General features: G+C 72.2%; 53 protein-coding genes and 1 pseudogene (2 of these 54 running past the window's edge). 22 read left to right on the top strand and 32 right to left on the bottom strand.

Annotation, left to right across the window (positions count from 1 at the left end; genetic code table 11):
• From ACZ6TD_RS03820 to ACZ6TD_RS03810, 3 genes are all read right to left on the bottom strand, one after another.
• On the bottom strand, window positions 1-526 hold the 5' portion of the coding sequence (locus ACZ6TD_RS03820; RefSeq protein WP_471350442.1) for a sulfurtransferase. Its footprint begins 326 nt before the window's first position; the window shows 526 of its 852 coding nt (coding positions 1-526); it begins with the start codon at window positions 524-526; its stop codon lies off the left edge, out of view.
• Window positions 523-1,266, bottom strand: coding sequence for an alpha/beta hydrolase (locus tag ACZ6TD_RS03815; protein WP_471350439.1), 744 nt, complete (start codon window positions 1,264-1,266; stop codon window positions 523-525). The genes ACZ6TD_RS03820 and ACZ6TD_RS03815 overlap by 4 nt, the downstream gene beginning before the upstream one ends.
• Window positions 1,267-1,456: 190 nt before the next feature.
• Complete coding sequence (locus ACZ6TD_RS03810; protein WP_471350436.1) at window positions 1,457-1,618, bottom strand: hypothetical protein; 162 nt, start codon at window positions 1,616-1,618, stop codon at window positions 1,457-1,459.
• A 97-nt stretch (window positions 1,619-1,715) separates the two neighbouring features.
• Between ACZ6TD_RS03810 and ACZ6TD_RS03805 the strand changes: the two genes are divergently transcribed.
• From ACZ6TD_RS03805 to ACZ6TD_RS03765, 9 genes are all read left to right on the top strand, one after another.
• Window positions 1,716-2,615 carry a LysR family transcriptional regulator gene (locus ACZ6TD_RS03805; protein ID WP_471350433.1) on the top strand — a complete coding sequence of 300 codons (900 nt, stop codon included), beginning with the start codon at window positions 1,716-1,718 and terminating at the stop codon, window positions 2,613-2,615.
• Between the two features lie 764 nt (window positions 2,616-3,379).
• Window positions 3,380-3,526, top strand: coding sequence for a hypothetical protein (locus ACZ6TD_RS03800; RefSeq protein ID WP_471350428.1), 147 nt, complete (start codon window positions 3,380-3,382; stop codon window positions 3,524-3,526).
• The gene (locus ACZ6TD_RS03795) at window positions 3,523-4,074 is read left to right on the top strand and encodes a GNAT family N-acetyltransferase (RefSeq protein WP_471350426.1); all 552 of its coding nucleotides are present in this window, start codon (window positions 3,523-3,525) and stop codon (window positions 4,072-4,074) included. Before ACZ6TD_RS03800 ends, ACZ6TD_RS03795 begins: the two co-directional genes overlap by 4 nt.
• A gap of 104 nt (window positions 4,075-4,178) precedes the next feature.
• Window positions 4,179-4,415, top strand: a complete 237-nt coding sequence (locus ACZ6TD_RS03790) for a hypothetical protein (protein ID WP_471350423.1) — start codon at window positions 4,179-4,181, stop codon at window positions 4,413-4,415.
• A 223-nt stretch (window positions 4,416-4,638) separates the two neighbouring features.
• Window positions 4,639-4,746: a putative leader peptide gene (locus ACZ6TD_RS03785; RefSeq protein WP_471350417.1), complete on the top strand. Its 108-nt coding sequence runs from the start codon at window positions 4,639-4,641 to the stop codon at window positions 4,744-4,746.
• Window positions 4,747-4,778: 32 nt separating this feature from the next.
• Window positions 4,779-6,032: an LLM class flavin-dependent oxidoreductase gene (locus ACZ6TD_RS03780; RefSeq protein ID WP_471350414.1), complete on the top strand. Its 1,254-nt coding sequence runs from the start codon at window positions 4,779-4,781 to the stop codon at window positions 6,030-6,032.
• Window positions 6,033-6,051: 19 nt separating this feature from the next.
• Window positions 6,052-7,428 (top strand): NtaA/DmoA family FMN-dependent monooxygenase, encoded by a 1,377-nt coding sequence (locus ACZ6TD_RS03775; protein WP_471350409.1) that lies wholly within the window; start codon window positions 6,052-6,054, stop codon window positions 7,426-7,428.
• Window positions 7,425-8,516, top strand: a complete 1,092-nt coding sequence (locus ACZ6TD_RS03770) for an LLM class flavin-dependent oxidoreductase (protein WP_471350404.1) — start codon at window positions 7,425-7,427, stop codon at window positions 8,514-8,516. The genes ACZ6TD_RS03775 and ACZ6TD_RS03770 overlap by 4 nt, the downstream gene beginning before the upstream one ends.
• 13 nt (window positions 8,517-8,529) lie before the next feature.
• Complete coding sequence (locus tag ACZ6TD_RS03765) at window positions 8,530-9,657, top strand: MsnO8 family LLM class oxidoreductase (RefSeq protein ID WP_471350401.1); 1,128 nt, start codon at window positions 8,530-8,532, stop codon at window positions 9,655-9,657.
• Window positions 9,658-9,667: 10 nt separating this feature from the next.
• Here the strand turns inward: ACZ6TD_RS03765 and ACZ6TD_RS03760 are convergent, their stop codons facing one another.
• The 4 genes from ACZ6TD_RS03760 to ACZ6TD_RS03745 form a co-directional block, all read right to left on the bottom strand.
• On the bottom strand, window positions 9,668-10,567 hold the full coding sequence (locus tag ACZ6TD_RS03760; protein WP_471350398.1) for an ABC transporter ATP-binding protein: 900 nt from the start codon (window positions 10,565-10,567) through the stop codon (window positions 9,668-9,670).
• A gap of 4 nt (window positions 10,568-10,571) precedes the next feature.
• The gene (locus ACZ6TD_RS03755) at window positions 10,572-11,534 is read right to left on the bottom strand and encodes a FecCD family ABC transporter permease (protein ID WP_471350394.1); all 963 of its coding nucleotides are present in this window, start codon (window positions 11,532-11,534) and stop codon (window positions 10,572-10,574) included.
• A 56-nt stretch (window positions 11,535-11,590) separates the two neighbouring features.
• Window positions 11,591-12,631, bottom strand: a complete 1,041-nt coding sequence (locus tag ACZ6TD_RS03750; RefSeq protein ID WP_471350389.1) for an ABC transporter substrate-binding protein — start codon at window positions 12,629-12,631, stop codon at window positions 11,591-11,593.
• Between the two features lie 246 nt (window positions 12,632-12,877).
• Complete coding sequence (locus ACZ6TD_RS03745) at window positions 12,878-13,576, bottom strand: DJ-1/PfpI family protein (protein WP_471350385.1); 699 nt, start codon at window positions 13,574-13,576, stop codon at window positions 12,878-12,880.
• A gap of 289 nt (window positions 13,577-13,865) precedes the next feature.
• On the opposite strand from ACZ6TD_RS03745, the gene ACZ6TD_RS03740 reads away from it, so the two are divergent.
• Window positions 13,866-14,945, top strand: coding sequence for an RICIN domain-containing protein (locus ACZ6TD_RS03740; RefSeq protein WP_471350382.1), 1,080 nt, complete (start codon window positions 13,866-13,868; stop codon window positions 14,943-14,945).
• Here ACZ6TD_RS03740 and ACZ6TD_RS03735 read toward each other — a convergent pair.
• The 5 genes from ACZ6TD_RS03735 to ACZ6TD_RS03715 all read right to left on the bottom strand — a co-directional run bounded on the left by ACZ6TD_RS03735 (window position 14,915) and on the right by ACZ6TD_RS03715 (window position 19,133).
• A complete protein-coding gene (locus tag ACZ6TD_RS03735) occupies window positions 14,915-15,592 on the bottom strand; it encodes a S26 family signal peptidase (RefSeq protein WP_471350379.1) in 678 nt (225 codons plus the stop codon). The two genes, ACZ6TD_RS03740 and ACZ6TD_RS03735, sit on opposite strands and share 31 nt — an antisense overlap.
• 66 nt (window positions 15,593-15,658) lie before the next feature.
• On the bottom strand, window positions 15,659-17,479 hold the full coding sequence (locus ACZ6TD_RS03730; protein WP_471358814.1) for an ABC transporter ATP-binding protein: 1,821 nt from the start codon (window positions 17,477-17,479) through the stop codon (window positions 15,659-15,661).
• A gap of 146 nt (window positions 17,480-17,625) precedes the next feature.
• Window positions 17,626-18,180: a thioredoxin domain-containing protein gene (locus ACZ6TD_RS03725; protein WP_471350376.1), complete on the bottom strand. Its 555-nt coding sequence runs from the start codon at window positions 18,178-18,180 to the stop codon at window positions 17,626-17,628.
• A 51-nt stretch (window positions 18,181-18,231) separates the two neighbouring features.
• Window positions 18,232-18,813 carry a MauE/DoxX family redox-associated membrane protein gene (locus ACZ6TD_RS03720; RefSeq protein ID WP_471350373.1) on the bottom strand — a complete coding sequence of 194 codons (582 nt, stop codon included), beginning with the start codon at window positions 18,811-18,813 and terminating at the stop codon, window positions 18,232-18,234.
• Between the two features lie 134 nt (window positions 18,814-18,947).
• On the bottom strand, window positions 18,948-19,133 hold the full coding sequence (locus tag ACZ6TD_RS03715) for a hypothetical protein (protein WP_470008856.1): 186 nt from the start codon (window positions 19,131-19,133) through the stop codon (window positions 18,948-18,950).
• A gap of 223 nt (window positions 19,134-19,356) precedes the next feature.
• Here ACZ6TD_RS03715 and ACZ6TD_RS03710 point away from each other — a divergent pair.
• Window positions 19,357-19,623: pseudogene (locus ACZ6TD_RS03710) on the top strand (DUF4395 domain-containing protein); the annotation flags it as partial.
• Here ACZ6TD_RS03710 and ACZ6TD_RS03705 read toward each other — a convergent pair.
• The 3 genes from ACZ6TD_RS03705 to ACZ6TD_RS03695 form a co-directional block, all read right to left on the bottom strand.
• Window positions 19,624-21,060, bottom strand: coding sequence for a PLP-dependent cysteine synthase family protein (locus tag ACZ6TD_RS03705; protein WP_471350369.1), 1,437 nt, complete (start codon window positions 21,058-21,060; stop codon window positions 19,624-19,626).
• Window positions 21,061-21,248: 188 nt separating this feature from the next.
• Window positions 21,249-22,448, bottom strand: a complete 1,200-nt coding sequence (locus tag ACZ6TD_RS03700) for a S8 family peptidase (RefSeq protein ID WP_471350367.1) — start codon at window positions 22,446-22,448, stop codon at window positions 21,249-21,251.
• A gap of 271 nt (window positions 22,449-22,719) precedes the next feature.
• A complete protein-coding gene (locus ACZ6TD_RS03695; RefSeq protein ID WP_471350365.1) occupies window positions 22,720-23,655 on the bottom strand; it encodes an NADP-dependent oxidoreductase in 936 nt (311 codons plus the stop codon).
• A gap of 185 nt (window positions 23,656-23,840) precedes the next feature.
• Between ACZ6TD_RS03695 and ACZ6TD_RS03690 the strand changes: the two genes are divergently transcribed.
• The gene (locus ACZ6TD_RS03690) at window positions 23,841-24,158 is read left to right on the top strand and encodes a MarR family winged helix-turn-helix transcriptional regulator (RefSeq protein WP_471350362.1); all 318 of its coding nucleotides are present in this window, start codon (window positions 23,841-23,843) and stop codon (window positions 24,156-24,158) included.
• An 81-nt stretch (window positions 24,159-24,239) separates the two neighbouring features.
• Here ACZ6TD_RS03690 and ACZ6TD_RS03685 read toward each other — a convergent pair whose 3' ends face one another.
• The 5 genes from ACZ6TD_RS03685 to ACZ6TD_RS03665 form a co-directional block, all read right to left on the bottom strand.
• Window positions 24,240-25,481 carry an acyl-CoA dehydrogenase family protein gene (locus ACZ6TD_RS03685; protein WP_471350358.1) on the bottom strand — a complete coding sequence of 414 codons (1,242 nt, stop codon included), beginning with the start codon at window positions 25,479-25,481 and terminating at the stop codon, window positions 24,240-24,242.
• Between the two features lie 12 nt (window positions 25,482-25,493).
• Window positions 25,494-25,988: a flavin reductase family protein gene (locus ACZ6TD_RS03680; RefSeq protein ID WP_471350354.1), complete on the bottom strand. Its 495-nt coding sequence runs from the start codon at window positions 25,986-25,988 to the stop codon at window positions 25,494-25,496.
• Window positions 25,989-26,161: 173 nt separating this feature from the next.
• Window positions 26,162-27,505, bottom strand: a complete 1,344-nt coding sequence (locus ACZ6TD_RS03675) for a PucR family transcriptional regulator (RefSeq protein ID WP_471350352.1) — start codon at window positions 27,503-27,505, stop codon at window positions 26,162-26,164.
• 183 nt (window positions 27,506-27,688) lie between these two features.
• Window positions 27,689-28,375 (bottom strand): GntR family transcriptional regulator, encoded by a 687-nt coding sequence (locus ACZ6TD_RS03670; RefSeq protein ID WP_471350346.1) that lies wholly within the window; start codon window positions 28,373-28,375, stop codon window positions 27,689-27,691.
• Window positions 28,376-28,561: 186 nt separating this feature from the next.
• Window positions 28,562-29,935 (bottom strand): aminopeptidase P family protein, encoded by a 1,374-nt coding sequence (locus ACZ6TD_RS03665; RefSeq protein ID WP_471350342.1) that lies wholly within the window; start codon window positions 29,933-29,935, stop codon window positions 28,562-28,564.
• Window positions 29,936-30,150: 215 nt separating this feature from the next.
• Here ACZ6TD_RS03665 and ACZ6TD_RS03660 point away from each other — a divergent pair, with 215 nt between their 5' ends.
• Window positions 30,151-32,502, top strand: a complete 2,352-nt coding sequence (locus ACZ6TD_RS03660) for a collagenase (protein ID WP_471350339.1) — start codon at window positions 30,151-30,153, stop codon at window positions 32,500-32,502.
• An 82-nt stretch (window positions 32,503-32,584) separates the two neighbouring features.
• Here the strand turns inward: ACZ6TD_RS03660 and ACZ6TD_RS03655 are convergent, their stop codons facing one another.
• The 4 genes from ACZ6TD_RS03655 to ACZ6TD_RS03640 all read right to left on the bottom strand — a co-directional run bounded on the left by ACZ6TD_RS03655 (window position 32,585) and on the right by ACZ6TD_RS03640 (window position 34,926).
• The gene (locus ACZ6TD_RS03655; RefSeq protein ID WP_471350336.1) at window positions 32,585-33,166 is read right to left on the bottom strand and encodes an Rv1733c family protein; all 582 of its coding nucleotides are present in this window, start codon (window positions 33,164-33,166) and stop codon (window positions 32,585-32,587) included.
• Window positions 33,167-33,343: 177 nt separating this feature from the next.
• A complete protein-coding gene (locus ACZ6TD_RS03650; RefSeq protein WP_471350332.1) occupies window positions 33,344-34,183 on the bottom strand; it encodes a rod shape-determining protein in 840 nt (279 codons plus the stop codon).
• Complete coding sequence (locus ACZ6TD_RS03645) at window positions 34,180-34,548, bottom strand: TraR/DksA family transcriptional regulator (protein ID WP_471350328.1); 369 nt, start codon at window positions 34,546-34,548, stop codon at window positions 34,180-34,182. Before ACZ6TD_RS03645 ends, ACZ6TD_RS03650 begins: the two co-directional genes overlap by 4 nt.
• A 48-nt stretch (window positions 34,549-34,596) precedes the next feature.
• Window positions 34,597-34,926, bottom strand: a complete 330-nt coding sequence (locus ACZ6TD_RS03640; RefSeq protein ID WP_471350325.1) for a TraR/DksA family transcriptional regulator — start codon at window positions 34,924-34,926, stop codon at window positions 34,597-34,599.
• A 375-nt stretch (window positions 34,927-35,301) separates the two neighbouring features.
• Here ACZ6TD_RS03640 and ACZ6TD_RS03635 point away from each other — a divergent pair, with 375 nt between their 5' ends.
• The 3 genes from ACZ6TD_RS03635 (at window position 35,302) to secD (ending at window position 39,916) form a co-directional block, all read left to right on the top strand.
• Window positions 35,302-36,264 (top strand): HAMP domain-containing sensor histidine kinase, encoded by a 963-nt coding sequence (locus ACZ6TD_RS03635; protein ID WP_471350322.1) that lies wholly within the window; start codon window positions 35,302-35,304, stop codon window positions 36,262-36,264.
• Between the two features lie 2 nt (window positions 36,265-36,266).
• Window positions 36,267-36,974: a response regulator gene (locus tag ACZ6TD_RS03630; protein WP_471350319.1), complete on the top strand. Its 708-nt coding sequence runs from the start codon at window positions 36,267-36,269 to the stop codon at window positions 36,972-36,974.
• Between the two features lie 725 nt (window positions 36,975-37,699).
• Window positions 37,700-39,916, top strand: a complete 2,217-nt coding sequence (gene secD, locus ACZ6TD_RS03625; protein WP_471350315.1) for a protein translocase subunit SecD — start codon at window positions 37,700-37,702, stop codon at window positions 39,914-39,916.
• 176 nt (window positions 39,917-40,092) lie between these two features.
• Here the strand turns inward: secD and pdxA are convergent, their stop codons facing one another.
• Window positions 40,093-41,106, bottom strand: coding sequence for a 4-hydroxythreonine-4-phosphate dehydrogenase PdxA (pdxA, locus tag ACZ6TD_RS03620; protein WP_471350312.1), 1,014 nt, complete (start codon window positions 41,104-41,106; stop codon window positions 40,093-40,095).
• Between the two features lie 241 nt (window positions 41,107-41,347).
• Here pdxA and ACZ6TD_RS03615 point away from each other — a divergent pair, with 241 nt between their 5' ends.
• From ACZ6TD_RS03615 to ACZ6TD_RS03595, 5 genes are all read left to right on the top strand, one after another.
• Entirely contained in the window at window positions 41,348-41,659 is a 312-nt protein-coding gene (locus ACZ6TD_RS03615; protein ID WP_471350309.1) for a hypothetical protein, read from the top strand.
• Window positions 41,656-42,636 carry an aldo/keto reductase gene (locus ACZ6TD_RS03610; RefSeq protein WP_471350306.1) on the top strand — a complete coding sequence of 327 codons (981 nt, stop codon included), beginning with the start codon at window positions 41,656-41,658 and terminating at the stop codon, window positions 42,634-42,636. Before ACZ6TD_RS03615 ends, ACZ6TD_RS03610 begins: the two co-directional genes overlap by 4 nt.
• Window positions 42,637-42,677: 41 nt before the next feature.
• Entirely contained in the window at window positions 42,678-43,463 is a 786-nt protein-coding gene (locus tag ACZ6TD_RS03605) for an HpcH/HpaI aldolase family protein (RefSeq protein ID WP_471350303.1), read from the top strand.
• Window positions 43,463-44,416 (top strand): phosphoglycerate dehydrogenase, encoded by a 954-nt coding sequence (locus ACZ6TD_RS03600; RefSeq protein ID WP_471350300.1) that lies wholly within the window; start codon window positions 43,463-43,465, stop codon window positions 44,414-44,416. Before ACZ6TD_RS03605 ends, ACZ6TD_RS03600 begins: the two co-directional genes overlap by 1 nt.
• 97 nt (window positions 44,417-44,513) lie before the next feature.
• Complete coding sequence (locus ACZ6TD_RS03595) at window positions 44,514-45,941, top strand: Nramp family divalent metal transporter (protein ID WP_470003675.1); 1,428 nt, start codon at window positions 44,514-44,516, stop codon at window positions 45,939-45,941.
• A 362-nt stretch (window positions 45,942-46,303) separates the two neighbouring features.
• Here the strand turns inward: ACZ6TD_RS03595 and ACZ6TD_RS03590 are convergent, their stop codons facing one another.
• Complete coding sequence (locus ACZ6TD_RS03590) at window positions 46,304-47,392, bottom strand: saccharopine dehydrogenase NADP-binding domain-containing protein (protein ID WP_471350297.1); 1,089 nt, start codon at window positions 47,390-47,392, stop codon at window positions 46,304-46,306.
• Window positions 47,393-47,497: 105 nt separating this feature from the next.
• Here ACZ6TD_RS03590 and ACZ6TD_RS03585 point away from each other — a divergent pair, with 105 nt between their 5' ends.
• Window positions 47,498-48,418, top strand: a complete 921-nt coding sequence (locus tag ACZ6TD_RS03585) for an NAD(P)/FAD-dependent oxidoreductase (protein ID WP_471350294.1) — start codon at window positions 47,498-47,500, stop codon at window positions 48,416-48,418.
• A gap of 43 nt (window positions 48,419-48,461) precedes the next feature.
• On the opposite strand, the gene ACZ6TD_RS03580 is transcribed toward ACZ6TD_RS03585, so the two are convergent.
• The 6 genes from ACZ6TD_RS03580 to ACZ6TD_RS03555 all read right to left on the bottom strand — a co-directional run.
• Window positions 48,462-50,465 (bottom strand): phosphopantetheine-binding protein, encoded by a 2,004-nt coding sequence (locus ACZ6TD_RS03580; protein WP_471350290.1) that lies wholly within the window; start codon window positions 50,463-50,465, stop codon window positions 48,462-48,464.
• Complete coding sequence (locus tag ACZ6TD_RS03575) at window positions 50,462-51,877, bottom strand: class I SAM-dependent methyltransferase (RefSeq protein WP_471350287.1); 1,416 nt, start codon at window positions 51,875-51,877, stop codon at window positions 50,462-50,464. Before ACZ6TD_RS03575 ends, ACZ6TD_RS03580 begins: the two co-directional genes overlap by 4 nt.
• Window positions 51,874-53,199, bottom strand: coding sequence for a class I SAM-dependent methyltransferase (locus tag ACZ6TD_RS03570; protein ID WP_471350284.1), 1,326 nt, complete (start codon window positions 53,197-53,199; stop codon window positions 51,874-51,876). The genes ACZ6TD_RS03575 and ACZ6TD_RS03570 overlap by 4 nt, the downstream gene beginning before the upstream one ends.
• Before the next feature lie 80 nt (window positions 53,200-53,279).
• Window positions 53,280-54,737 carry an ABC transporter ATP-binding protein gene (locus tag ACZ6TD_RS03565; protein ID WP_471350281.1) on the bottom strand — a complete coding sequence of 486 codons (1,458 nt, stop codon included), beginning with the start codon at window positions 54,735-54,737 and terminating at the stop codon, window positions 53,280-53,282.
• Entirely contained in the window at window positions 54,734-55,537 is an 804-nt protein-coding gene (locus ACZ6TD_RS03560; RefSeq protein WP_471350278.1) for an ABC transporter permease, read from the bottom strand. Before ACZ6TD_RS03560 ends, ACZ6TD_RS03565 begins: the two co-directional genes overlap by 4 nt.
• Window positions 55,534-55,836, bottom strand: partial view of an ABC transporter permease gene (locus ACZ6TD_RS03555; RefSeq protein WP_471350274.1) — the end only. 654 nt of this gene lie beyond the right edge of the window; the window shows 303 of its 957 coding nt (coding positions 655-957); its start codon lies off the right edge, out of view; its stop codon occupies window positions 55,534-55,536. Before ACZ6TD_RS03555 ends, ACZ6TD_RS03560 begins: the two co-directional genes overlap by 4 nt.

Genomic DNA, 55,836 nt, shown 5'->3' with positions numbered 1-55,836 from the left:
GCGCGTCCAGCAGGACGCCGGTACGCGCCACCTCGGCCGCCGCGTCGGCGTCCAGGACCGGCAGCCGCCCCGCGCTGAGCAGGACGTCCCCCTCCGCCGGCGGGGCGGGCTCGCCCGTTTCCACGGGCAGTCCGGCCGCGCGCCACGCGGCCAGCGCCCCGTCCAGCAGCGAGACTCGTTCGACCCCGGCCCAGCGCAGCAGCCACCAGGCTCGAGCGGCGGCGGTGTTGCCGTTGTCGTCGTACACCACCACCGGCCGGTCGGTGGTGAGTCCCCAGCGGCGCGCGGACCGCTGCAAGGTGGCGGGATCCGGCAGCGGATGGCGGCCGCCGGCCGGAGTCGGCGGAGCGGCCAGTTCGGTGTCCAGGTCGACGTAAGCCGCGCCCGGGATGTGCCCGGCGCGGTAGTGCTCATGGCCGTGCGGATCGCCGAGCCGCCACCGTACGTCCAGGACGACGGGCGCCGGACCACCGTGGAACAGCCGGGAGTAGAGCTCGGCCGGAGTGGTGAGGACGGGGGCGGTCACGCGAGGGCCTCCGGCACGGCGATGGGCGCCAGGCCGGGATCCAGCCGCAGCCGCTCCAGGAAGAGGACCACCGTGGCGGCGGCGGTGCGGTGGGTCACGTCGTTGAGGACGTCGTGCCGGGTACCGGCCAGACTCACCAGCTCCGCGCCGGGCAGCCCGCGGAACACGCGGCGGACCTCAGCGAGCGGGCTGACGGTGTCCTCGGCACCGTGCAGCCCGAGTACGGGAACGGAGATCCCCGCCAGCGTGTCCAGCGTGGGCGACTCCAGCGTCGGCGGGCCCGCCAGGGCGCCGCGCCGGAACGCGGAGTCGGCGGTCAGCCTGCCCCGATGCGTCGGGCAGGCGGTGCGCAGCTCCAACTCATCCTCCCAGCCCCGGGCGGCCGTTTCGGCGGGGTGCGGCCCGGTCGGCAGCCCGGCGAGAATCAGCGCGTCCAGCCCGGAGGCGTCGAGGGCGGCGAGCCGCGCCGCGTGGGAGGCCCCGGTGTCGGAGCCGACCAGTACGCGGGGGCCCGGGAGCGTTTCGTCGCGCACCAGCTTGGTGGCCGCCTCGGCGACGGCCTCCGGGTCGGAGGAGGCGTCTCCCAGGGCGCGCACGCGATAGCCGTCGGCGGAGATCCGGCGGCCGAACCGCTCGTACACACCGCCGTGTTCACCCCGTCCGGGGAGGAGCACGAGCGTGCCGCGCGGGGCGATTCCCGCTGGTTCGTCCCAGGAGTGGACAGGCTGAGCAGAGGACATGAGAACTCGATTCATCGACAGCGGCGCCCGCCCGCACGCACGAGGAGATGGAGCGGCCGTGCGGGTGCGGAGGTGCGGAGGGGAAACGAAGAAGCGCAGGCGGGAAACGCCTGCCGACGCGCAAGCGCGGAGGGATCAACGGGCGGCGGCGAGCGGGCGACGGCGGCGAGCGCGCCGGGAAAGCGTTGAGTCAGCGACAGCGCATGGCGCCGGTGCGGCCGAAGTCGACCACGCGCCGCCGGGTCAGCCGGGCGCCCATGGCACGGCACACCGCCGGTCCGGCGGCCGATGGCCCGGATCCGGTGCGGTGGGTGCGCGGCCCGCGGGCCGCCACGAACGCTGTACGCGGCATGACCTCAGGATGCACGAGGTCGGAGTCGGCCGTCCAACGATGATTTGCCATCAAAACTGATCGTGATTTCCGATCGATCGGTTGCTAGCCTGCACACATGCGACCGGTATTGGACATCGTGGCGTTGCGCAGTCTCATTGCCGTCGCCGACTACGGAGGCTTCCACCGCGCCGCCGGCGCACTCGCCCTCAGCCAGTCCACCGTCAGTCAGCACATCCGGCGGCTGGAGAAGTCCCTCGGCCGCCCCATCGTCGAACGTGACGGCAGGAAGACCCGGTTCACCCCCCACGGCACCCGGCTGCTGGAAGAGGCCCAGCAGATCGTCGGCGCACATGACGCGGCCCTCCGTCGGCTCATGGGGGAGGACCCGGCCGGCGCGGCCCCCGTCATCATCGGCGCCACCGAACACGGCGCCGACCAGATCCTGCCCGTCCTGACCGCGGCCGTACGCGACACCCGGCCCGGCGCCGAGGTCCGGGTGCGCATCGACCGCTCGGCGCGGCTGACGGATGCCGTCGCACGTGGTGAACTCGACCTCGCCGTCTACGTCACCGAGGCGGCGTCCGCCCCGGGGACCCCGGTGGGCGAACTCCCCCTGCGCTGGTACGCCGCTCCCGGCTGGGAACCACCCGCCGCACCCGCCCCCTTGCCCCTGGTGGCCATCAGCGATCCCTGCGTGATCCGCCGCCGCGCCCTGACCGCCCTCGCCTCCCACCACACGGCCGCCACCGTGGTCGCCGAGGCCGGATACCTCGCGGGGGTGCTGGACGCGGCCCGCGCCGGACTCGGCGCGGCCCTGCTCGCCGTACCCGGCGGTCCGTACCCCGATGGCCTCACGCCACGCCACGACCTCCCCGCCGTTCCCCCGGTCGGCCTCAGCGCCCGAGCCCGCGGCGGCTGCGACCCCTCCCTGGCCGGGGCCACCGTCGAGGCGGTACGAGCCCTGCTCGGCTTCCGCGCGATGGACACCGCGGAGACTCCGTCCAGCGTCATGTAACGCGAACATGGCAGCCGTACGAAGTCGTCATTGCCGGCTCTCGGGGCAGATCGGCAAGCTGCCCTTCAAGGTCAAGTGGGCCAATATCAGTGGCGGTCCGCAGTGCTCCGAGGCGTTCCGCGCGCATTCGCTGGGTCTGTGCTCGGCGGCGGAGATCCCGTCGATACACGCCCTTCCGTCTCGTGGGTGATCAGCAGGATGGCCAGATCGTTGGCCGACTGGAAGACCGTCCCTGCGCGATGTTCAGGCCGACTTCATGGAGCACCGGCCGCGTGGCGGGCCGGCCCCGAGCGGGAGTGAGGTCAGTGAGAGAAACAGGCGGCACTGGTGATCATCGTGTGATCGACCGTGCGGCGGCGCGTGCGGAGAAGAGTCCGCGACATGGGATGGGGTGGGATGCTCACGCCGCTGTCTGCCGAGGTCAACAGCGGACCGCATGGTGAGATGCGCGGTGTGCCCGGCGGCCGTCCACCGTTCCGCATGCTGGTCGTCGCTTGACCAGTACACGAACGCCGGTGTTGGGTGGCGCCCATGGCCTCCACGCTTCTGGTGCACCGCCACCACGTCGACCTCGGTCGAGTGGTGAGCGCGCAGTGTTGTTGAGGCATTGACGGCTGCCCGCCGGGCGCCTTCTCCTTTCTGTTTCTCGCCTGTGATCCGTCTGCCCGTACGGGGCCGCACTTCCGTGCGCCGTGGGGCATGACGGCGCGTCAACTTGTTCGCGTCGGCGTGGCAGCGCCACCGCACCTCATGAGGAAACCACCGTGACCGACACGTTCCCGCGGGAGCTACGCCAAGCCCTCGCCGAGACCTCCGCACCACTGCTCGCCGGAGCGGACGCCCTGCCGTACCTCGACGACCGCTCCGGAGCGGCCGACGCCCGGGCACCGCACCCGGGGGCGACCCGATGAGCCATACGCCCACCCCCACCGCCGCACCCGCCCCCGCGCTCGCCCCGGGCGGGCCCGTCCGCTGGACGGCACTCGGCTGGGACGACCCGGCCGCCGCCGAGCTGCGAGCCCTGATGGACGCGGAGATCAAGCCCCGCTATGCCGCCTTCGGGCCGCGTCCGCATCTGCCGCCCCCGCCCACCGCCGACGAGATAGCCGTCACCTGGATCGCCTTCACCGGCTCCGGCGAACCCGTCGCCACCGCCTCACTGCGCGCGCTGCCCGGCGACCGGTGGGAGATCAAGCGCGTCTTCGTCCGTGCCGACCACCGTGGCCGCGGGCTGGCCGCGGCGGCGCTGGCGGCCGTCGAGGCGTCCGCGGCCGAACGGGGCGTCGCGGAACTGATGTTGCAGACGGGTGTCCGGCAGCCGGAGGCCGCCGCCCTCTACGCACGCGAGGGCTGGTACCGCATACCGCCCTATCCGCCCTACTCCCGCGATCCGTACAGTGTCTGCTTCGCCAAACGGCTGCCCGCCACCGGCGGTGCGGAGCGGGAGAGCCATGCGTGACCCCCGGCGTCTCGCCGCCGTCGCGGCGGTTGGCATGTCGGTGCCTCCTTTCAGACGGGAACGGGGGTGTGGCTTAGCCGTTCCCGCAGGGACGGCACCACCTCGTGTGCGATCAGCTCCAGCACCCGCACAATCTGGTCAAAACTCGGCGCACCCGACTGCACCTGGCCTCGTACGGCGTGACGGTGGCCCCGGGCAGCCCCTGCCACAGCGGCGCCCCGGCCCCGGCCCATGTGCGGATCGCCATCAGCCGGCTGCCCGAGGAGCCGGCGCCGGTCCGGGAACTCGCGGCCTTGGTGTCCGCCGCGGCCACCGGGGCGACCTGGGAGGAGTTCGACTGACGCCCGCCCCGCCGCGGTCGGCCCGCGCCGTTGTCAGGACGCGCGTCAGTGAGGTCGGCGAGGTCGCCCACACTTTCGTCGGATACGCATGGGCGTCGAGGAATACGCCGGAGCCCCGTCCGAGTTGACGATTGCGTGAGGTCACCGGCCTCACGTAGCGTTCCGAGATATCAGCCAGGGCCCGAAGGCCCGTCGGGAACGGGAGGCGATGGTGGCGCGACCGATGACCGTTACCTGCCCGCCGGCTCCGGTCCTGGGCAAGGGCGTCCGCCTGTACTCCCGGCACCACATCGACCTGCTGCGCGTGGCCGGCGCGCTCTGTCGCCGCTGACCTGATCACCTCGAGGACACCGCGCCCTCCCGATGAGGGGCGGTGATCACCCATGGCCGACCAGGGAGGCGCCCTCCGTGTCCGAGTTCTCATCCACACCCTTGCACCTCGCCGTCGCTCTCGACGGGGCGGGCTGGCATCCGGCCGCATGGCGCGAGCCGCAGGCCCGGCCCCGGGAGCTGTTCGACCCGGCGTACTGGACCGATCTCGTCACCGAGGCCGAGCGCGGGCTGCTCGACTTCGTGACCTTCGAGGACGGGCTCTCGCTCCAGTCCTCGCACCGCACCGAGCCCGACGGCCGCATCGACCAGGTGCGCGGGCGGCTGGACGCGGTGCTCATCGCCTCCCGGGTCGCACCGCTGACCCGGCACATCGGGCTGGTGCCGACCGTCGTCGCCACCCACACCGAGCCGTTCCACATCTCCAAGGCGATCGCCACCCTGGACTACGTCAGCACCGGCCGTGCGGGGTTGCGGATCCGGGTGTCCAGGCGGCGCCACGAGGCGGAACACTTCGGCCGCCGCACCATCCCGCGCTTCGGCCCCGAGGATCTGGACACCCCGGTGGTCCGGGAGCTGACCGCCGAGCTCTTCGAGGAGGCCGCCGACTACATCGAGGTGGTACGCCGCCTCTGGGACAGTTGGGAGGACGATGCCGAGATCCGGGACGTCGCCACCGGACGCTTCATCGACCGCGACAAGCTCCACTACATCGACTTCGAGGGCAGGCACTTCAGCGTCAAGGGCCCCTCGATCACCCCCAGGCCGCCCCAGGGACAGCCGGTCATCAGCGCCCTGGCCCATCAGAGCGTGCCCTACCAACTGGTGGCCGGCTCCACCGACATCGGCTACATCACCCCGCACGACACGGACCAGGCCCGCGCCACCATCGCCGAGGTCCGCGCCGCCCAGGCCGCGGCGGGCCGCGCGGAGGAGCCCTTGCACCTCTTCGGCGACCTGGTGGTGTTCCTCGACGAAGAACCCGGTGCCGCGGCCGCCCGACGGGAGCGCCTGGACGCCCTCGCGGGCCACCCGTACACCAGCGACGCCAAGGTGTTCACCGGTACCCCCGCACAGCTCGCGGATCTGCTTCTGACCTGGCAGCGGACCGGACTGTCGGGCTTCCGGCTGCGCCCCGGTGTGATCGGCCACGACCTCGAGGCGATCACCCGCGGCCTGGTGCCCGAACTCCAGCGCCGCGGCGCCTTCCGCCGGTCCTACGAGGCCGGCACCCTGCGCGGGCTGCTGGGCCTCGCCCGCCCCGCCAACCGCTACGCCACCGCCTGAGCCGGAGGGACCACCGACCATGAGCACACCGCTCAAGCAGATCCACCTGGCGGCGCACTTCCCCGGCGTCAACAACACCACGGTGTGGAGCGATCCGGAGGCGGGCAGCCATATCGAGTTCAGCTCGTTCGCCCACTTCGCGCGCACCGCCGAGCGCGCCAAGTTCGACTTCCTGTTCCTCGCCGAAGGGCTGCGGCTGCGCGAACAGGGCGGGAAGATCTACGACTTGGACGTGGTGGGGCGGCCGGACACCTTCACCGTCCTGTCCGCGCTCGCCGCCGTCACCGACCGCCTCGGCCTGACCGGCACCATCAACTCCACCTTCAACGAGCCCTACGAGGTGGCTCGCCAGTTCGCCAGCCTCGACCACCTGTCGGGCGGGCGCGCCGCGTGGAACGTCGTCACCTCGTGGGACGCCTTCACCGGGGAGAACTTCCGCCGCGGTGGCTTCCTCCCGCAGGACGAACGGTATTCCCGGGCCAAGGAGTTCCTGGCCACCGCCACCGAGCTGTTCGACTCCTGGCGGGGCGACGAGATCGTCGCCGACCAGGCATCCGGCACCTTCCTGGGCGACGCGCGGGCCGGGGCCTTCGCCCACCGGGGACAGCACTTCGACATCGCCGGGCAGTTCAACGTCCCGCGCAGCCCGCAGGGCCGTCCGGTGATCTTCCAGGCCGGTGACTCCGAGGAAGGCAGGGAGTTCGCAGCGGCCGCCGCCGACGCCATCTTCAGCCGGTACAGCACCTTCAAGGAGGGGCAGGCGTTCTACACGGACGTCAAGGGCCGCCTCGCCCGCCACGGCCGCACCCACGACCAGTTGCTGATCCTGCCCGCGGCCACCTTCGTCCTCGGCGACACCGACGCCGAGGCGCAGGAGCTGGCCCACGAGGTGCGCCGCCAACAGGTCAGCGGCGCCACCGCGATCAAACACCTGGAGTTCGTCTGGAACCGCGACCTGTCCGCGTACGACCCGGACGGCCCGCTCCCCGACATCGACCCGGACCCCGGCGAGCACACCATCGCCCGCGGCCGCGCCCAGGTGCGGATGTACCGCGATCCGCTGGCCGTCGCCCGGGAGTGGCGGGAGCTGGCGGCGGCGAACAAGTGGTCCATCCGTGACCTGGTCATCGAGACCGGCAACCGCCAGTCGTTCATCGGCTCCCCGGCCACGGTCGCCGAGACCATCAACTCCTTCGTCCAGGCCGATGCCAGCGACGGCTTCATCCTCGTACCGCACATCACCCCCGGCGGGCTGGACGTCTTCGCGGACACCGTCGTCCCGCTGCTGCAGGAGCGCGGGGTGTTCCGCACCGAGTACGAGGGCACGACCCTGCGCGACCACCTCGGTCTGGCCCACCCGGGCACCGAGGCGCACCGGGAACGGGCCGCGTCGTGAAGTTCCTGGCCATCACCCTCATCGTGCACGCCCCGGACCCGGTGACCGGGATAGCGAAGACGACCGGTGAGCGCTTCCGCGAGGTGATCGGCAACGCGCTGCTGGCGGAGGAACTCGGCTTCGACGGCTTCGGCGTCGGCGAACGCCACGAACGGCCGTTCATCTCCTCCTCACCACCGGTCGTGCTCAGCCACCTCGCCGCACTCACCTCCCGGATCCGGCTGTTCACCGCGGTGACCACGCTCAGCCTGCTCGATCCGGTGCGCGCCTACGAGGACTACGCCACCCTGGACCACCTCTCCGCCGGTCGCCTCGAGCTGATCATCGGCAAGGGCAACGGCACCGCCCAGCGCGAGCTGTTCCAGGTCACCCCCGAGGACCAGTGGGACCGCAACGCGGAAGGCTACGAGCTGTTCCGCCGCATCTGGCGGCAGGACAAGGTGACCGCCGCACCGCGCTTCCGACCCGCCCTGACCGACGCCGAGGTGTGGCCGAGACCCCTCCAGCGGCCCATCCGGGTCTGGCACGGCAGCGCCACCAGCCGGGAGTCGGTCGACCTCGCCGCCCGCTACGGTGACCCGCTGTTCTCGGCCAATGTCACCCACCCCATCGAGCCGTACGCCGAACTGGTCCGCCACTACCGGGAGCGCTGGGAGGCGTACGGCCACGACCCCGCCCGCGCCGTGGTCGGCGCCGGGACAGCGGGTTACTACGCGGCCCGCACCTCGCAGGAGGCCATCGCCGCCTACCGCCCGGTGTTCGAAGGCTGGCTGGCCTTCCAGAAGCAGCTCGGCCTCGAACCGGTGTTCCCGACCCTGGAGGACTTCGTCGAGCGCAGCTCGGCGCTGATCGGCAGCCCTCAGCAGGTCATCGAGAAGGTGCACCGCTACCACGAGGAGTTCGGACACACCGTGCTGCACCTGCACGCGGACGCGGACGGACTCACCGACGCCCAGCACCGCGCCTCGCTCGAACTCTTCCAGTCCGACATCGCGCCGGTACTGCGACGCGACATCCCGGATCCGCCATTCGACTGGGCCCCGGTGCTCGGCACGCCCGAACCCGCCTCCCCGCCCGCCGACCGCTGAGGAGACCCCGACCGTGTCCGGCATCCCCCTCGCAGTCCTCGACCTCGTGCCCATCTCCTCCGGCTCCACCGCGGCCGAGGCACTGCGCAACAGCATCGACCTCGCCCAGCAGACGGAGCGGTTCGGCTATGCGCGCTACTGGTTCGCCGAACACCACCTCAACCCGGGCGTGGCCGGGACCTCGCCCGCCGTCGTCCTGGCCCTGACCGCCTCCGCCACCTCCACGATCCGCCTCGGCTCCGGGGCCGTACAGCTCGGCCACCGCACCGCCCTGTCCACCGTCGAGGAGTTCGGCCTGATCGACGCCCTGCACCCCGGACGGCTGGACCTCGGGCTCGGCCGCTCCGGCGGACGTCCCACCGAGCGCACCGGCGACGCACCGCCCACCACCACCCCCGTCGTCGACGGACGCACCCCGAACGGCCTGCGCATCCCGCCCAAGTTCTCCTTCCACCGACTGCTCGGATCGCCCCGCATCGCCCTCCAGCGGCGACTCCTCCAGCAGCCGGGCGCGGAAGCGCAGGACTACGGCGAACAGATCGACGACATCCTCGCGCTCCTGCGCGGCGACTACCGCTCCGCCGAGGGCGTCGAGGCACACGCGATACCCGGCGAAGGCGCCGAGGTGCAGGTGTGGATCCTCGGCAGCAGCGGCGGGCGGAGCGCCCAGGTCGCGGGCCGGGGCGGCCTGCGCTTCGCCGCCAACTACCACGTCAGCCCGGCCACCGTCCTGGAGGCCACCGAGGCATACCGCGCCGCGTTCCAGCCGTCCGAGACACTCGACAAGCCGTACGTCAGCGTCTCCGCCGATGTCGTGGTGGCCGAGGACGACGCGACGGCCCGCGACCGCGCCGCGGGCTACGGTCCATGGGTCCGCAGCATCCGCACGGCCGAGGGCGCCATTCCCTTCCCCAGCCCCGAACAGGCCCGCGCCCACGTCTGGACCGACGCGGACCGGGAGCTGGTCGCCGACCGCGTGGACACCCAGTTCGTGGGCTCGCCCGCGCGCGTCGCCGACCAGCTCGAACAACTCCAGGAAGCCACCGGCGCGGACGAGCTGCTCATCACCACCATCACCCACGGCCACGCCGACCGGGTGCGCTCCTACGAACTGCTCGCCGAGGAGTGGCGACGCCGCTGAGCAGAGGGGGTCAGGGGCGTGGCGGGCGCCGGCGTCGCGCGGGATCGGCGTTTCGCCCTCGTGGCGTCCCTGGTTGAGTGCCTGTGCGGGAGGTCGGGGCTGCCGGTGTTGTAGCCCGGCGCGTGGATTTCTCTCCGTCGGCGAGGGCATGGGCGGCGTACGTGATGCGGATGACACCGTCGGCGTGCCGTTCCGTGCGTGCGCGGACGCCGAAAACGTCGCTGAGTATCCGCGGGACCAGTACGTCCAGGACCGGTCCCGCTGCCACCACGGTTCCCTCGTGCAGGACGACCAGGTGGTCGCAGAGCCGGGCGGCCAGGTCGAGGTCGTGCAGGACCGCCAGCGTGGTGATGCCGGTGGCGCGGATGAGGTCCAGCAGCTCGAAGCGGGCGCGGATGTCGAGGTGGTTGGTGAGTTCGTCCAGCACGAGGAGCTGGGGGCTCTGGGCCAATGCGCGGGCCAGCAGAACGCGTTGGCGTTCTCCGCCGGACAGCGAGGCGTAGTCCCGGTCCGCGAACGGTCGTAGGCCGCAGCGGTCGACGGCGTCGGCCACTGCCCGGTGGTCCTCGGCTCCGTCGCGCCCCAGCAGACCGTGGTGGGGGGCGCGGCCGAGAGCGACGATCTCGGTTACGGTCAGTCCGGTGGTGTTGCCGCCGCCGTCCTGGAGGACGGCGGCGGTGCGACGGGCCGCGGTGCGGGGGGACAGGGCCCATACGTCGTCCTCGCCGACCCTGACCACACCGTCCGCCGGGCGCAGTGAGCGGTAGACGGTGCGTAGCAGGGTGGACTTGCCGCTGCCGTTGGGACCGACGAGACCGACGATGTCGCCCTTGCGCGCCCGAAGGCTGACATCGCGGAGGATCGGGTTGCGGTCGAGCGTGACGTGGAGCCGATCGACGGTGAGTTTCATGCTTCTAGTCCAGGCTCTTGTTGCGGCGCAGCAGCCACAGGAAGAAGGGAGCTCCGAGCAGGGCGGTGAGGATGCCCAGGGGGATTTCGTCGGGGCGGTTGAGGGTGCGGGAGAGCAGGTCGACGAGGAGCAGGTAGACGGCTCCCAGCAGGGCGGTCAGGGGGAGCAGCCGGCGGTGGTCGGCGCCGGTGGTCAGGCGCACCAGATGCGGGATCATCAGGCCGACGAAGCCGATGCTGCCGGCGACGGCGATGACGGTTCCCGTCAGCAGGGCGGTGAGCACCAGGAGTACGGCGCGCAGCCGGTTGACGTCGACGCCGAGCGCGGTGGCGGACTCGTCGCCGGCCAGCAGTGCATTGAGCCGTCGGCCGAAGAGAGTGAGGAGCGTGGTGGTGACGAGCACCACCACGGTGACTGTGGGGAGTTGGTCCCACTGGGCGCCGGCGACGCTGCCCAGCATCCAGAACATGACCGTCCGCAACTCGGTCGGTGTCGCCTGGAGCTGCAGGTAGCTCGTGGCCGAGAGGAAGACGTAGCCGACGGCGACGCCGGCCAGTACCAGCCGGGTCGGGGCCAGGCGCCCCCGCCGTTGTCCGAGGGCGAAGACCAGCGCGCCGGCGGCGACCGCGCCGAGGAAGGCAGCCGCCGACACCCCGAGCCCGGCCAGCGCCGCGCCGCCGCCCAGGGTGATGACCAGCACCGCGCCGAGCGTGGCACCGTAGGAGAAACCCAGCACGATGGGGTCGGCCAGCGGGTTGGACACGACGGTCTGCAGCACGGCGCCGGACACGGCCAGGCCCGCGCCGACCAGAGCGGCCAGGACGACCCGCGGGGTACGGAAGTTCCAGACGATCTGGTCCAGCGCCGGGTCGGACGGCGCTCCCGCGCCGGTGACATGGTGCAGGACGATCCCCCACACGTCACTGAGCGGGACGTTGACCGCGCCGATGCTGATCCCCACGATCATCGTGACGATCAGCGCGACGGGCAGGAGCGTGAACGCCAGCGGAGTCCTGAGCCGGGTCAGAAGGCTTCGGGGTGCAGCAGCTTGGCGATCTTCTCCACGGCCACGTCGTTGCTCGGGCCGAGGTACATCGAGTCCGACAGCGTCAGGTATGTGTTGTTCTTGGCGGCCGACCACTGGGGGAACTCCTTGAGCAGCTTCTTGGCGTATGCCGCCGGGTTGGGGTCGTTGTAGCTGATGACGACGAGGGCGTCGACGTCGGTGGCGGCCACCTTCTCCTTGCTCAGGTCGGCGAAGGTGGTCTTGGAGGCGTTCTCGAATGCGTTGGCGCCGCCGGCCTTGGCGAGGATGTCGTTGACAATGCCCTTGCTGAAGACCGAGCTGAAGTCGTTGCCGCCCATGGCCATGTTGGAGAAGAGCACCATGACCTTCGGGCGCTTCTCTCCCTTGACCTTTTCGGAGACCGCCGCGATGTTCTTCTCGGACTCGGCGATCAGTTTCTCGGCCTTGTCACTGACGTTGAAGATCTTTCCCATGTCGCGCAGCAGCGTGTAGCTCTCGGCGACGGTCATCTTGGAGGGGTCGTCGTCGCAGCCCTGCGGGGAGACGTAGCTGTTGGCTCCTACCTGCTTCAGCTGCTCGCGGGTGGCGAAGCCGTATCTCTGGTCGAAGCCGTACGTGGTGACGGACAGGACGAGGTCGGGGCGCAGTCCGAGCATGGCCTCGCGGGGGATGTCGTACGCCTCGTTGAGCTTGATGTCGCCGGTGGGCAGGGCCTTGATGGCGGCGGCCCGGCCGGCGGCCTCGGACATGCCGTAGGTCTGCTGGTTGGCGACGATCTTGTCCTGGAGGCCGAGGGCGAGGAGGGTGGAGACCTCGGCGACCGAGGCGCCGTTCATGACGACGACCCGGCTGGGGACCTTCTTGAAGGTCTCGCTCTGACCGCAGTTGTCCAGGGTCACCGGGTAGCCGGCCTTCGAGTCCGCAGCCTCGGTCGCCTTCGTGCTCGTCTGGCCGTCGTCGTAGGAACCGCCGCATGCCGCTGTGAGCAGACAGAGGGTTGCGGCCAGAGCGGTGGTGACTGGCCGGTTCATCGGCATCCGGGCTCCCTGTGCGCGAAAGACATTCACTGGCTGAAGGTTGTCTTTCACGTAGTCGGGCTGGAGTGGTCTCGAGTTCCAGGAAATTTCCGGCTACGGGCGGGCAGATGATGCCGCTGGACGAGCGGACCGATCATTCGCCGGTCGGTCTTGAACCCCGGTTGGACCGACCGACGAACCTTTGTGCACGTCGGTGGCCCGCGCCCACCCGACAGGTGGGTGCGGGCCACCGACGAATTCCGGTGATCAGGAGCTTCGCCAGACGACGCCGCGCTGCTCGTACTCCATGATGGACTCGACGCCGATGGCGACGGACGCTCCACACTCACGAGTGATCATCCAGAGCGCCAGATCGATTCCGCTGGTGACACCGCCCGCGGTCACCAGATTCCCGTCGTCAACGACTCGCGCGTCGATCACCCTGCCTCCCTGAGCGGCCAGATCGGCCTTGGCCAGGTGGTGTGTCGTACACGGACGGCCTTTGGTCAAGCCTGCTGCGGACAGCACCATGACTCCTGTGCAGACACCGGCGACGATGACTCCGGCCTGCTGTGCCCGTACGAGGTTCCGTAGGACATCTGGATCGTGGATCAGCCGATCGCCGCCGCCCGGCACGATCAGAAGATCGGTATCGGTGGGCTCCCATGCGGCCGGCACCGTGACCTTGGTGCCGAAGAAGCATGTCACCTCGCCAGGAGCCGATGGCCGTACCAGTGTCGTCTGAACCTGGCCGCCCGCCTGAACAGCGTGCCCGAGAACGTCACGCGGTCCGATGGCGTCCTGCTCCTCCACCCCGTCGTACATGAGGATCTGAACACGTAGAGGCATCGGCTTTGTCTCCTTGGCTGGTAAAGCGTCCGCGGACGCCGCGGGCGCTGCGAAGGTCCCGACCGAACCGAGACCGGCAGTCGCGACCGACGGTTTGAGCAGGTTCCTGCGCTCCATCGGCCCATCTCCTGATCGCTCGCTCGATCTCCTGTCAAGTCGGCGTCGGCCGACAGCGACGGACGGCGCGCTGGGGCGCCTCACATGCGTCACGTCCGACCCTCATCGTCCTTACGGAGCAGCGCTGACTTGCCCAATAAGTCGGTCGCGCCAGTCGTCCAGTTCCAATTGACGGCTCATCAAGTGAGCAAGCGCTTTCGGCCGCGCCAACGCCCCCCTTGTGCAGAAGTCGATAAATGGCGGACATGGCCGTTGTGGGCGATCAGGGGCCGCCATGACGATTCCGCCCATGGAACGTGACAAGGCTGGTGATCTTGAGGATGTCCAGGATGTAGGCCACTTCATGACGTTGCTGCGGGAACTCAAGGCCCGCTCCGGGCTGTCGTACCGGCGGCTCGAGGAACGGGCCGCCGCCGTGGGGGACGTACTGCCGCGCAGCAGCGTCTCCACCATGCTGAGCCGTGACCAACCGCCCCGGCCGGAGCTGCTGGCGGCCTTCGTGCGGGCGTGCGGGGACGGCGAGCGGGCCGCGCGGTGGTGCGCGGCCAGGGACCGGGTCGCACGACTCCCCGCGCCGGCGGAGGAGGCGTCGTGGGTATCGGCGGAGGCGTCGGTGCCGTCGTCCAGCGCGGTGGGCGCCGGTATTCGGCTGCCGGTGGATCAGGGCGCGCCGGACAGCGGGAGCGGTGTCGCCGCGCCTCCCGGGCCGGAGCCGGGTCCCGGACCGGGGACGGGCGGTCGGCGGGCGCGCCTCCGCCGGCACCGGCGGGGTCTGACGGTCGCCGCCGCCGCTGTGCTGACGGTCGCCCTCGGGGCCGTCGTGGCCTTCCGCCAGGATCAGGTGCCGTGGCGGCAATCCCGCGCCGCGGACCCGCCGTCCGGCGCACCGTCCGGCGCACCGGCCGGGGGTCGGCCGACACCGCCCGGCGGCTGGGTGACCATCAGGATCGCGGAGGACCCGGAGCTGTGTCTGACCGACGGCCGGGTCCGCGACTGGCGGTACACACCGCTCGTCGCGGTGCAGCGCCCCTGTGCCGAGGCGGCGCCGCAGAGCACCCTGCTGGAGCCGGCCGGCGACGGGAGGTACCACATCGTGTGGTACCACCCCGACTACGGCAGGGGCTGTCTGAAAGCGCTCGCCGACGGAGACGGCGCGGGGCTGCTGGAGCCGATGGACGTCTGCGCGGACGGCAGCCTGTTCACCATCGAGCCGTCGGGCGAGCTGAGGCGGGGCAGATATGTGCTCCGGGTCGAGGGACGCGGCTGTGTGGGCATCGTCGGCTCCAGCTCCGTCCACGGTGCGGAGGCGGTGATGCAGCGCTGCGAGGGCAAGGGCCGTCAGGTGTTCCTCATCCGGCGCGCGGGCTGATCCGAGCCCGCCACCTCGCCCAGGACGCGTTCCGCCGGGAAGTAGCCGACGTGGCGCGAGTCATAACTCTGCTCGCTGTTGTCCCCGAGCAGAATCAGCATGCCCTCGGGGACGGTCCGGTCCGGGGTGCCCCCGAGCGCGGGCAGCCCGGACCGGGGCACGGGATCGCCCGGTACGGCCGCGACCCGTTTGATGAACCACTGCCGTGCGTAGATCCGGTGCGCGGGCGCGGTCCGCGGGACGGGCGGGTCCGGCCACGGCGCCTGGTACGGCGGACGCTCCACCACCACGGCCGCCCCGCGCCCGGGGGTACGGCCGCGGCGGACCAGCACGCTGTCCCCGTCGTGGTAGGCCGGTTCCATGCTCCGGCCCGAGACGCCGACCGCCACCAGCCGCCGTTCCGCGGCCCGGGCGAGGGCGAGCCCGGCGGTGAGCAGGAGGGCGGCCGCCCCGCACCCGGCTCCCCAGCCGGGGCTGCGCACGGGCCACAGGAGCGCGGCGGTGCCCGCCCAGAGGGCCACGTCCAGCGTGAGCAGAGCGGTCCGGGTGCGGCGTGCGCGCCGGGCGCGGACACGGGCCCGGTCGGGGGCGGTCTCCGCCCAGGATGCCTCGGCCTCTGAGATGTAGGGGCCGCTGCCGGGACTCATCGTGGTGTTCTCCTCTGCGGGGTGCGTTGGGACAAGGACCGCTCAGGAATCCGCTCAGGGATCCGCTCAGGCGATATGCGGCGAGGCGTCAGGGGCGGTGGCCGGGTCCGGGGCCGCCTCCTGGCGGTAACCGGCGGCCTGGAGGGCGTACAGCCGCGCGTACCGCCCTTCCGCGCAGAGGAGTTGGCCGTGGCTGCCGTGCTCGGCGACCCGTCCCCCGTCGAGCACGACGATGATGTCGGCCTCCCGTACGGCGCCCAGGCGGTGCGAGATGAGGACGCTGGTGAGCCCCTGCCGGTGGGTCCGGAGCGAGGTGTGGATCTCGTGCTCGGCCGCCGCGTCGAGCCCGGCGGACGGCTCGTCGAGGATCATCAGATCGCGGCGGTCGCGTACGAACGCCCGGGCCAGGGCGAGCCGTTGGCTCTGCCCTCCGGAGAGCATGACTCCGGTGGCCGGGTTCCGCTTGTCCGCCTCGGCGAAGAACATCCGGGAGAGCAGGGTGTCGTAGCCGTGCGGCAGCGCCGCCACCACCTCGTGGATCCCGGCCCGCCGCGCCGCCCTTCGCAGGCGCTCCGGTTCGCCGAGGGCGTCGAGGTCGCCCTGCGCGATGCTCTCGGCAGCCGTCATGTCGTAGTCCATGTAGTCCTGGAACACAGCGCTGATGCGTCGGCGCAGATCGGCGATGTCGGCGTCGCGCAGGTCGACACCGTCCCACAGAATGCTCCCGCGGACCGGGTCGTAGAACCGGCACAACAGCTTGACCAGCGTGGACTTGCCCGAGCCATTGAGGCCGACGAGGGCGAGCGACGATCCTGCGGGGATCCACAGGTCGATACCGCGCAGCACCCAGGGATGGTCGGGAGCGTAGCGGAACCACACATCGCGCAGCTCGATGCCGCGCCGCAGCTCCGGCAGCGGGCGGGGGTCGGCGGGCGCGGAGAGTTCGGGCCCGGCGCGCACCACAGCCAGGTAGTGCCCGAACAGCAGCAGGGCGTGGTGGGTGGTCGCGGCATCGCCCGCGAGCGCCGTCAGGGCCGTCTGGACCCCGGCCACGGCGGCCAGGAAGACCGCCACATCGCCGGGGGTGAGCCCGCCTCCCCGGGCGCTGCCGACCGTCCACAGCAGCCCCGCGCCCGCCACCGACGCGGACAGCAGGCCCAGTCCGGCGCGCATCCGGACCTCCTGCCGGTCGACCGTCCGGCGGGCGGCGTCCGCGCTCCGCCGGCCGGCGAGCATCCGGCCGCGCAGAAAGGCACCGGTGCCGAAGAGGCGGATCTCCTTGGCCGCCTCGACGTTGGCGAGCAGGCCCATGTAGAAGAACTGGCGCCGCTCGTCGGGCCCGATCTCCCAGACGGTGGCGGCGCGCCTGCGCGACAGCAGGAGTTCGGCCGCCAGCACGGGCAGCGCGGCGAGCAGGACGAGCGCCATCGTCGGCGGGCTGATCACGAACAGGGAGCCGAGGAAGCCGACGACGGTGAGGGCGGACCGGACGACGCCCAGGGCTCCTTCGACGGCCTGGCCGGCGACCGGTTTGGCCACCACCGTCTGCTGGGCGAGGCGCAGCCGGTCCAGGAAGACCGGGTTCTCGAAGCGGGCGAGCCCGGGGAACCGGTCGACGGCCAGGAACAGCCGGTCCTGGGCGTACAGCCCGACCCGGCGGTCCATCTCGGTGCGCAGATAGTGGGCCAGATGCGGCAGCGCCGCGGTCGCCACCCCGGTCGCGGTCAACACGGCCACGGGGAGCAGGAGGGCGCCCACGGTGGCACCGGCGGCGAGGCGGTCGATGACGAGTTTCAGCGACCAGGCGGCCGCCACCGGGAAGAACCCCATGGCCAGTGCGGGCCCCGTGTACAGCGCGAGGATGCCGGGTGCCGCCCGCGCCACCATCCGTACCGCGTCCAGGACATGGGACGGCCGGAGGCGGGGCGCGCGTTCGTCGTCGGGGTACTCGGGGGCGGTGGCCCGGGAGGCGGGTCGTGGGTGCGTCACGGCGGGGCGTTTGCGCGTCATGGCGCGGTGGACGGCGACGCCGGTCAGCGGGCGGCGACGGCGGGACGGTCCACGTCGACCTGGTCGGCCATGACCAGGAGACGGCCGTCCGTGCTCCGGTTGACCTTGAGGACGACGGGAAAGCCCTGCACCTTGCACGCCCCGGCGACGGCGTCGGCGTCCCGGCCGGTCAGTACGCGCGCCACCGGGCGCAGCGCGGTCAGCATCGGGGCCGCCGCTTCCGCCTCCTCCGGGCTGTCGGCGATCACCGCGGCGAGGACCTGTTCGCGTCCGCGCGGCACGCTCCTGGCGTACTCGGTGAACTTCGGGAGCTTCTCCTTGCACGGGCCGCAGGTCGGGGAGAAGAAGGCGACGACGGTCTCACTGTGAATCATGCCGTCGTGCACCCGCTCCCCGTCCACGGTGGCTCCGGAGAACTCCCCGACCTCGTCCCCGGTGCCGAGGGAGAGCCGGCCGCCGCCCCGGGTGGCGAGCAGCTCGGTGTGTTCCCGCAGCCGCTTGATGACGCCGACGGTGAGCACCAGATCGAGGAGGCACAGCAGCCCGACGAGGACGAGAGTGGCGATGACGATGGGCACGGTGGGTCTCCGTTTCCTGTGCGGAGGGCAGGGGATGGCGCGGGACCCGGCTCACCGTCCCGGGCGGACGGGGTGCCGGGACCGGGCGGTACGTACGGGGCTCATGGGCCGGAAGAGGCCCGCGATGGTGTCGAGCGCGGCGACGCAGCCGCCGACGAGCAGCCCGCCGAGCGCCGCCACGAGCAGCCCGGCCGGCCGCGCGGGGCCGATGTCCGGGCGCAGCATGGTTCCGGCCGCGGCCAGGGCAAGCCCGGCGAGCAGGACGTTGCGTACGATGTGGCGCACGCCGAGCGGGCTGGTGGACGCCCCTCCGAAGCACCGGCACACCGCGTGGGTGCCCCGGGCCACGGCACAGGCGATGGCCACCGCGAAGGCCAGAAGCAGGGCCGCCGCCCCGGCCAGACCGAGCGCCGGGAGACGCGCCCACGGCGCGGCGAGCAGCAGGCAGACCAGCCCCTCGCCCGCGACGACGGCCACCGCCACCGGGCGGACGGCCCGGAGCGGCACCAGCCCCAGGTCTCCCAGGGACGAGGTGAACGCGGCGAACGAACGCCCGCTCGCCGCCTTGCCGACGGCGGCGGCCAGGAACACCGTGCCGATCAGGCAGCGGATGCCGAATTCCAGGTACTGCACGGGGACCTCCTGCGGAGCGGGAACCGGGAACGAACCGGGAACCGGGAGCCGGGGACACCAGTGGACGACGGCACGGCGGTCCGCCCGCTGTCGCACGCCGGTGCCCCCGGCCGGTTCCCTGTCACGTCACCGGATCAGCAACCCGGACAGCTGCGCCAGCAGTTGATGGAGCCGCAGTAGGTGTTGACGCAGCACGCGCTGCGCGCGCACTGCCAGCATTCGTTGAAGCACTGACACGCCTGGGCGGAAGCGGCGGCCTCCACCTTGGGCACGAACAGGCCGAGCAGCCTGCCGCCCATGGTTTCCAGCACCTTGGACATGGTTCTCCTCCTCCTGGGATGGGTGCGTCGGGAGTACGTCGCGCGAGCCGCTCCACGGGAGCGGCGAACAGCCGTTTGTTTCTGCTGTGTTCGGCTCGCGACGTCTCGGGATCCTAGGGAGGCCCGGACCGGTCCCTCCAGCGTCCCGCCGTCCGGGACGTGTCCCGGACTGTCCGGGACACTCTCCCCTTACTCCGTACGACGACGTCGGCCGCCGCCGTGCTCCCCGTACGGCTGGCTGTACCGAGTCGCCGTTCGGTCCGGGCCCCCGCCGCCCAGTGGACTGGAGGACGCCCGGCCGCCCCGCTTCGCCCGGGGCGTCGGCGTCGGCTTCAGCCCGGTCGGCACCGTCGGCTACCTCACCGGCGTCCACTGGCCGCGCCCGGCGGCGGCCGCGCTCGCCCTCGCCGCGGCCTTCCTCAACGCGGCTTTCGGCTACTGCCTCGGTTGCGAGATGTACCTGCTCATCCGCCGCGTCCGAAGCGCCTGATCACGTGTTCTCAGGTCGCCCGGCTCGCCGGTCCCGCGTCGCGGGCAGGGGGATGTGGCCGCTGGTTTGCCGCAGGGCGTCGTGGGCGATGGTGCCGGACACCCGGCCGTCGATGAGCACCCAGGCGGTGCCGCTGCCCGGGGCGAGCCGGGCAGCGGCCTCGTCCACGGGTTCGCCGATGCCCACGGCCGGGGGAGAGGGGTGGAGATGGTCGCGGAGCGGGGCGGCGGACGCTGAGGGATCCCTGGCCACCAGGGCGCGGAGCGCATCGGGCCGGACGGCGCCGATGACCTCGGACACGTCGGTCGTCGCGTTGTCGCCGGAGCGGGGGAGACGCACCGGGACGAGCGCTCCGGCGGCGGTGAGCGCGTCGGCCACCGTGGCCGTGGACGGAAGGGCGGTGAGGGGGGCCGGGCGGTCGCCCAGGACGTCGGCGACCGTCGGCGTCTCCGAGACGTCCTCCAGGAAGCCGAAGCGCCGCAGCCAGCCGTCGTCGAAGTACTTCGACAGATATCCCCGGCCCGAGTCCGGGAGCAGGACCACCACCAGGTCGTCCGGGGTAAGGGTGGCGGCCACCCGCAGCGCCGCGGCCACCGCCGTGCCCGCCGAGCCGCCCGCGAGGATGCCCTCCTCGCGGGCAAGTCGGCGCACCGTCGTGATCGACTCACGGTCTCCGATCCGCTCGAACCGGTCCACCACGGACGGGTCGTACGACTCCGGATACTCGTCCTCCGCGGTCTCCGGGTGGAGGTAATGGCCGATGCTCTCCACGTAGTACGGACTTCCGTCGCCGCCCGAGTACGTGGATGTCAGCGGATCGGCGCCGATCACCCGGACCAGGCCGCCGCTGGCCTCCTTGAGGAAGCCGCCGGTCCCGGTGACCGTTCCGCCCGTGCCGACGCCGACGACGAAGTGGGTGACCCGGCCGCCGGTCTCGGCCCAGATCTCCGGGCCGGTCGTGGTCCGGTGGGCCTCCGGATTGGCCGGGTTGTCGTACTGGTTGGCGTACCAGGCGCCAGGTGTCCGCGCCGCCAGGCGCGCGGCGACGTTGCGGACGTGTTCCGGATGTTCGCGCGGGAGCGCCCCCGTGGTGACGACCACCTCGGCGCCGTACGCCTTGAGCGTCTTGATCTTCTCGGGGCTCGTACGGTCCGGGACGACGACGATCGACCCGTAGCCCCGCTGAGCGGCGATCATGGCCAGTGCCATTCCGGTGTTGCCGGAGGTCCCCTCGACGATGACGCCGCCGGGCACCAGTGCCCCGGACTTCTCCGCCGCCAGCACCATGCCCAGCGCCGCCCGGTCCTTGACGCTGCCGGCGGGGTTGCAGAACTCCACCTTGGCGTAGACGGGGGCGGGCACCCCCGAGGCGATCCTCGTGAGTCTGACCAGCGGGGTGTTGCCGACAGCGTCGAGCAGGGATGCGTGAAGAGTCATGGTTCCGCCTGAGTGAGGCCCTGTGCGGGCCGTGAAGTGGAAGGCATCGGTCGGCTGACAGTCTGGTCCGTTTCATCACCTCCCGCGTGGAAAGCCTCGCACCGCCGGACGGCGAAGTGCCGCCCGCCGGGTGGGACCCGGCGGGCGGCGGGTGTGGTCAGCGGAGGTCCGGTGCGCCGGTCAGGGTGTCACTGGACGATCTTGAGCAGCTTGTTGGGTGAGCCCGAACCGATGCCGGAGAGCGCCCCCGAGGTGGCCCCGTTCACCAGCGCGCTCCCCACCTCGGACGGGGACGCGGTGGTGTGGCCCGAGAGGTAGATCGCCGCGGCGCCCGAGACGTGCGGGGCGGCGAAGGAGGTCCCGGAGCCCGTGTAGGTGGCGGTGTCGGAGGTGTTCCAGCCGGCCGTGATGTTCGAGCCCGGGGCGAAGAGGTCCACGGTCGAGCCGTAGTTGGAGTAGCTTGCCCGTGCGTCGGTGTTGGTGGTGGCGCCGACGGTGAGGGCGGTCGGCACCCGGGCGGGGGAGTAGTTCGCGGCGTTGGCGTTGGAATTGCCGGCCGCGATGGAGTAGGTCACGCCGGACGCGATCGACTTGGTCACCGCGTTGTCGAGGGAGGTGCTGGCGCCGCCGCCGAGCGACACGTTGGCGACGGACGGGCCGGAGTGGTTGGCGGTGATCCAGTCCACGCCCGCGATGACACCGGCCGTGGTGCCGGATCCGTCATTGCCGAGCACCCGGACCGCCACGATGTTCGCCTTCTTGGCCACGCCATAGGTGGTGCCGGCGACGGTCGTGGCCACGTGCGTGCCGTGTCCGTAGCCGTCCTGTGCGGTGGTGTCGTTGTCCACGAAGTCGTAGCCGTACGACGCCCGGCCACTGATCTGCGTGTGGGTGATCCGCACACCGGTGTCGAGGACGTAGACGGTCACGCCGCTGCCGGCACTGTCGGGGTAGGTGTAGGTGCCGCTCAGGGGCAGGTTGGACTGGTCGGCCCGGTCCAGGCCCCAGGGTGCGTTGGTCTGGGTCGCGTCGGCGTGGACCTTGTGGTCCTGCTCGACGGAGGCGACCGCCGGATCGGCGGCGAGTCTCCTGGCCTCGGTGGGCCCGAGTTTCGCCGCGTAGCCGTTCAGCGCGGCGGTGAAGGTCCGCTTCACCTCGCCGCCGTATCCGGTTATGAGGTCCTTGCCCCGGGCGGAGGACGCCGTGAAGTCGGCCGTCTTCTTCAGGGTGACGATGTAGCTGCCCGGGACCGCTTCCGCGGCTCCGGCGTTCAGGACCGTGCCTTCGGCCGGGGCGGCGTGGGCGGGGAGCACCGTGGCTGCTCCGATGGCCGCCGCGGCGGCGATTCCCGCGGCGATCCGCCGCTTGGTGGTACGCATCACTGCCATCGCGAGGGAGTCCTCCTCGGTCGGTGGCGCGCTGTGGTGCGTGCGCGCTCTGCGAGTTGTGGGCCTTGCGCGGTTCAGCCGGAAGCGCGTGGTCACGCTTCCGGCTTGTCGAGGATTCGCCGGGCCGTGTGCGGGCGGCAAGGGCTGACATCAACACGACACGCACACGTAGCGGTGCGTCATGTGCCGTTGCCGGCGGTCAAGTTCCCGCAATCACCCGTACACACCGCCTCGCGTCCGGGCGCGGAACCGCTGCTTCTCGGCCGGGCGATCAGGGAGCGATCAGGACGGTCTTGCCGGGCAGCCGCCCGGTGCCGGCATCCTCATGCACCGCACTCGACTCGATCAACGGCCGGCGGGCGGCGATGTGGAGCCGGAGCCGACCGTCATCGACCCTGGCGACCAGCTCGGTCAGCTGGGCGGCGTCGCTGCGGACGAACAGGCCCGCGGCGCGCACCGACCGGGCGGGTTCCTCGGGAACCGGGGTGGCTGTGCTGGCGGCGACCCCGCCGTCGGCGACGTAGCGCGACAGTTGCGCGGCCTCGTCCGGTGTGACGCGCACCAGGTTCAGCAGGACATGGAACGGACCACCCACGACGGCCGGGCCCTCGGCGACATCGAGGTGGCCGACGACCCGGGCCGCGCCGTAGCGCCGCAGGCGCTCGGCGTGGCGCGGACCGGCCGCAGCGGTCACGTGCGCTCCCGCCTCGACGGCGAGCTGGACCGCGAGGCCACCCACCGCACCCCCTGCCCCGTTGACCAGGACGGTCTGCCCGGGCTTCAGCTCGGCGAGTTCGAACAACGTCTGCCAGGCCGACAGGCCGACCAGGGGCAGCGCCGCGGCGTCGACCAGCTCGACCGTCCGGGGCGCCGCGACCAGGGCCTCGGCCGGGGCGAGCACGTATTCGGCGGACGCGCCGGCGGCGTTGAGGGGCAGCATCGCCACGACCCGGTCACCGACCTCCAGGCCCGTCACCTCCGCGCCGAGTTCGGCGACGGTGCCTGCCAGATCAATCCCGGGCACGTGCGGGAGGGTGATCGGGATCATCTCGGTCAGGACACCGGCGCGGATGTGATCGTCGACCGGGTTGAACGATGTGGCCGCCACCCGCACCAGCACCTGCCCGGTGCCGGGGACCGGACGCTCGATGTCCTCGTAGCGCAGGACCTCGCTGCTGCCGAAGCTGTGGTAACGCACTGCCTTCATGGCACTTTCCTCCAGTGTGTATGCGTGTATGCGTGTATCAATGCAAAGGGGCAAGGGGGTTCAGGGGCGCCGTCGTCGTCCGGCGCATCAGGAAGGGGCGGGGCCGAGCGTGATGCCTCGACCGTCAGCTGCAACGAGATGCCGGCATCTCCAACTTCGAGTACGGCGTTCTGGCCCGGTTGTCCATGACCGACGAGGCCACGATGCGACTCAGCGACCTGGCCCGGGAATGTGACAGTACCCAGCCTCGCCTGTCGAAGGTGATGGACCGCTTCGAGGCCCGCGACTGGGTCGTCCGCCGGCCCGATCCCACCGACGGCCGATACACCCTCGCCACACTGACCGACGCCGGCCGGCAGAAGGTCGTCGCGAGCGCGCCGGAACATGTCGCGCAGGTGAAGAGACTCGTCTTCGACCCCCTCAGCGCCGCTCAACGCCGCCACCTGGGCGCCGCACTCACCCGCATCGCCGCCACCGTGCGCCGAGAACTCGAAGGAGGGTGAGCGTCGTCCGACGCGCTCGTGCGGGCGCCCCGACGGCGACGACTACGGACGTGCCGTCGGCGGCCGTCGGTGAACTTCGTCCTACACCATCACGGACACCGTGCCCCGGATGCCGAACAGCGACTTCCCGTAAATCTCCGCGGCCACCTCGGGGTTGAGGACGGCGTGACGGCTCCCGGTCTCGATGTCGCGCCAGATGCGCTGCAACGGGTTGGACTCGCCGAAGCTCGAAGCCCCCTGGGCCGAGCACACGATGCGGACCGCCTCACGCGCGTGGACCGCCGCCATCCCCGCGTCCATCCGCATCCGTGCCCGGGCGTCGTAATCGGGGAACACCCCGGACCGTGCGGCCTCGTCGATGTCAGCGGCCGCGCGGTAGGCGTGCAGTTGGGCGGAGTCGGCGAGCGACGCCGCCTTCGCGGCGGCGAGTTGGATGGTGGGTGCCTCGGCCTGGGAGGTGTAGCTCGTCAGGGTCAACGCCCGCCCCGGGGCCCTCTCCACCAGGAGATCGACGGCGGCCGTGGCCAGCCCGAGCTGCGGCCCGGTCAACACGAGCGCGGCGGTCGGCACGAACGGTCCCCGGTAGAGCGTCTCGTCGGTGAAGGGCGTGGCGTAGCGGCCCTCGATGGCGTCGGGGACGGAGTGGAAGCGGTGTGCGGGTACGAAGAGGTCCTCGCCGACGAGCGTGTTCGACGCGGTCCCGCGCATGCCCGCCACGAACCAGGTGTCCTCGACGGTCAGCTCCGACATCGGCGCGAGCACGATGCCGACGGCGTCCGACGTGTCCTCGGCGTCCGGCCGGGTGACCCCGAGGACCGCCCAGTCGGCGTGGGCGCATCCGGATGCGGGGGCCCAGCGCCCGCTCACCCGGTACCCGCCCTCGACCGCGCGCGCGGTGCCCGAGGGGGTCACGACGCCGGCGACTCGGGCGTCGGGGGTGTGAGCCCAGACGTCGTCCTGGGCCTGGGCGGGGAAGAGCCCGACGAACCACGCATTGGCGTTGAGCAGTGAGGTCACCCAGGCGGTGGAGCCACAGGCGCGCCCGACCTCGCGGCTGACCTCCAGCAGGGTGCGGTGGTCGGCTTGCAGACCGCCGTAACGGGCGGGCCGCATCAGCGAGAGCAGACCGGCCTCGGCCAGGGCGCCGATGTTCTCGGCGGGCACTCCGCGCTCGCGGTCGGTCAGATCGGCGTTGCCGGAGAGCAGCGGTCGCAGTGTGGCGGCGCGCTCGACGAGGTCGGCCCGTAGCTTGCGCGCGGCGTCGGTGGTGCGGGGAACGTCCATGGTGATGTTCATCGTCGTCACTTCGGTGTCAGGGGTCATGCGGGGTACGAGTCAGCTCGCGACAGCGAGCGGGGCGTGTGTGCCGAAGATCCGGCGCGCGTAGATCAGCGGGGCCGTGGAAGTCGACTCGGCCTCCTCGGGGCACACGACGAGCAGGACGTGGTCACCGCCGTCCACGTGGCGTTCGACGCGTCCCGCCGTCCAGCCGGCGGACTCGGGCAGGTAGGGCAGTCCGGCACGGACGGTCCAGGTGACGCCGTCGAACTTCGAGCCCGGTCCCCGGCGTCGACGGGCGAACGCCGACGCCAGCTCCTGCTGGTGGGCGCCGAGGATGTTCACCCCCACCCGGTCACCCGGCTGGAGGTGGGCCAGCAGCCCCGAGGCGCGGTCAAGGGCGAAGCTCGCCAGCGGAGGGTCGAGCGAGAGCGAGGCGAAGCTCGACACGGTGCTGCCGTGCGGTCGCCCGTCGGCGGTCGTCGCCGTCACCACGGTGACCGGGGAGCACACCCCGCTCATCAGCTCGACAAAGGTCTCTCGGTCGATCATCGCAAGCCTCCCGTTGGGCTGGAATCCGTCCGTCGGGATGCGCGGCCTCGTGCGTCACCGCGTCCGACATCAGGAAGTAGACCCCGGCTCCCGGGGCGGCCGCTTGGTCTGCCGGCTCAGGATTCCGCTCTCCCGTTGGTCTGCCGGGCCGAGCCGAGACCGGTCCATCGGGCTCACCGCTCGACGTCGCGAGGCAGGAGCACCGCGTCCCCCAGTTCCTCGGCGAGCGCCAGGGCGGTGTGGAGGGCGAAGCGGCGGTCATCGAGGTCGTGTCCCAGCACCTCCTGGGCCCGCTTCACGCGGTAGGTCACGGTCCCCCTGGCCACGTGCAGGCGCCGGGCGACGTCCACGAGGCTGCGCTCGGCGCCGATGTAGTGGTACAGGGTGGTCCGCAGTGCCTCCATCGCCGCGCCGCGGGCGGCGAGCCCGCCGAGTTCACGTCGCACGAAGTCGCCGGCCGCGTCGAGATCGGTGGCCAGCAGCGCGATGGCGGCGACGTCGGCGTACGCGGTCGCGTACCTCGGAACCCGTCCGGCCTCGCGCCGCAGCCGCTCGACCCTCTCCCCGCGCTGGGCCTCGCGGTGAGAGCGGCGGAAGCCCGCGACGCCGTAACCCGGGGCCCCGAAGGCCGCCTGCATCCGCTGCCGGGACAGTGCCTCCGTGAGGGGCTCCCATGAACCGGTTGGCTGCGTCCCCTCCGGAGGTACGGTGCCCCACGCCCACAGCCGCCCCGAGGCCACGGGGACGACCAGCGTGGTGGTGGCGCCACGGGCTCGGAGCACCTCGATCGCCGCCGCCTGTAGCGTGGAGCCGTCGTTCGGCGAGTCCGACCACACCACCACCGCCTCGTGGGTCCGCCGCAGGTCGTAGCCGAGGACACGCGACGCCTCGTCCACGTCCCTCGCCGATCCATCACTCAGCAGGGAGCGCACGAGGTCGGCCCGTGCCGCCGCTGCGCTGGTGCTCCACACCTCGTGCTCCACGAGGTAGGTGCGGATCATGGTGTCGGAAAGCTCATCGACGTAGGAGAACAGCTCGCGGGAGATCGCCGTGACCTCATCGACCGCCTCCTCCGGGTGGACCAGTTCGGCACAGGCCCGCAGGAACGCCTCGGTCGTCGCCGCGTGCCCGACCCGGACGCCGTGCAACACCCGCTCGAGCGGTACGGCCCGGTGAACGAACTCGCGGATGCCCTCCAGGATCGCCTCATCGGTGGGCGGGGCGGCCGCCGGGCCTTCCGCCAGAGTGAACAGCGCCCGCAGGGTGGTCGCTTCATTGCCTCGGCGGAGCATCTCGACCGCGGCCGGGCTGTCGCCGAGGACCGGCACCTCGCCGACGATCCGCCGCAAGACCACGGAGTTGAGTTCGATCGCCCAGCGCACGGGGCCCGCGCCGATGCGCGCGACGGCGTCCTCGACGATCGCGCGCGGGCTTGCCGCCCGGTCGAGGTCGACCTCACTCTGCGGGCCAAGCCGCGCGATCCAGGCCCGCCGCAGCGGCCGACTGGTCTCGGTCACGTTGCCATACTCAGTCCAACCCGAGGGGCTGATCAACTGGGGATCCGAGTTCGCCGCCGCGATCCGGCGTCTCCAGCACCACCCGGCAGATCGGCCGTGTCCTCGGCACGGCCGTGCTGGGCGCCCTGCTGTCGGCGTTCGCCACCGGCTTCGTCAACGCCATGCACACCGCCACCGACTCGGTCATCCGCCCTGCGGCTCGGGATGACCCGGCTTGGCCCACAGCGAGCGCACGTGGCCAAGGTGGCGGGCCATGCACTGCTCGGCGCCCAGCGCGTCACCCGCGACCATCAGATCGAGGAGCTCGATGTGCTCTTCGGCGGACGGGATCAGCTGGTCGCGCTCGTCCAGTGTGGTCAGTCCGTACAGGCGTGAGCGTTTGCGCAGGTCGCCGACGGTTTCGACGAGCCGGTCGTTCCCGGCGAGCGCGAGCAGGGACAGATGGAACTGACGGTCGGCCTCCAGATAGCCGATGAGGTCGTGCTCGCGCGCGGCGCGCACGATGTCCTCCGCCACCGGGCGCAGCGCTTCCAGGTCCTCGCGGGCGGCGCTGTGGGTGATCCGGCCGATCATGGGGACTTCGATCAGGGCGCGGATCTCGGTGTACTGGTCGAGGTCGCGTTCGTTGACCTCGGTGACGCGGAAGCCCTTGTTGCGCACCGGTTCGACGAGGCCCTCGCGAGCCAGGTCGAGCATCGCCTCGCGCACCGGCGTCGCGGAGATGCCGAAGTCCTCGGCCAGGCCGGGTGCCGAGTAGACCTCGCCGGGGCGCAGCTCACCGGAGATCAGCGCAGCGCGCAGGGCGTGGGCCACCTGGTCGCGCAGTCGCTCCCTGGTGGTGATGAGGTTGCGCTGCTTGAGGTGGCCCATGACGGTTGGTGTTCCCTTCGTGCCCCGTGCCCTCACGGCCGAGAGGATCACCAGAGTACAATGTCATGTTGTTCTGGCGGGTGTTGTTCTTGCGGGTGCCCGTGTGCAGGCGCGGTTACGGCTACCAATGTGGAACGCCCAGGCGTGATGTTCGTGTTCGCGCGGGCCGTGGCTGGAAGCCTTCGTTCAGCGACTCTCGATCAGCTCTCCCATCCACGCCTCGATCGCGTCCGGGGTGCGCGGCAGGGCGCCTGACATCAGCCGTGCTCCCTCGGCGGTGATGACCAGGTCGTCCTCGATGCGTACCCCGATGCCCCGCAGTTCGTCCGGGAGCGTCTCGTCGTCGGCCTGGAGGTAGAGGCCGGGCTCGACCGTCAGCACCTGACCCTCCGCCAACGTCCCGTCCAGATAGGTTTCCGCCCGTGCCCGCGCGCAGTCGTGGACGTCGAGCCCGAGCATGTGCCCACTGCTGCAGAGGGTGTAGCGACGGTGGAGGTCGCCCTCGGGACTCTTGAGCACACCCCATTCGGTGAGCCCCTCCGCGATCACGCGCATCGCGGCCCGGTGGAAGTCACGGAAGCTCGCGCCCGGCCTGAGCGCTGCGATGCCCGCGTCCTGGGCGGCGAGCACGAGGTCGTACACCTGCCGTTGTACGGGCGAGAACCGCCCGGAGAGCGGGAGGGTGCGCGTGATGTCGGCGGTGTAGAGGCTGTCCGTCTCCACGCCCGCGTCCAGAAGCAGCAACCTCCGCGCGTCCAGGGGCCCGTCGTTCCGTATCCAGTGCAGAACGCAGGCGTGGGCACCGGACGCCACGATGGTCTCGTAGCCGGTGCCGTTACCCTCCGCGCGGGCGCGCAGGCCGAAGACGCCCTCGATCCAGCGCTCGCCGCGTGGGTGGGCGAGGGCGTGCGGCAGGGCGCGTACCACGTCTTCGAAACCGGCGACCGTATGGTCCACGGCGAGCTGTAGCTGTCCCGCTTCCCAGGCATCCTTGACCAGCCTCAACTCGCTCAAGGCCGCGGACAGTTCGGCGTCGGCCGTGGCGTCGCGGCCCGGCGGCAGCTCCGCCTGGTCGCCGATGGCGGCACAGCGGATGCCGGTCATGCGCGCGGTCTCGTCGAGGTCGGGGCGCCGCCCGACCCAGAACTCGCCGTAGCGCCGGTCCCGGTAGAAGCCGCCATCGGTGCGCGGCGAGCGGGGCCGCACATACAGGACCGCCTCATGCCGGTGGGGCCCGTCCGGCTCCAGCACCAGGACGTGTCCGGCCTGCTCTTCGCCGGTCAGACCGGTGAGCCAGGCGTACGCGCTGTGCGGCCGGAAGCGGTGGTCACAGTCGTTCGAGCGGACCTTCAGCTCTCCCGCGGGGACGACCAGCCGCTCGCCCGGGAAGCGGGCGGACAGCCGGGCGCGGCGAGCGGGGGTGAAGTCGGCGGCGGCCAGTCGGATGTCCGCGGGCAGCGGCGTCGGCGCCCAGCCACCCGCCATGAAGACCTCGAACTCCGGTGAGACGGGCAGGTCATGGCCGGCCGTCTGCGGTGCGCCGGTCAGGGGATCGTGCATTGGTCCTCCTTGGTCCGTCGTGATCCGTCCTTTGACAAGCTCTCCGCGGTCCTTCGCGTCGAGGGCCTTGCACCCTGTGCAATTTCACATTATTACGTTACGCATCACATGGCACCACGTTCTGCGCTCGCGAACGCAGCCCTGCACAGGGCAGTTCAGGCCCTGAGAAGCACCGCTGCCCCGTAGTCCTTGCCACCTCCCCACAGGAGCCAACGGTGTTCCACTCGAGAAACCCGCGCGGATCCACGCGCGGAAGTCTGCTCACCGCCCTGGCGGCGATGACGCTCTGCGTGACGGCGACCCCGTCCGCTCACGCGGCCGTCCCCGCCCCCGCGCGGCCTTCGGTGTTACGGCCGGCCGCCTCGCCCGACCCCTTCGACAGGGTCGACCGCCTGGCCAAGGCCCCGGACCGGGTACGGAAGGTCCCGGCCCCCGGCGGCCTCACCGATGGCGGCGTCCCCGGAACCCGAACGCCCGGGCCGAAGAGCCAGGGCCGCGCCGTCACCCCGCGCGCCACACTCGGCACGGCATCCGTGCCCTGCACGCTCGACGGCGTCACCGGTTTGTCCCCGGAGCGGTTCGCCGACTTCCTGGCCGACCCCGCCGTCACCGCCGACGGCTGTCTGCGCTCGATCCTGTGGACCTGGGACCGGCGACTCGTCCCCGTCATGTCGGACGAGCACGTCCAGGCCGTCTCCCGCCGCATCACCCAACTCGCCGCCTCCCACGACGGCAAGGACGGCAGCCATCTGCTGGAGATGTTCACCTACCTGCACGCGGTGGCGTACCAGGACTTCTCGCACGACGAGATCGACATCACCGACGCGCCCACCGTCAACGCCATGCGCGAGGCCGTCGACGCCTTCGGCTCGGCCGCCCGTACCTTCGACGCCACCCGGCCCAACGCCGAGACCCTGCGCGAAGCCCTCGACGCGGCCTCCGCCCCCGGCCTGCGTCAGCACCAACTGTCCCTGATCAAGCGGGTTCTGGCCACCATGGACGCCCAGCACCCCGATACCGCCCAGGACACCTCCTGGGGCGGTGCCGCCCTCGCCGCGCTCACCGTGAACTACCTCGGCGTGTATCCCGGCAACAAGGACGCCGCCTTCCACGCCGCGGTGACGGCCGACCCCTCGTACCGGGCGACCTTCAGCTCCTTCGCCGACCACACCCACCTCACGGACGGGCCCAACGCCTGGGTGATACGCGACGCACTGAGCGAGTACGGCCGCTTCGGCCAGATCGAAGGGCTCCGCGACGAGATCGTCTCGGGCCTCGGCAACCTCCTGGACACCACTGCCCGCAACTTCGGGGACAGCAGCGCACCCTGGGCGAAGGTCGCCACCTGGCTGGGGGTGTTCGAAGCCTGCGCCCCGTACCACGTGTGCAAGGACGACGTCGAGAAGCGTCTCTTCCCGTACACGTACACCTACGGCACCGACGACACCGACGGCATCCAGGTCCGCACCGCCCTCAACCGGGACACCGTCGACCAGCTCACTTACGCGAGCAAGCGGGTCAAGGCGCAGTTCCACCGTGTGCTCGGCACGGAGACGCCCCTCGCGGGCGACGCCAACCCCACGCTGCACGTCGTCCTGTACGGTTCCCGCGCCGACTACGAGAACTTCCATCCGCTGCTCACCGGCATGGACACCAACAACGGCGGCGTCTACATCGAGAGGGGGGCGACCTTCTACACGTACCAGCGTCGCGTCCCGCAGGACTCCACACTGACCCTGGAGGAGTTGTTCCGCCACGAGTACACCCACTACCTCAACGGACGCTGGGCGGTGCCCGGACTCTTCGGCGAGGGCCCCTGGTACGAGGGCGACCGGACCACCGCGATGGACGAGGGCACTGCCGAGTTCTTCGACGGCGCCACCCGCGACGACGGCATCCGGGTCCGCAAGTCCCTGGTTCAGGGGATCATCGACGACACGGCCGGCGGCGGGCCGCGCATGACCGTGCACCAGCTCCTGCACGCGACGTACGACGGCGACGGCTTCCGCTTCTACGACTACGCGGGCACGTTCTTCGAGTTTCTGTGGGCCGAACACCCCTCCCTCCTGCGGGAGATGTACCGCGACCTGCGCTCCGACGACCCGGCGGCCTACGATGCCTGGCGCGACCGACTCGGCGGGGACGCGGGGCTGCAGAGCGCGTACGACCACTTCCTCGACCAACAGATCGCCCACGTCGGCGACTTGTACGTGCCGCACACCACCTACACGCCCCCGGGTGAGCTCCGTGACACCTCGGCCGACCAGATTCGCTCCTCCTTCACCGCGATGACCGCGTCCGACCCGAACTGCCGTGCCACCGGCGCGCCGGAGCGTCCCCGGTTCGTCTGCACCGGCCGGATCACCGCGAACCTGACCAATGCCGGCGACCCGGACGCGGTCTTCGAGGACATGTCCGAGACGGTCGACTACTTCATCCTCGACCGGGCCGCGGGCGGCGACAACAACCTGACCGACATGAACTGCTGGTTCGGCGAGGTGGACATCTGGTCCAACCAGCGCGCGGGCACATCGGACTACACCTGCGAGGGTCCCCTCCGCGGCTGACGTGTCACCAGCGTCGGAACCGCGCTCCTGGCCCATGGTCAAGGCTTCTTGAGCCGGGGGCGCGGCCGCTGTGGGCCGTGGCTCAGGGGGACGTGGTCCAGCGTGGCGCGGTCTCGGCCCACTCGGTGTCCCACTCGGCGAGATTGCGCCGGCGCAGGACCACGGCGGCGACCCGGTAGGCGGCGGCACCGGCGAGGGTCACGGTCAGGAAGGCCACCAGCGCCCAGCCCATGGTGCGGCTGCGGATCTGCTCGGTGGTCATGGGCGGCTCGGCGATCGCTCCGTCCGTGTCGACCCACACCTCGACGGAGCTGCCCGCGTTCAGCCCGGGCAGGACATCGGTCTCGGCGGTGCGGGTCTGCCCGTTCGGGTCGGTGAAGCGGACCGTGGCCGGGTAGCGGTTCTCCCTCGCTTCCGCCGATCCGGGCTCCGGGTGATCCGGGGCGTCGTGGGTGAGGACGGCGGTGGTGAGGCGCAGGGTCTGTCGCTGGTGCTCGGCGGCCGCGCGGTAGTGGCGGTGGGCGGCGTCGCCGACGGCGAACATGGCACCGAGCCCCAGGATCGGCACGAGCAGCAACAGCGCCAGAGCGATCCGGCCCTGAAGGCGGTCCGTGCACCGGCACAGCGGATTGTGCCGCCAGCGCCACAGCGACAGGGGATGCACGAGCCCGTGGTGCGGTGGGCCGGGGGGTGGCTGCGCGGGAGGTATCACGCCGGACACGGTGGTTCTCCTTCCAGGGCAGGGGACTGACCGCGACCGGGTGCGGGCGGCGCGGTCGCGGGACGCCAACTGGCGTAGGGGGATGGCGTACAGGAGACCCCGGCCGGTGGGACGGCGGGGTCAGCGGGAAAGCGGGCCGGGCCCGGGTGGGGACGTGCCACTGGCCGACGGATGGCCGTGCGCGGCCCGCAGGATCTTGGCGGCGCCGCGGATCGCCGCGGTGTGCGGTGCCGGAACGGCCCGCAGAGGCGCGTGCGTGCCGCCGATGAGCCGGTGAGTGAGGTCGGGGCGCAGGGCGCCGCCGCCGGCCAGCAGGGCTCCCCGGGTCAGGGCCTCGGCGGTGAGGGACGTGCGGTCCTGCCGGAGCATTGAAGTGATCATGGTGCTGATGGCTTCGCTGATCTCCGCCGTGGCGCCGGCGCCCGCGAGGTCGGTGGTGCCCACGGCGGTGCGGCGGGCGTCGAAGACCAGGCCGTCGAGGAGGAGGACCACTTCGGTGAGGTGGGCGCCGATGTCCACCACGAGCAGTGGCAGGGAGAGGTCGGCGTCCGCGGCCAGGGCGATGGCGCGTGCGGTGGGGACGGTCAGGACCGCGCGCGGGCGCAGCACCTCCACGGCGGCGCGGGCGCGTTCCCGGTAGGCGGGGCCGCCCAGCACGGGCGCGGTGACCACCACCAGCGGTCGGGTGAGGCGGGGCAGGCGGTGGCTGAGCAGCCGGTCGAGCATCCGGGCCGTTCCCGGAACGTCGACGATGGCGCCGCGCTGGATCGGGTACACCGCCCCGGCACCGGGGAAGGTGATGGTGGGTACGTCGAGGACCATGCCGCGGCCGGCGATCCAGGCGCGGGTGCGGGCGCTGCCCAGGTCGAGGGCGAGGCCGCAGCAGTGCCGGCACGACGGCCAGGGCCGGTGCCGGTGCCCGGCGGGGCAGGCGGTCCGGAAGCGGCGGAGGACGGTCATCGCCCGGCCTCCCGCACCTGCTGGCACCGTGCGCAGTAGCGGGCCTGTGGAACGATCATCAGGCGTTCGCGTTCGACGGGGCGACGGCACAGGTGGCACGTGCCGTAGCGGCCCTCGGCGATGCGTCGCAGCGCCGCCTCCACGTCGGCGAGGACCATGCGCGCGGAGGCGGCGACTTTGACGTGCACTTCGGCCTGGGCCGCGGAGCGGCGCCGGAGCAGGTCCTCGGCGCGGGGCGGCGCGGCGATCTGCCGAAGCTGTTCCTGGCGGAAGAGGCGCTGTTCGCGCAGGTTCTCCCGCAGCGCGGCAAGGTCCTCGGACGACAGGTGCGTGGCGGGGTCGCCGATGGTCTGGTGGTTCACCATTCACCCCTTTGAGCAGGGCGGAGACGAAGACGGGTCGGATGGGGCAGGTCAGGCGGTGGCGCGGCCCTGGCAGGCGACGCAGTACCGGGTGTAGGGGAGGATCTCCAGGCGTTCGGCGGGGACGGGCTTGGCGCAGCCCTGGCAGGTGCCGTAGGCGCCGTCGTCGACGCGGGCGAACGCCTCGTCGATCTCGGTGAGGACTCGCCGGATCGCCTCCGTCTGCGCGGACACCAGATGGGCGTCCGTGCTCTGGGCGCTCTCGTCGAGGGCCCGCAGCTGGGCCAGACGGCTGTTGCGGGCGTGTTCGAGGCGCTGGCGGGCCTCATGAGAGGTCAGCCGCCCGGGTCGGGGGCCGGTCCGGGTGGTGTCGAGCGGCACGATGAGGTCCTTTCCCGAAAAGCGCGTTACGCGCGGCAGCGGCCGCCCGGTTCCGCCGGCCGCGGTCTCCACGACCGCGGGCACCGGCCGTACCGGACGGCTCGATCACCTTCGACTCTGCTCGACTCGCCGTCGAAAGCCCATCGGGCGCGGACCCCATTTGCCCGGGACGGCGGTGACCACAGGGCGATGGCGGGGGACGGCGCATGGGTACCCGATGACCTCGGATATGGGGAACGGACCCCATCGACCGCGCGCGGTGCGGGAGGCAGGCTGTGTCAGGCTCGGTCGTGATCAGCCGGCGGCTCCGCCCGGGGTGCGATGAGCGAGAGTAGAGCTGATCACACTCGGAGCGCAGAAGGAGGAGTTTTCCCGGTGTCGCTGTTCTGGCGGATCTTCGGGCTCAACGCCCTGGTGCTGGGCACCGCCACGGCGCTGCTGCTGTGGGCGCCGGTGACCGTCTCCGTGCCGGTGCTGCTGACCGAGGCGATCATCCTGGTCGGCGGTCTCGCCGTCATGCTGGTGGCCAACGGCACCCTGCTGCGCTGGGGCCTGGCCCCGCTGGACCGGCTGACCAGGCTGATGACCACCGTCGACCTGCTGCGCCCGGGCCAGCGGCTGCCCGTGCCCGGCGCCGGCGGCGGCAGCGAGGTGTCCGAGCTGATCCGCACCTTCAACGCCATGCTCGACCGGCTGGAGCACGAACGCGCCACGTCCAGCGCCCGGGTCCTGCTCGCCCAGGAGGCGGAACGCCGCCGCATCGCCCAGGAACTGCACGACGAGGTCGGGCAGAGCATGACCGCGATCCTGCTGGTGCTGGGGCGTGCCGCGGACGACGCCCCCGAGCCGCTGCGCGAGGACCTCCAGCAGGCCCAGGAGATCACCCGGGAGAGCCTGGACGAGGTCCGCCGCCTGGTGCGCCGCCTGCGGCCCGGTGTCCTGGACGACCTGGGCCTGGTCAGCGCGCTGACCTCGCTCACGCAGGACTTCGCCACCCATACCGGGCTGCGCGTCGTGCGCCGCCTCGATGCCGACCTGCCCACCCTCGACCAGGAGAGCGAGCTCGTGCTGTACCGGGTGGCTCAGGAGAGCCTGACCAACGCGGCCCGCCATGCGGACGCGCGGCAGGTCGAGGTGAGCCTGCACCGCGTCGGCGAGGCGGTGGTGCTGGAGATCGCCGACGACGGCCGCGGCATCGAGGCCGCCTGCGAAGGCGCCGGGATCCGCGGCATGCGCGAACGGGCCCTGCTCGCCGGAGCCACCCTGGACATCACCTCGACGCCCGGCACCGGTACCCGGATCCGCCTCACCACACCCGCCCCCAGGAAGCAGCTCTGACCATGCCCGATCCGACCCCGCCCGGACCCACCACGGCCTCGGCACCGTCTCCCACGACCGCGACGCCGATCCGCATCCTGCTCGCCGACGACCACGCTCTCGTACGCCGCGGGGTGCGCCTGATCCTCGACAGGGAACCCGACCTGGAGGTCGTCGCCGAGGCCGGGGACGGCGCCGAGGCCATCGAGGCGGCCCGGAGCCAGGAGATCGACCTGGCCGTGCTCGACATCGCCATGCCGCGCCTCACCGGCCTCCAGGCCACCCGCGAGCTGGTGGCGCTCAAGCCGGGCCTGCGCATCCTGATGCTGACGATGCACGACAACGAGCAATACCTGTTCCAGGCACTCAAGGCCGGGGCCTGTGGCTATGTGCTGAAGTCGGTCGCCGACCGCGATCTGGTCGCTGCCTGCCGGGCCGCGATGCGCAACGAGCCGTTCCTCTACCCCGGCGCGGTCACCGCCCTCATCCGCAACTACCTGGACCGCGTCCGCCACGGCGAGGAAGACCCCGACCAGCTCCTCACCCCCCGCGAGGAGGAGGTCCTCAAACTCGTCGCCGAAGGGCACTCCTCCAAGGAGATCGCCGAGATCCTCTTCATCAGCGTCAAGACCGTGCACCGACACCGGGCCAACCTCCTGCACAAACTCGGTCTGCACGACCGGCTGGAGCTGACCCGGTACGCGATCCGCGCCGGTCTCATCGAGCCCTGACGCCCGCCCCGCCCCTCACCAGCGACCGGGGCCCCGGTCGTCCACTCCTCGGCCGGAGCCCCGGACCGGTACCCCGCGTCGAGCACCCAGCCGGAAGTCGAGCACCAGCAGGAAGGGGACGGTGCATGCGTCCAGCACCCCGCACCGTCCCGACCGCCCGGCACCGGCTCGCGGGAACGCTCATCGCGTTCCTCGCCGTCCTGCTGGCGTTGGTTCCCGCCGACACCGCGCGCGCCGCTTCCGGTCCGGTGCCCCATCCGGCCTCGGCGGCCACGGGCGCCGAGCGCCCGGACACCGGTCCCCGCGCGGATGACCCGTGTGCCGCGGGCTGCCCGGCCCAGGCCAGGGTCCGGCACGACCACCTCGGTGAGCGTGAGCGCCCGTGCCCACCGGATCATCACGCCGCCGGCCCCCGTGATACGGACGCCGCCCCGGCTGTCGGTGCCCGTGCCTCAGCGCCTTTCGCGTGCGTACCCGTCTCTCCCGGCCGATCGGTCCATGACCGCGGCCGGGCCCCTCCGGCGCCCGCGGGCACCTGACGCGACCGATCACCCTTTCCTCCGTCGCGGCCGCGCGTGCCGCTGCCGCGACGTGCCTGCCGGAGGCTCGTGTTGAAACGCCGGAACAGCCGAAAGAGCTGGAACAAACGGAGTAACTGGAACAAAAGGAGTAACAAGAACCAGCGTGACAAGTCCCTGCGCGCGCGTGCGCTACTCGCCCTCGCCGTGATCGCCGGATCGCTGGCCATCGCCCTCACCACGCCGGTCCGCCTCGGCCTCGACCTGCGCGGCGGCACCCAGATCATGCTGGAAACCCGCTCCACCCCCACCACCGAAGCCGACGCCGCGGCCACCGACCGCACCATGGAGGTGCTGCGCGGCCGCGTCGACGCGCTCGGCGTCGCCGAACCGACCCTCGTCCGCTCCGGCGACCACCGCATCCTCGTCGAACTGCCCGGCGTGTCTGACCCGAAGAAGGCCGCCGACGTGCTGGGCCGCACCGCGCAGCTCACCGTCCACGCGGTCCTCGGCACGGCCCGGACCGCCGACGGCGCCACCTCCTCACCGGCCGATCCGGCCAAGGAGCGCGTGCTGCCGGACGAGTCCGGACAGCCCCTGCGACTGCGGGCCGCCGATCTGACCGGGCGGGACGTCGAAGGCGCCGACGCACGCTTCGACCAGCAGGGCGGTGCGGGCTGGCACGTCACGGTCGACTTCTCCAAAGCCGGCCAGGACCGATGGCGGCAGGTCACCGCGCGGGCCGCCTGTCACCCGGCCGGCGACCCGCAGCGCCGGGTCGCCATCGTCCTCGACAACAAGATCATCTCCTCGCCGCAGGTCGACCCCTCCGTACCGTGCGGGACCGGCATCCCGGGCGGCACCACCCAGATCACCGGCTCCTTCGACGACACCGAAGCCCGCGAACTGGCCCTGCTCATTTCCGGCGGCGCCCTGCCCGTACCGGTCGAGACCGTCGAACAGCGCACCATCGGCGCCACGCTCGGCGATGCGGCGATCGAGGCAGCGGCCTGGGCCGCCGTCATCGGCACCGCGCTGACCGCACTGTTCATCATCGTCGTCTACCGGCTCCTGGGCCTGCTCGCGACCGCGGCCCTGGCCTGCTACGGCCTCATCTCCTACGCCGCCCTGGCCGCGCTCGGCGCCACGTTGACCCTGCCGGGCCTCGCCGGGTTCGTCCTGGCGATCGGCATGGCCGTGGACGCCAACGTCCTGGTCTTCGAACGCGCCCGCGAAGAGTGCGCGGCCCGCAGCCGCCCCAGCCCCCGCTCGGCGGTGACGGCCGGGTTCCGCGGTGCCCTCAGCGCGATCGCCGACTCCAACATCACGACACTGATCGCCGCGGCCCTCCTGTTCGCCTTCGCCTCCGGCCCGGTACGCGGCTTCGGCATCACCCTGGCCATCGGCGTCCTCGCCTCGATGGTCAGCGCCCTGGTGATCAGCCGGGTGCTCGCCGAGTACGCGGTGGGCCGCCCCGCGGTCCGCCGTCGGCCCCGCGTCACCGGCATCGCGAGCACCGGATGGGTCCGCGACCGGCTGCTGCGCCGCGACCCGTTCCTGCTGCGCCGTCCCCGCCGCTGGCTGGCCGCTTCCGCCGCACTCGCCGTCGTGGCCGCATCGGGCATCCTCGTCCGCGGCCTGGACTTCGGCATCGAGTTCACCGGCGGCCGGCTGATCGAGTACGCCACCAGCACCCCCGTCGACCCCGACCGGGCCCGCACCGCCCTCACCGACGCCGGGTTCCCCCGCGCGGTCGTGCAGTCCTCCGGCGACACCGGGCTCACGGTGCGCGCGGAGCACCTGACCAACACCGACGAGGCCACCGTCACCGAATCCATCAGCGCCCTCGGCGGCGGGACGAAGAAGGTCCGCGACGAACTGATCGGCCCCAGCATGGGCGACGAACTGCGCCGCAACGCCCTCATCGCCCTCTCCCTCGCACTGGGCGCCCAACTGCTGTATCTCGCGGTCCGCTTCCGCTGGTTCTTCGGCACGGCGGCCGTCGTCGCGCTCGCCCACGACGTGGCGATCCTCATCGGCGCCTTCGCCTGGCTCGGCAAGCCCATCGACGGGGTCTTCCTGGCCGCCCTGCTGACCGTCATCGGCTACTCGGTCAACGACTCCGTCGTCCTCTTCGACCGCGTCCGCGAACTGCTCGGCCGCGACCGCACCACACCGCTTCCCCGCCTGACGAACCAGGCGATCCTGCAGACCCTGCCCCGTACCGTCAACACCGGCATGGGCGCGGCATTCATCCTCACCGCCCTCGCCGTCCTCGCGGGCGACACCCTCGCCGACTTCGCCCTCGCCCTCCTCATCGGCCTGGCGGTCGGCACCTACTCCTCCGTCTTCACCGCCGCCTCACTCACCATCGAGTTGCACCCGCCCCGGAAGGCGTCGCGGCCGTCGCGGTCATCGACGTGACGCGCCGCGAGGACCTCGAGCGGTTGACGGACGTGGCGGTCGACCGGTTCGGTCGGCTCAAGCCGCCTTCGCGAGAAACCTCGACCACTACGTGGAGTTCAGTGTCCGAGCGGCACACCGACCGGCTCCGGTCACCGGTCGCCCGCTGACCCGAGCCCCCTGCCGGAGGCGGCGGTTCAGGGCGCTGGGGTGACCGGCACCGTGGCCATTTCGGCCGCCTGGCGCAGCGCCTCCACCATGCTGCCCGCCTCCGCCGTGCCCGTTCCGGCGATGTCGAAGGCGGTGCCGTGGTCGACGGAGGTACGGATGACGGGCAGGCCCACGGTGAGGTTGACACCCGCCTCGATGCCCAGGACCTTGACCGGGCCGTGGCCCTGATCGTGGTACATCGCCACGATCAGGTCGTAGTCGCCGCGTGACGCGAGGAAGAAGGCGGTGTCGGCGGGGAGCGGACCCCGGGCGTCGACGCCGGAGGCACGCAGCTTCTCCAGGGCCGGGACGATCTTCTCGTCCTCCTCGCCGTAGCCGAACAGGCCGTTCTCGCCCGCGTGCGGATTGATGCCGCAGACACCGATGACGGGGTCGGGGGTGCCGGCGCGGACCATCGCCTCGTGGCCGCGGCGCACGGTGCGCTCGACGAGGCCGGGCTCGATGCGGTGGACGGCGTCGATCAGGCCGATGTGCGTGGTGACGTGGATGACCTTCACCTTCTCGGTGGAGAGCATCATCGAGACCTCCTCGGTCCCGGTCAGGTGGGCGAGGAGTTCGGTGTGGCCGGGGTAGAGGTGGCCCGCGGCGTGCAGCGCCTCCTTGTTGAGCGGTGCGGTGCAGATGGCGTGCACCTCGCCCGCCACGGCGAGTTCGGCGGCGCGCTCGATGTACGCGTACGCGGCGCCCCCCGCGACCGGCGACAGCTTGCCCCAGGGCAGGTCGGCGGGGAGCAGTCCGAGGTCGACGACGTTCACGCGGCCGGGTGCGAACTCGGCGGCGCGCGGGTGGTCGACGGCCGCGATCTCGCAGTCCAGACCGAGGACGCGGGCGGCCTCGCGCAGCCGCCGCGCGTCACCGATGACGACGGGGCGGCAGCGGGTCAGGACGGCGTCGTCGAGCAGGGCCGCGACGACGACCTCGGGGCCGATGCCGGCACCGTCGCCCATGGTGACGGCGATGAGGGGGAGGGGGGTGGGCATGTGAACAACTCCTAGGCGGGAGGCGGGGGCGGACGGCAGGAGACGGACGGTGAGGTTCGGGTGGCTGCCGTGGAGGCAGCCGGACGGGGCCGCGGCGCGACAGCGATGCGCGGCGGCGGATCCCCGGCACCGTCGATGGACAACACGGTCAGGCCCAGTGAGGATCATGACATAAGCTGCGTGAACTGCGCGAGACATCTTGCGTGATTTACGCAACCGTGCGAGCGTTCCCATGGCGCCGATGGCCGTCACCCGTGGGCCGCGTCGCCGTCGTGGGCGCGACGCGGACCGGCTTACCCAGCAGATCGCAACGCATCGCACCGCACTCGGCCGCCGCGCGGCGCGTCGCCGGGAACCACCGCGGCGACCGGTCGAGGCCGCGTGGCCGCACGGCGCCACGTGCGATGCGCACATCGCGCATGTGATCGCCTACGAGAACGACCGCACCACCCCGCCTCACCTGCACCACCCGCACCACCCGCACCACGCACCACCCGACACCACGCACTACCCGCACCACGCACCACCCGCCTCGGAAGGAACCCGCCCGTGACCGTCGGTCTCGCACTCCCGCATGTGCCTGTCCCGCTGTCCCCTCTCGTCCTCGGGACGATGACCTTCGGCGACACCGCCGACCGCGCGACGGCCGCCGCGATGGTGGACGCCGCGCTCGACGCGGGCATCACCGGCGTGGACACCGCCAACGGCTACGCGGGCGGCGAGAGCGAGCGCATCCTCGCCGAGCTGCTGCCCGGCCGCCGCGACCGGGTGGTCCTCGCCACCAAGGCCGGCATCCCGCACCCCGACCAGGGCGAGCACGCGCCGCTCTCACCCGAGGGCCTGCGCGCCGCGCTCGACGGGAGCCTCAGGCGCCTGGGCACCGACCATGTCGACCTCTTCTACCTGCACCAGCCGGACCGCGGGACACCGCTCAGCGCGACCCTGGCGACCATCGCCGAGTTCGTCCAGGCCGGCAAGGTCCTCGCCCTCGGCGTCTCCAACTTCGCCGCCTGGCAGATCGCCGAGCTGAACCGCGTGGCCGACGAGGTCGGCGGCCCCCGCCCCGTCGTCGCCCAGCAGCTCCACAACCTGCTCGCGCGCCGCATCGAGGAGGAGTACGTCGAATTCGCCTCCAGCAGCGGACTGCGCACGGTGGTCTACAACCCGCTCGGCGGCGGTCTGCTCACCGGCCGCCACCGCTTCGAGCGGGTCCCGGCGGGCGGGCGCTTCGGCGACTCCAAGCTGGCCGCGATGTACCGCGAGCGGTACTGGAACGAGGAGGTGTTCCAGGCCGTCACCGACCTCGGCCGCATCGCCTCCGACGCGGGCCTGCCGCTGACCGACCTGGCCCTGCGCTGGCTGCTGTCCCGGCCCTCCACCGACGCGCTGCTGCTCGGCGGCTCCAAGGTCGAGCACCTGAAGGCCAACATCGCCGCCGCGTCCGCGGGCCCGCTGCCCGCGGACGTCCTGGCCGCCTGCGACGAGGTCGGCGCCCGGCTGCGCGGCCCGATGCCCGCCTACAACCGCTGACCCCGCCGCCCACCCCGCAACGTCGCAAGGGAGACACACACATGGCCACCGGCCGCACCTCCGCCCAGTTCATCGCCGCACTGCGCGATCGCGAGCAGCTCATCGGCTACTGGTCGCTGCTCGACTCGCCGATCGCCGCCGAGCGCCTCGCCCGCGTCGGGTACGACTACCTGGCCTTCGACGCCCAGCACGGGCTCTTCGGCTACCAGGGCATGCTGAACAACCTCCTCGCCACCGACACCAAGGGCAGCACCGCCGTCGGGATGGTGCGCGTCGAGGCCAATGACCTCACCTACATCGGCAAGGCGCTCGACGCGGGGGCGAGCGCCGTGATCGTCCCGATGATCGACAACGCCCAGGACGCCGCCGACGCCGTGGCCGCCGTCCGCTACCCGCCGCTGGGCCGCCGCTCGTACGGCCCGATGCGCGCCCAGCTCCGCATCGGCCCGAACCCGGCCGACACGCACGATCAGACCGCCGTCCTCGCGATGATTGAGACGGCCGACGGCCTGGCCAACCTCGAGGAGATCTGCGCGACCCCCGGCCTGGACGGTGTCTATGTCGGCCCGTCCGATCTGCGCCTGGCCATCGGCGGCGCGACGTCCACCGACCCTTCCGTACAGGACGAGTTCGAGCAAGCCCTCGCCCGCGTCCGCAAGGCGGCCGAGGCGGTGGGCATCGCGGCCGGCATTCACAACGCCGACGGCGAGAGCGCCGCCCGTCGCCTCGCCGAGGGATTCACGTTCGCGACGGTCGCGGCCGACGTCGTGCACCTGCAGCAGATCGCGACGTCCCACCTCCGGGCGGCGCGCGGCGAGGCCCGCTGATGCCGACCACGCTCATCACGACACCCACCTTCGCCCGGCATTCGGCGCGGCCCTGGCGAATCCTGGAGGAGGCCGGAGCGGGCCCGCTGCGCCCCCGCGAGGACGCGGCGCTGCCCACCGCCGAACTCCTTCAGTACGCGGCCGAAGCGGATGCGCTGATCGTCGGCATGGACCCGATCACCGCCGAGGTGATGGATGCCGCGCCCCGCCTCAAGGTGATCGCCAAGCACGGTGTCGGCGTCGACACCATCGACGTGGCCGCCGCCCACGCGCGCGCGATACCCGTGGTGTGCGCGCCGGGCAGCAACTCGCGTGCGGTGGCGGAGTACACCTTCGGCCTGCTGCTGTCCGCGAGCCGCTCCCTGACCGCCTCGCACACCGCCGTGGCGGCGGGCGACTGGCCGAAGCTGTTCGGCCCCGAACTGCACGGCAAGACGCTGGGCATCGTCGGCTTCGGCCGCATCGGCCGCCTGCTCGCCGGCTACGCCCGCGCCTTCGGGATGGACCTGCTCGCTCACGACCCGTACGTCTCCGAGGCCGACATCCGCGCGCACGGCGCCGAACCGGCCGCGCTCGACGCCCTGCTGGAGCGCGCCGACGCCGTCAGCCTGCACACCCCGCCCGACCCGTCCGGCACCCCGCTGCTCGACCGCTCCCGCCTGGCGGCGATGAAACCGGGCGCGATCCTGGTCAACGCCGCGCGCGGCGGCCTCGTCGATGAACGCGCGCTCGCCGACCTGCTCGGCTCCGGGCACCTCGGGGCCGCGGCCCTCGACGCGTTCGGCACCGAACCGCTGCCCGCCGGCCACCCGCTGCGCGTGGCCCCGCGCACCGTCCTCACCTCCCACATGGCCGCCTGCACGCCCGAGGCCAACCAGGTCATGGGCGCGATGGTGGCCGAGGACATCGTCCGCGTACTGGCGGGTGAGGAGCCGCACCACCCAGCGCGCTGAGCACCACGGCACACGGCACCACGACACGCCCCCCACGCGACCCCAGTCCCCATTCCGGATACCGGCGACGACGCCGGAAGATCCTCTAAGGACCGATATGTCCACCACGACCGACGGCGCCACGGCGGCGCCGCCACCCGCGCAGACCGACCCGTACGCGCTGCGCGCCGAAGACGCCCGCCCGGCCCCCGAGACCTTCCGCGGCCGACTGCGCCACCTCGGTCCCGGGCTCGTGCTGTCCGCCGCCGTCGTCGGCTCCGGCGAGCTGATCACCACCACCTCGCTCGGTGCGAAGGCCGGATTCGCCCTGCTGTGGCTGGTGATCGTCTCGACCGCGGTCAAGGTGTGGGTGCAGATGGAGCTGGCCCGCTGGACCATCCTCAACGGCCGGCCCGCGCTCGACGGCTTCCGCGATGTCGGCCCCCGGATCGGCCGGCTGAGCTGGATCAACTGGCTCTGGATCGGCATGGACTTCGCCAAGATGTTCCAGCGCGGCGGCATCATCGGCGGCACGGCGGCCGCCTGCTCGATCCTGCTGCCGATCCACGGCGCGTCGCTGAGCACGTCCTCGCTGACGATCTGGGCCCTCATCGTGACCGGCGCCGCCATCCTCATCCTGCAGACGGGCAAGTACCCCGTCGTCGAGCGGGTCGAGATCGTGGGCATCACCCTCAAGACGATCATCACGTTCGGCCTGGCCCTCGCCCTGCCGTTCACCGCCTTCGGGTACGGCACCGAGCAGCTCGCCGGCGGACTGAGCTTCGAGATCCCCGCGGGCACGGTCGGCATCGCGCTCGCCATGTTCGGCATCACCGGTGTCGGCGCCGACGAGATGACGACGTACACCTACTGGTGCCTGGAGAAGGGCTACGCCCGCTGGACCGGCCCCGACGACGGCAGCGAGCAGCGCGCCCGGCGGGCCGAGGGCTGGCTCAAGGTCATGCGGCTCGACGTGGGCGTCTCCTGGGTCGTGTGCACGATCTGCACCCTGTCCTTCTACGTGATCGGCGCCTCGGTGCTCCACCCGCAGGGCCTGGTGCCCGAGGGCAACGACATGATCACCACGCTGTCGCACATCTACACCGACACGCTCGGCCCATGGGCGGAGTACCTGTTCCTGGCGGGCGCGATCGCCGTCCTCTTCTCGGTCACCGTCGCCTCCTCGGCCAGCGTTCCCCGCCTGTGGACCAACACCCTCGGGCTGCTCGGAGTGGTCGACTGGCACGACATGCGCGCCCGCACACGCACCATCCGCATCCTCACCTGCTGTCTGCCTCCGGTGTGGATGTGCATCTTCCTGTGGGTGCAGTCCCCGGTCCTGATGGTGCAGATCGGCGGCATCGGCGGTGGCATCTTCCTGCTCGCCGTCGTCGTCGCGGTCTGGCGCCTGCGCTACACCGGCGTCCCGCCCCGCTTCCGCGCCAACCCCTGGCTGACCGCCGCCCTCGTCCTCAGCAGCGTGGCGATCACCTTCCTCGGGGTGTACGGAGTGCTCGACACGCTCGAGCTCACGCCCGGCAGCTGAACCCGGCGTACCGGCCGCCTCGTCCGCCGCCAGGGCTCTGACCAGGGAGTATGCCCTGTTCAGGGCCTTCGGCCGTGGCGTTGAACGTGACGGACCCGCTGCTGGCTGATCAGAACGGCAAAGCTGGTGGCCATGGTGCGCTCGACAAGGACCGATCATCTGCCGATCGAGGCATCGTCTGCGGAGGCCGGGCATGCGACTTCTCCGCCTCGCCGACGAGTTGACGGTGCGGGCGAGGAAGGCCCGGCAGATGACTGATCCTTCCGTATGGTGCCGCGTGAAGCGATCTTCTGAAGTCATCCAGAAGTCTCTACGTAGAGGGTTTCGCGTGGCGCAGCGATGTCCAGGTGGCCGTGAGGGGCTCAGCTGACCTCGATGTGGGCCGCCGGATCGGCCGAGAGCGCTGCCGTCGTCTCCCGCGGGTCAAGGACGTCGGCCGCGAAGTGGATGCCGGGTGGGATGCGGCCTGTGAGGAGCGCTCGCGTCGTGGCGGCTGTCATGAGGCCGCTGAGCTCGTAGGAGTCGTCGGCGCGCAGGGTCAGCGTGCGCGCGGGTGGGCCGTCGGTGCTGCCGGTCCACAGGTGGAATTCCTGTCCGTACCAGGAGCCGTGGCGTCGTACGTCCTCGGCGGCGGCGGTCACGAGGGCCGCTGGGTCGGTGTCACCCAGGGCCCAGGCCATGGCCAGTTCCTCGGGTAGCCGGTCGCCCCCGAAGACGGTGTACCAGCGGATCTCGCCGATGTTCAGAGCACGGGCCAGTCGCCCCGCCTCGGTGGACAGGAAGGGGAAGGCGTTCACCGGCTGGGGGAAGGCGGTCAGGGAGAGGCCGCGGCGGGGTTCGAGCGTCCGCGGGCGCACGCCGCCCTCGCGCCAGGCGGCCCCGGGGGTGCCGTGTTCAGGGCCGTGGCTGAGCAGGACGTCACCCGCGGCCGCCGGGCTGAGGGCCGCGACTCCGCCCAGGTAGGCGTCGAGGCGTACGGGGCGGTCGGTGCCCAGGGCCAGGGCGCGCGGCAGGAGTCCGGAGAGGCCCGGCAGCGCCCCGGCGGACAGGACGGCTGTTCGCCCGGCCGTGAGCCAGTCGCGCCGATCGCACCGGGCGCGGAGACGGATGGCGGCCGGGTCGTCGCCCGCGGCGTCCACGTAGCCGGCGCCGCGGTGCAGTGCGGCGCGGGCGACCGTGTCCAGGACGCGGTAGGAGGGGCCGGCGCAGTTGACGACCAGTCGGCAGCGGGCGGCGAAGCGGTCGAGGGAAGCGGGATCGTCCAGATCGACGGCAAGCGCCTCGACCGGGGGGCCCGCGGGGCTGAGGGAGCGGGCGAAGGCGGCGGCCCGTGCGGGGTCGCGCCCCGCGATCAGCAGCGGGCCCGTGCCTGCCTGGCGCAGGCGGCGTACCGCGGCGCTCCCGACGGCTCCGTAGCCGCCGAGCACGCCGATTGTCGTGGTGCTGTCCATCGTGGGTTTCCTTCGCCGGTCACTGTCACTGGATGCGTATGAAAATGATAACTATTGTCATCTCCGGAACCGGTGAAGATGCCGGGAATCAGCGAGGAGGACGAGATGTACGACGTACTTGTGGTGGGCGGGGGCCCGGCCGGGCTCAACGCGGCCCTGGTGTCGGGTCGCCAGCGTCGGCGGGTGCTGCTGGTGGACAGCGGGAAGCCGCGTAACGCCCCCGCCGCCGAGATGCACATGTTCCTCAGCCGTGACGGCTTCTCGCCCGCGGAACTGCGCAAGCTCGGGCGTGAAGAGCTGTCGGCCTATCCCGGTGTGGAACTGCTGGAGGACGCGGTCACTTCGCTCGTGCCGACCGACGGCGGCTTCGAGGCGACGCTCTCCGGGGGAGCGACGCACCGCGCCCGCAAGGTGGTCCTGGCGACCGGTCAGGTCGACCTCACCGACGGGGTCGAAGGGCTCGCCGAGCGCTTCGGACGCGGTGTCTTCCACTGCCCGTTCTGCCACGGCTGGGAGACCCGCGGCAAGACGCTCGCCGTTCTCGGCCGGGAACTGCCGCAGGTCATGCTGGCCTTGTACGTCAGGGACCGATTCAGCGACGACGTGGTGGTCTGCACGGACGGCCACCCTGTTCCCGAGCAGGCCGCGGATAAGCTCGCCGCCGCCGGTATCGAGGTCCGCGAGACGGCCTTGTCCCGGATCGAGGGGGAGGAGGACGCCCTGCGGCTGGTCTTCGCCGACGGCGAGGTGGTGGAACGCCAGGCCGTCTACCACCGGGCGCCCACCCGCCAGCACTCCGCTCTCGCCGAGCAACTCGGTTGCACGCTGCTGCCCGACGGCTGTGTACGGGTGGACGAGTTCCAGCGGACCTCTGTCGCCGGTGTGTACGCCGCCGGGGACACCGCCCGGATGGAGGCGCTGCCCGACGCGGTGACCTTCGTGATCGCCGGGGCTGCCGACGGTGCGCGCGCGGCAGTCTGGATCGACCAGGAACTCTTCCGCGAGGACGCCGGGCTCGGAGGCTGAGGACACCCGTGGCGGGGGCCGGTCGGCCCCCGCCACAGCACGGTCACGGCCGGTCGCCTGTCCCCTCGCGGATGGCGGCGGCGAGCCCCGCCACCGTCGGACGTTCCAGGAAACGCCGGGGCGTCACCTGCGCCACGCCGTCGCGGGCGAGCGCGCCGAGCATCCGCACCGCCAGCAGCGAATCCCCGCCGAGGCCGAAGAAATCCGCGGCCCGGTCCTCCACGGAGCAGCCGAGCAGCGCGGCCCAGCGCCGGGCGATCTCCCGTTCCGTCCCGTCGCGTGGCGCACCCGCCTCGTCGGCGGTGGCCGGAGCGGGCACGGCCGGAACGGACAGCCGCCCGCCTCCGGTCTCCTCCTCCGGAGCGTCCAGGGCCTCGGGCAGCATGACCCGCGCGGACCAGCCGTCCTTGTCCACAAGGGACGTAACGATGCCCATCACGTCGTGGAACATCCGGTCCACGTCCGGTGCCGCGAAGATCTCCTCGACCAGGGAGAAGACCACCACCAACTCGTCCCGGAGCTCGAACAGCCGTACCTCCAGTGCCACCTGAGGGGTGCGCAGCTGCTGGTGGTGGCTTCGCAGGTCGATGGTGCCCAGCGGTCCAGCGCTGCGCGGGACCTCGCTGCCGAGTGCGGCGTCCACCCCCAGCGTGCTCTGGAAGACCACGGGCGCCACCGGCCGCCGGGTGCCCCGCCTGCGGCCCAGTTCCCGGGAGACTTCCACACCGGTCACCAGGTTGTGCGCCAGGGCCTCTCCGAGGTTGCGCTGGGCGTCGGCCGCGAGATCCGCGAACACCGGGGAGTCCGGCAGTGCCACCGGCATCAGGACGGTGGAGGAGAAGGCGCCCACCAGCCGCGGCACATCCGGGTGGAGCGGGAGGCGGTTCAACTGGAGGGTGTTGAGCAGGAACCGCCGGTGTCCGCAGGCGCGGGCCACCGCGGTGGAGAAGGCCGCGAACATCGCGGCGGAGGGGGTCACGCCATGCCGGGCGCACTGTTCCCGCAGCGCGGTCCAGCGCTTCGCGTCCAGTACGGCTTGCCGCGTTCCCATCAGCGTGGGTCGCACCTCGGCCGGATCGGCGGTCAGCGGCAGCGCGGGCGGAAGGGGGAAGTCGTCGAGGCGTTCCCACCACCAGTCGCGGTCGGCCCGCCACTGTTCGGTCTCCGGCAGTCCTTCCAGTGTGGTCGCGTAGTCCCCGAAGTCGACCTCCAGGGGGGCGAGGACGGCGTTGTAGTCGGAGGCGAGGGCGAACAGATCGCGGTAGAACACTCCCGAGGACCAGCCGTCGATGATCAGCAGACTGGTCGAGGAGTGCAGCCGTGCCTTTCTGCCGGGCAGCAGGGTCAGCCGCATGTCGAGGCCGCAGCCGTGCGCCGGATCCGGGCCTTCGGTGCTCATCTCCTTCCGGATCGCGTCGAGCCGTGAGGCGATCTCGTCCTCGCCCGCCGCTCTCAGATCCGTCACCCGCAGCCGCGGCATGGCCTCCGGGTCGTCCAGGGGCAGGATCTTCTGCTGTCCGTCGGGCAGCACCCGCGCACGGAGAACCGACTGGTGTTCCGCGAGGCGCTCCAGCGCGTCCTGGAGCGCCTCGCCGATCTCTTCGGAGTCGATGTCCAGCAGACCGATGTCCACGTAGTGGTGGGCCGAGCGGTAGGACAGCTCCCATCCGCCCTGCTGACCGACGAAGTACCCCTGCTGGAGCGGGAGAAGGGGGAAGGGTGCCTCGGGATCCTCGCGCCGGGTCAGTTCCAGCGGCAGCGGGCGCAGCGACCTGGTTCCGGCGCTCCGCTCCTGGATGACGACGGCCAGGTGGGCGGCGGTGTGTTCGACCCGGACGTCCGAGAGCGCCAGGGCCACCCCCAGCCGCTTGCGGATGAGGGCTGCCATGCGCACGGTCAGTACGGAGTCGCCACCGAGGCTGAGGAAGGCGGCCTCGGCCGGTACGGAGGCCACATCGGTCTCCAGCACATCGGCCCACACCGCGCGTACGGTGTCGACGAGGTCGGCGGGTGCGGTGGCCTCGGCGGTGGCGGGAGTCGTGGTCAACGGAACGCTCCGATCTCGGTGGTGGTGGCGGACGAGGGGATGAGGCGGTCCACGGCGTGGACCCGTGCGGGGCGGTGGGCCGCGGGCAGTCGGCCGGCGAGCGCGGCCGGGATACCGGCCGGGTCCGGGCGGTGGGTGCCGGGCCGGACCCGGCCCGCGAGCACCCGTTGCCCGGCGGCGGCCAGCGGGTGCTCGTCGCCCGGCAGTGCGGGCAGCGGGTCGAACCCGGCCGCGTCCAGCTGGTCGCTCCACTCCTCGGCGGTGAGGAAGACCCGGTCCTGTCCGGCGCGCAGATCGGTGAACCAGCGGTCCTCGTCGGCGGCGGGGGACATGAGCAGATACATCGAGGTGAGCGCCTGGTAGTGCTCGCGGCAGGACTCGATGAGCACCAGCAGGCCGCCTGGTTCGAGGAGTTCGCGCAGGCCGGCCAGGGCGGTGCCGATGTGGCGGGCGTTGTGCAGGACGTTGGCGGCCAGGATCACGTCCCGGGAGCCGACGGCCAGCCCTTGGCCGGCGGGGGCGGCATTGATGTCGAACAGGGCGAACCGCAGTCCCGGGTGGTCGGTGAAGGCGGATTGGGCGGGGCCGAGGAAGAACCGGGACACGTCGGTGAACAGATAGTCGAGCTCGGTGTGCGCGAGGGCGCCGAGGACGGGAAGGGTGGTGCCGCCCACCCCGGCACCCACTTCCAGGATGCGCAGCGGCCCCGGCCCGCCGCGGGCCCGCGCCTCGGCGGCGATGAGCGCCGCGGCGGCGTGGTTCGCCCACCGGCTCGGGATGTTGTCGCGGTAGTTGCCCTCGGCGGTGTCCGTCTCTCCGCCGGGGAAGAGCACATCCTGCAGCCCGGTCTCGTCCCTGAGCAGTGCCGGAAGGCGGTCGGCCGCGGCGAGGAAGAAACGCGTCATCGACGGTGGATATCCCAGGCCCCGGCACGCCTCTCGAAGGGTGCGGCGGGCCCGCGCGTACGCCGCCCGGTCCGGTGCCACCAGGTCCCGGTACCGGCCGGTCGCCGTATCGTGCCCGAGCCGCTTCTCGGCGGTCAGCGTGGCGAGCCACCGGCGGACGATCCAGGCGTGCCGCGGGGCGGTGCCCAGCGCCTCCACCGCGTGTGCGGCGTCGTGTTCCCGGCCCTGGCGGAAGAGCCTCGCCCGGTCCAGCGTCCGGGCCATGGCCAACAGCGCCACCTCGTCCAGCAGCCGGGTGAGCCGGGGCAGAGGCGTCAGGTCCCGCCCGGCCACGGAAGCGTCGCCCATGGCGATGACCTCGTCCACCGGGCCGGTGCCCGGCGCCGCGCGGCGGGTGTCCCGCTGCCGCCCGGCGACCAGCAGGGTGCCGCCCGGTGTGCCGGGGACCCACTGCCAGGCCGCGACATCGGGCAGTGTTGTCAGCGCGGCGGACAGCGGCGCGTTCACGGCGTCGCCTCCCCGGTCTCGTCCACGACGGCGATCCGGGGCGGCGTGGTGTCCGGCGCCACCCGGCGGATGTGGTCCCGCAACACCTCCGGCAGTCTGCGGCGCACGAACGCGGTCAGCGGTTCATGGGCCACCGGCCCCTGTGCGACGGGCGTGGTGGCCGCCGACGCGGCGTACGCGCAGTCGGCGGGTGCGGCGATGGCCAGCATGCGCGGGTCGTCGGCGTCGAGGAGGACGGCGGCGTCCAGACCGTGCAGGGCCCGGCGCAGGGCAAAGGGCGTGACGGCCTCCGGAGCATCGCTGAGCAGGGCGTTGGGGATGGCCGAGACAATGACCGGCCGCTGGCTCAGCGCGGCGCGCAGTGCCACCGGCAGACCCTTGCTCTGGTGGCCGGACCACCGGACCCGCCGTACGCCGTCGGCGCCGGGCACGGTCTGCGGTCGTACGCCGACATGCAGGACGAGGTCGTACCGGTAGCGGGTCAGTTCGGTGTTCAGTTCCATGGTGCGGGCGCGCACGCTCATCCGTACGGGCCTGCTGTGCGTCGCCGCCGCCGCCGCGGCCACGGCTTCGGGGGCGAAGGACAGTTCCTCGTCGGCGGCTATGGCGGCCTTCACCCGCGCGTCGAGGGTGTCCGGGTCGGACTCGGGGGACCGGGTCCGCTCCAGCCAGGTGAAGTGGTCGGTGAGCAGCCCGGAGTGTCGGATGTCGCCGACGATCACCGTGCCCGGGTCCGTGACCGCGTCCAGCGCCTCGTGTAGGACGGCCGCGAGGTAGTCGAGACTGGGGAAGCACTGGGTGACCGAGTTCAGCAGGACGCAGTCGGGGCGGACCCCCGCGCCGAAGACGGCGTCCATCGCCCGCCGCACGTCCGCGGTCCCCGCCTCGTGGGCGGCGGCGCGGACGAACGCGGTGCCGGGCAGACCGGCTCGGCTCAGCCGGTCCACCGCGGCCGGTGCCACGTCGGTGCCCACGTATCCGTCCAGCCGCGCATGGAGGCGGTGGGCCAGCAGCCCGGTGCCGCAGCCCAGCTCCAGGACGCGGCGCGGCCGCTGGGACAGCACGAGGTCGACGGTGCGGTCCAGCCAGTCCCGCATGTGCTCGGTGGGGAGGGGCAGTCCGGTGTCCGACGCCCGCCAGCCCGAGAGGTCCAGGTCGTCGGTGTGTCGGCCCTGGGCGTCCTGATACACCCAGTCGTAGACCTCGGCCCAGTGGTCGAGGCACTCGTGCAGCAGCGGCCCGGGGACGGGGCGCGCCGCCGTGGCGGACGGACGTGGCCGGACCAGGATCCGGCCGTCCGGTGCGGCGCGCGCCTCGGCCACCCACGGGTGGCCGGCGACGAGGGCAACTACCGGATCGACGGTCGCCTCAGTGGACATGAGTCTCCCTTCGTTTTGTTCGGTCATGACGTTCCTTCAGCGATGCTGGGAAGCGGATCAACCGGACCGTGGGGCACGAGCCGGCCGCCGCGCAGGTGCAGCACCTGGTCCGCGTGCCGTGCCACGGCGGGATCGTGCGTGACCGCCAGCACGGCCATGCCCTCCGCCCGGAGCCGGTCGAGCAGCTCCAGCACGACCCGCGAGGACGCCGCGTCGAGTGCCGAGGTGGGCTCGTCCAGCAGCAGGAGGTCCGGGCGGGCGGCCAGCGCCCGCGCCAGCGCGACCCGCTGCCGCTGGCCCCCGGACAGCCGGTGCGGGCGGTGGCCCGCCAGGTCCGCGGTGAGCCCGACGGCGGCCAGGAGTTCCGTCGCGGCGACGGCCGAGCCGCGTGCGTCGAGCCCGTGCAACACCCGCAGCGGGCGGGCTACCGCACGGCCCACGCGGTGTGCCGGATTGAGTTCTCCGGCGGGATGCTGGCCCACGAGCTGGACGGCCCGCAGTTCGTCACGGCGTCGGTGGTGGGCCTGTGGTGCGAGCGCACGTCCGCGCAGCAGCACCTGGCCACCGGTGGCGGGGCGGCGCCCGGCCAGGGCGTGCAGCAGGCTGGTCTTGCCGCTGCCGGATGGGCCCAGCACCGTGGTCAACTCGCCCGGCACCAGGTCGAGATCGGCGCCTTCGAGCAGCACGGCGCCGTCGGGCCGGGCCACCCGCAACCCCCGGGTGGCCAGCACCGCGCCCAAGGCACCGGGTCGCCGCTCCCCGACCCGGGGCCCAAGTGCCCTCGGGAGCGATGGAGGTGTGGCGGACGGTGAGGACAGCCGCAGCACCTGATCGGCGAGTTCACGGACCAGCGTGGGGTCGTGGGTCACCAGCACGGTGCACAGCTCCGGTACGCCGCGCCGGGCGCGTACCGCCTCGATCACCCGCCGCGCCGTGCCCCGGTCCATGGCCGAGGTGGGCTCGTCCAGCAGCAGGATGTCCGGCCCGGCGGCCAGCGCACGGGCCAGCACGACCCGCTGCGCCTGGCCGCCGGACAGCTCGCGCGCCCGCCGACGCGCGAACTCCTCACCCAGGCCGAGGAGTTGCAGGGACTCGCGAACCCCTCGCGCCCGTTCCGTACGGGGCCCGGTCAGCTCCTCGCCCACGATCCGTTCGACTCGCCACCGCGGATGGAGCGCCAGGGCCGGATCCTGGCCGACGTAGCCGCAGCGGGCTCGCCTCCAGCGGCGGCTACCGGCGCCGGGCGGAACCACACCGCCGCGCCAGCGCACCGTTCCCGCCGAGCGGCGCAGCCCGGCCGGAAGGGTGTCCAGCAGCGCGTGCAGCAGTGTGCTCTTGCCCGCCCCGGATGCCCCGGTGATGGCGAACACCTCTCCGGGGCCCACCCGCAGATCCACGCCGTCCAACAGCAGCGAGCCGTCCTCAGCACGGCACACCGTCAGGCCGCTGGCCTCCAGCAGGGCCGTGCGCTCCGCGGTCATGCCACACCCCCCATACGGCGCCCCGCGGCGCGGGCCGCCGAGGCCAGCAGCCAGGCGGCCAGGGCCAGTGGCACGGCAGGCGCGAGCAGCGCCGCGGGATTGAGCGACGCGCCCGGCAGGTTCTCGCTCAGCATCAAGGCCCAGTCCGGCGCGGGCGGCTGCGGACCGAGGCCGAGAACCGCGAGGGCGGTGGCCAACTGGAGCGCCGTGACCAGCCGCAGTCCCGCGTCGGCCGCGATCAGGCCACTCATCGCCGGAAGGAGTTCACGCACCAGGACCGTCGGCGTCCGCTCGCCGCGTTCGATGGCGGACCGTACATAGCCGCTGTCCCGCACCTCCGCACACCGGGCCCCCACCACCCGCGCGGTCAGCGGCGCACCGCTCAGCACGGAGGCGACCACGACCGCCGTGGCGCCGGACAGCGCCACGGCCAGCACCAGGGCGAGGATCAGGGCGGGAACGGCCAGCAGCAGATCGCAGACCCAGCGCACGGCCCGGCCCACCGACGCCGAGCCCCACCCCGCGACCAGCCCGAGGGCCACGCCGCACAGCAGTGCCGCGGCGGACGCGGCGAGCGAGACGGTGAGCAGCCGCGCGCCGCCGGAGACGACCCGGGAGAGTACGTCACGCCCCAGCGCGTCGGCGCCGAGCGGCAGCCTCCCGGACGGCGGCGACCACGGAACGGCCACGGGCCGCTCCGGATCGTACGGTGCGAGATGGCGCCCCAGCAGCACCAGAGCGACGAATGCCACCACCGCGCCGGGCACGGCCGGCCCCCGGTCCAGCCGCATGCGGATCATGCCGCGCCACCCGCCGTCGCGACCGGGACCGAGCGAGAACGGCCCGGCCGATGAGGGCCCGCCGTGTCCAGCAGATCGGCCACCAGCATGCCGAGCAGCACGATCACCGCGGGTATCACCGCCACGGCCTGGACGACGGAGACGTCGCGCACGGCCACCGATGAGACCAGGAGACCGCCGATGCCCGGATAGCCGTACACCGTCTCCACCAGGGCGGTCCCGGCCGTCAGCCATCCGGTCATCAGCGCCAGCACCTGCACCGAGGGCACCAGCAGGAACGGCGCCACGTGCCGGCGCAG

The organism is Streptomyces yongxingensis (assembly GCF_055597465.1).
The sequence above is the reverse complement of the archived record's forward strand: the minus strand, read 5'-3'. Positions and strand labels throughout refer to the sequence as shown.

What these genes read in the sequence shown, in the direction of transcription:
- ACZ6TD_RS03595 (WP_470003675.1), top strand. Translation starts at nt 44,514, where the DNA reads ATGTCCACCACGACCGACGGCGCCACGGCGGCGCCGCCACCCGCGCAG.
- ACZ6TD_RS03665 (WP_471350342.1), bottom strand. Translation starts at nt 29,935, where the DNA reads ATGCACGATCCCCTGACCGGCGCACCGCAGACGGCCGGCCATGACCTG.
- ACZ6TD_RS03730 (WP_471358814.1), bottom strand. Translation starts at nt 17,479, where the DNA reads ATGGTGGCGCGGGCGGCACCCGGCATCCTCGCGCTGTACACGGGGCCC.
- ACZ6TD_RS03615 (WP_471350309.1), top strand. Translation starts at nt 41,348, where the DNA reads ATGGCCGTCACCCGTGGGCCGCGTCGCCGTCGTGGGCGCGACGCGGAC.
- ACZ6TD_RS03700 (WP_471350367.1), bottom strand. Translation starts at nt 22,448, where the DNA reads ATGGCAGTGATGCGTACCACCAAGCGGCGGATCGCCGCGGGAATCGCC.
- ACZ6TD_RS03795 (WP_471350426.1), top strand. Translation starts at nt 3,523, where the DNA reads ATGAGCCATACGCCCACCCCCACCGCCGCACCCGCCCCCGCGCTCGCC.
- ACZ6TD_RS03715 (WP_470008856.1), bottom strand. Translation starts at nt 19,133, where the DNA reads ATGTCCAAGGTGCTGGAAACCATGGGCGGCAGGCTGCTCGGCCTGTTC.
- ACZ6TD_RS03650 (WP_471350332.1), bottom strand. Translation starts at nt 34,183, where the DNA reads ATGACCGTCCTCCGCCGCTTCCGGACCGCCTGCCCCGCCGGGCACCGG.
- ACZ6TD_RS03590 (WP_471350297.1), bottom strand. Translation starts at nt 47,392, where the DNA reads ATGGACAGCACCACGACAATCGGCGTGCTCGGCGGCTACGGAGCCGTC.
- ACZ6TD_RS03560 (WP_471350278.1), bottom strand. Translation starts at nt 55,537, where the DNA reads ATGATCCGCATGCGGCTGGACCGGGGGCCGGCCGTGCCCGGCGCGGTG.
- ACZ6TD_RS03775 (WP_471350409.1), top strand. Translation starts at nt 6,052, where the DNA reads ATGAGCACACCGCTCAAGCAGATCCACCTGGCGGCGCACTTCCCCGGC.
- ACZ6TD_RS03605 (WP_471350303.1), top strand. Translation starts at nt 42,678, where the DNA reads ATGGCCACCGGCCGCACCTCCGCCCAGTTCATCGCCGCACTGCGCGAT.
- ACZ6TD_RS03565 (WP_471350281.1), bottom strand. Translation starts at nt 54,737, where the DNA reads ATGACCGCGGAGCGCACGGCCCTGCTGGAGGCCAGCGGCCTGACGGTG.
- ACZ6TD_RS03690 (WP_471350362.1), top strand. Translation starts at nt 23,841, where the DNA reads ATGACCGACGAGGCCACGATGCGACTCAGCGACCTGGCCCGGGAATGT.
- ACZ6TD_RS03750 (WP_471350389.1), bottom strand. Translation starts at nt 12,631, where the DNA reads ATGCCGATGAACCGGCCAGTCACCACCGCTCTGGCCGCAACCCTCTGT.
- ACZ6TD_RS03600 (WP_471350300.1), top strand. Translation starts at nt 43,463, where the DNA reads ATGCCGACCACGCTCATCACGACACCCACCTTCGCCCGGCATTCGGCG.
- ACZ6TD_RS03785 (WP_471350417.1), top strand. Translation starts at nt 4,639, where the DNA reads ATGACCGTTACCTGCCCGCCGGCTCCGGTCCTGGGCAAGGGCGTCCGC.
- ACZ6TD_RS03685 (WP_471350358.1), bottom strand. Translation starts at nt 25,481, where the DNA reads ATGACCCCTGACACCGAAGTGACGACGATGAACATCACCATGGACGTT.
- ACZ6TD_RS03760 (WP_471350398.1), bottom strand. Translation starts at nt 10,567, where the DNA reads ATGAAACTCACCGTCGATCGGCTCCACGTCACGCTCGACCGCAACCCG.
- ACZ6TD_RS03810 (WP_471350436.1), bottom strand. Translation starts at nt 1,618, where the DNA reads ATGCCGCGTACAGCGTTCGTGGCGGCCCGCGGGCCGCGCACCCACCGC.
- ACZ6TD_RS03740 (WP_471350382.1), top strand. Translation starts at nt 13,866, where the DNA reads ATGGAACGTGACAAGGCTGGTGATCTTGAGGATGTCCAGGATGTAGGC.
- ACZ6TD_RS03805 (WP_471350433.1), top strand. Translation starts at nt 1,716, where the DNA reads ATGCGACCGGTATTGGACATCGTGGCGTTGCGCAGTCTCATTGCCGTC.
- ACZ6TD_RS03780 (WP_471350414.1), top strand. Translation starts at nt 4,779, where the DNA reads ATGAGGGGCGGTGATCACCCATGGCCGACCAGGGAGGCGCCCTCCGTG.
- ACZ6TD_RS03585 (WP_471350294.1), top strand. Translation starts at nt 47,498, where the DNA reads ATGTACGACGTACTTGTGGTGGGCGGGGGCCCGGCCGGGCTCAACGCG.
- ACZ6TD_RS03735 (WP_471350379.1), bottom strand. Translation starts at nt 15,592, where the DNA reads ATGAGTCCCGGCAGCGGCCCCTACATCTCAGAGGCCGAGGCATCCTGG.
- ACZ6TD_RS03695 (WP_471350365.1), bottom strand. Translation starts at nt 23,655, where the DNA reads ATGAAGGCAGTGCGTTACCACAGCTTCGGCAGCAGCGAGGTCCTGCGC.
- ACZ6TD_RS03645 (WP_471350328.1), bottom strand. Translation starts at nt 34,548, where the DNA reads ATGGTGAACCACCAGACCATCGGCGACCCCGCCACGCACCTGTCGTCC.
- ACZ6TD_RS03755 (WP_471350394.1), bottom strand. Translation starts at nt 11,534, where the DNA reads ATGATCGTGGGGATCAGCATCGGCGCGGTCAACGTCCCGCTCAGTGAC.
- ACZ6TD_RS03745 (WP_471350385.1), bottom strand. Translation starts at nt 13,576, where the DNA reads ATGGAGCGCAGGAACCTGCTCAAACCGTCGGTCGCGACTGCCGGTCTC.
- pdxA (WP_471350312.1), bottom strand. Translation starts at nt 41,106, where the DNA reads ATGCCCACCCCCCTCCCCCTCATCGCCGTCACCATGGGCGACGGTGCC.
- ACZ6TD_RS03680 (WP_471350354.1), bottom strand. Translation starts at nt 25,988, where the DNA reads ATGATCGACCGAGAGACCTTTGTCGAGCTGATGAGCGGGGTGTGCTCC.
- ACZ6TD_RS03815 (WP_471350439.1), bottom strand. Translation starts at nt 1,266, where the DNA reads ATGTCCTCTGCTCAGCCTGTCCACTCCTGGGACGAACCAGCGGGAATC.
- ACZ6TD_RS03630 (WP_471350319.1), top strand. Translation starts at nt 36,267, where the DNA reads ATGCCCGATCCGACCCCGCCCGGACCCACCACGGCCTCGGCACCGTCT.
- ACZ6TD_RS03705 (WP_471350369.1), bottom strand. Translation starts at nt 21,060, where the DNA reads ATGACTCTTCACGCATCCCTGCTCGACGCTGTCGGCAACACCCCGCTG.
- ACZ6TD_RS03670 (WP_471350346.1), bottom strand. Translation starts at nt 28,375, where the DNA reads ATGGGCCACCTCAAGCAGCGCAACCTCATCACCACCAGGGAGCGACTG.